Here is a 55,135-nt window from a genome sequence, read left to right as displayed (position 1 = left end):
CCAGCATCGCCTCCGGAGTGGTCACCGCCGGCTGCGTCGCCGCGCTGATCACCCTGCACGTCCGCCGGCGATGACCGCCGCCCTGCGCCGGCCGAGCACCGACCCGGCCGCACCCCGGGAGCCCGCCGTGGCGCTGCACGGGGTCACCAAGGTGCACCCCAACGGCGTCCGGGCCCTCGACGACGTCACGCTCGCCGTGCCGCGCGGCTCCTTCCTCGCGGTGATGGGCCCCTCCGGCTCGGGCAAGAGCACGCTGCTGCACTGCGCGGCGGGCCTGGACACCCCCACCGCCGGCGACGTGCTGCTCGACGGCACGGAGATCGGCCGGCTCGACGAGACCCGCCGGACGGAGCTGCGCCGCGACCGGATCGGCTTCGTCTTCCAGGCCTACAACCTGGTGCCGGCGCTGACCGTCGCCGACAACATCACCCTGCCGCTGCGGCTGGCCGGGCAGCGCCTGGACCGCGAGTGGGTCCGCTCCCTGGTCGACCGGGTGGGGCTGACCGGCCGGCTCGGCCACCGCCCGAGCGAGCTCTCCGGCGGGCAGCAGCAGCGCGCGGCGATCGCCCGGGCGCTCGTGGCCCGGCCCGCCGTCGTCTTCGCCGACGAGCCCACCGGCGCGCTGGACCTGCGCAGCGCCGGTGAGGTGCTCGGGCTGCTGCGCGACCTGGTCGACGAGCTGGGCCAGACCGTCGTCATGGTCACCCACGACCCGGCCGCCGCCGCCCGCGCCCACCGCGCGCTGGTGATGGCCGACGGTCGGGTCGTCGAGACGCACGAGGCCCCGGCCGCCGCCGAGCTGGCCGCCCGCCTCGCCGAGCTGGGGCGGTGAGCCCGGTGTTCGCGATCGCCCTCCGGATGACCCGCCGCCGGCTCGCCGCACTCGTCGCGGTGGTCTGCGCGGTGCTCGGCGGGGCCGCCATCGTCACCGCCACCGGGGTGCTGGCCGAGTCCGGCCTGCGCTCGGAGCTGCCGGCCGGCCGGCTGGCCGGCGCCGACGTGCTCGTCGCCGCCGACCAGACGGTGCGGTCGGCCGGGGAGCTGCCGGTCGCGCTGCCGGAGCGGGCCGGCGTGCCCGCCGACCTGGCCGGCCGGCTCGCCGGGCTGCCCGGCGTCACCGCCGCCGCCGGGGACCTCGCGTTCCCGGCCGCCGTGCTGACCGCGGACGGCGACGTGGTCGGCGACGGTCCAGGCACCGCCGGCCACGGTTGGAGCTCGCTGCAGCTGCTGCCCGACCGGCAGGTGCGGGGCGGCCCGCCGACCGGCCCGGACGAGGTAGCCGTCGACCCGGCCGTGGCCGCGGCCGCCGGCCTCGAGCCGGGCGATCCCGTCCGCGTCGTCGCCGCGGGGCGGACGGCGGAGTACCGGGTGACGGCGGTGGCCGGGCCGGCCGGCGCGGGCGTGCTGTTCGCCGACGACGTCGCCGCACGGCTGGCCGGGCGCACCGGCACCGTCGACCTCGTCGGCCTGCGGGTCGAGCCGGGAGCGACGACCCGGGTCGCCGACGGCGTCCGCGCGGAGGTGGCCGGCACCGGCCTGGAGGTGGCGACCGGGGACGACCGGGGCGAGCTGGTGCTGCCCGAGGCGGCCGCCGCCCGCAGCCTCCTCGTCGCGCTGGCCTCCTCGCTGGCCGGGGTACCGCTGCTCGTCGTCGGGTTCGTCATCGCCGGCGCGCTCTCGGTCTCGATCGCCGGTCAGCGGCGCGAGCTGGCGCTGCTGCGCGCGGTCGGCACCACCCCGCGGCAGGTGCGCCGGCTGGTCGCGAACCAGGCCGGCCTGGCCGCCGCCGTCGCGCTGGTCCCCGGGATCGCGCTGGGCTACCTGCTCGCCGACCGGTTCCGCCGGCTGCTGGCCGGCACGGGCCTGGTCCCCGAGCAGCTGCCGCTCACGTGGAGCCCGCTGCCGGCGCTGGCCGCCACGCTGCTGCTGCTCCTGGTCGTCCAGGTCGCCGCCCGGGGTGCGGCGTGGCGGGTCTCGCGGGCGCCGGTCACCGCCGCCCTGGGGGAGAGCCGCACCGGGCCGGCGGCGCCGTCGGCGGTGCGCACCCGGATCGGCCTGGGGCTCCTGGTGGCCGCCCTTCCGCTCGCGGTGCTGCCGCTGCTGCTGCGGTCGCAGCTCGGTGCGGCGGGCACGTCGCTGGCCGGCATCGTCGGCGCCATCGGTCTGGCGTTGGCCGGCCCGGTGCTGCTGCGCCGGGTCACCGGGGGGCTGGCCCGCCGGCTCCCGGCGAGCACCTCCGCACCGACCTGGCTCGCGGTGGCCAACCTGCACGGGTACGCGCTGCGTTCGGCCGGTGCGGTCACCACGCTGGCGATGGCCGTGGTGCTCGCGCTGACCTACACCTCCTCGCACACCACGGTGGCCGCAGCCGTCACCGGGGAGGCAGAGGAGGCCACGCTGGCCACCGCGCAGGTCGCCGCGCCGGCGCTGGGCGGGGTCCCCGAGGACGCGCTGACCGCCGTGCGGGCCACCCCCGGCGTCGAGGCCGCAGCACCCGTGCGCACCACTGCGGTGCTGTGGGCGCAGCGCATGCTCGGCGAGGTCACCGTCGAACCGCAGGGTGCGCTGGTGCTCACCCCCGGTGCGCCCGAGGTGCTCGACCTCGACGTCCGGGCCGGCAGCCTGGCCGGGCTGACCGGCGACACGGTCGCGCTGGGCACCGAGGCGGCGCGCGCCCGCGACGCGGGCGTCGGCAGCCGGGTGCGGCTCACCCTCGGTGACGGTGCGGAGGTGACGGCGCGGGTGGTCGCCGTCTACGACCGCACGCTCGGCCTCGGCGCCGTCGTCCTCTCCTCGGACCTGGCCGCCGGGCACACCACCAGCGACCTCGCCGACCAGCTCCTGGTCCGCACCGACGGCAGCGCCGCCGCCGACCGGGCGCTGGCCGAGACGGTCGCGGCCCGACCGGGCCTGGTGCTGGCCGATGCCACCGCCGGACCGGCGCGAGCGGTGCCGCCGGAGACGTGGGTCAACCTCGCGGTGGTCGGCGTGCTGCTGGGCTACGTGCTGCTCGGCGTCGCCAACTCGCTGGTCGCCGCCACCGCCCAGCGCCGCGAGGAGCTGGCCACCCTGCGGCTCAGCGGCACCACGCCGGCCCAGCTGCGAGCCATGGTGCGGTGGGAGGCCGGGTTCATCTCGGCCGCCGCCGTCCTCGCCGGGGTCCTGGTCTCGGCCGTGCCGCTGGCGCTGCTGGGCCTTGGGTTCCTCGACCGGCCCTGGCCGGCCGGGCCCTGGTGGCTGCTGCCCGCAGCGGCCGTCGTCGTCACCGCGATCGCGGTCGCCGGCATCGGGCTGCCGGCCCGCTCGGCGCTGCGCACGCCACCGACGGCAGCGCTGACCGGCGCGGGATAGCCGTACCGCCCTGGAGACGTCGGTCGGTCCCCGGGGCCCTCGTCGGCAGGGACCTCCGGCCCGGCGGTCGGGACCCTCGGCCCTCTCGCGGGACCACCCCCCGCGACCAGCATGGAAGCGGGTCCGGGAGAGCACCCGGTCCGGGCGCCGCCGGCGCCCGACCACCGAGCAGAGGGAGTGGTCATGAGCGTCGACGTGCAGCAGCGTCCGCGCACGGCGGAGCGGCCCGCGGTCGGGCAGCGTCCGGCCGTGGGCCGCGCCGAGGTGCGGTCGGCCCCGCCCGCGGAGAAGCGCGGCCCGGAGTGCCGCGGCTGGTTGTGCGCCCTCGGCGTCGTCGTCGCGGCGACGATCGTCCTCACCGCCATGATCGTGCTCACGATGCTGGCCGGAAGCGACGGCCACCTGCAGTGATCTTTCGGGGGCCGGGCGACCAGGTCGAGCACGCCCGTGACTCCGCCCGCGGGTGGCGGGAGCAGCACGGGCGTGGCGGCGGCCGCCGAGGCGGCTGACCGACCCGACCGGTCGGGTCGGTCAGCCGTGGCGCCCCCGGGTCAGCCGCCCCGCTCGACCTCGGCCTGCACGACGCCCCGCACCGCGCGCAGCAGCGACTCGTCGGAGGTGTCGCCGTTCGAGAGGGCGGTACGCGCCTGGTCGTCCAGCAGGCTGCCGTCCACCGACTCGAGCCAGGTGACCTCTCCCTCGGCGCGGCGGCCGACCCGCAGGCCCTCGCCCTCCGGCGTCACCACGTACTCCTGGCCATCCACCTGGATCGTCATCTCGTCGCTCATGCACGGCCCCCTACCCCCGAGACCCCCGGTTCCACGCAGGGCGACCTGCGCCCGGGGAGGATGCGCGCATGGACGAGGAGTTCTGCGAGGTCGTGGTCACCGCCGCGGACGCCGACTGGCTGGCCGGCTACACCCGCACGCTGGTCGACGAGCGGCTGGCCGCCTGCGGGCACCACGTGACGCCGATCCGGTCGGTGTACCGCTGGGAGGGGGCGGTGCAGGACGAGAGCGAGGCCCGGGTGGCCCTGCACACCCGCCGGGCGCTGGTGCCCCGGATCGTCGCGCGCACCCGGGAGCTGCACCCGTACGACGTCCCGTGCGTCATCGCCCTCCCGCTGGTCGGCGGCAACCCCGACTACCTGCGGTGGATCGCAGCGGAGACCGACTCCCCGTCCTGATTGGCCCCCCCCTTTCCGGGGAGAACAGAGGAAGCTGGCTGCGGTAGGGATCACAGCTGCCGATGGAGGGGACGAGCGGCGCGCCAGCGGGCGCCCCGGGACCGGCGGAGGAGACGTGGCGCGAGGCGTGAGCCAGGGCGGGCTGCCGCTCGACGGCCGGGAGGGTGCCGCGTCCCGTGCCTCGGACGCCGCGCTCGTCGGCGCCGTGGTCGACGCCTTGCCGTCCCCGACCGTGCTGCTCGACCCGGACGGCGTGATCGTGATGGTCAACTCGGCCTGGGTCGCCGCCGGGCTCGAGCACGGGCAGTCGATCCGGCCAGGTGCGGACTACTACGCCGAGGCGGTCGGGCTTGCCGATGATCCGGACGGTCGGGAGCTCATCACCGAGCTGCGCGAGCTGATCGCCGGCGCGCGCACGCAGGTGGCGATCGACCGTTCGCTGCCCAGCCCGGCCGGCAGCGGGCGGCTCTGGTTCCACGTGCAGGCCACCCGGGTGGGCGACCAGGGGCACGTCGTCGTCACCCACACCGACGTCACCGCGCGGGTGCGCGCCGAGCTGGCCTCGTCCTGGCAGGCCCGCCACGACCACCTCACCGAGCTGCCCAACCGCGCGTACCTGCACGAGCTCATCGACCGGGAGCTGGAGCACCCCGAACGCCCGGCCCTCGCGGTGCTGTTCCTCGACGTCGACGGCTTCAAGGAGGTCAACGACTCCCTCGGCCACGAGGTCGGCGACGAACTGCTGCGCCGGCTGTCGACCCGGCTGCTCGAGGCCACCCGCAGCCAGGACACGGTGGGCCGGCTGGGTGGCGACGAGTTCGTGATCGTGTGCCGGGACTGCGGGAGCGACGGGGCCGATGCCCTCGCCGCCCGCTGCCAGGCCGCCCTCGCCGAGCCGTTCGTGCTGGCGGGGCGCACGCTCACCCTGGGCGCCAGCATCGGCATCGCCGCCGTCGGACGCGATGACCGCCGGGGAGTCCGCTCGACCGATCTGGTCCGGGACGCGGACCTGGCCATGTACGCGGCCAAGGCCGCCGGACGCGGTGGGGTCCGGATGTTCACCCCCGACCTGCGCAGCGCCGCGCAGGACCGGCTCCAGCTGGCCGGTGAGCTGCGCGGGGCCATCGAGCACGGGCAGCTGGTGCTGCACTACCAGCCGGTGATGCACCTGGCGACGGGCGACTGCTCGGCGGTCGAGGCGCTGGTGCGCTGGCAGCACCCGGACCGCGGGCTGCTCGGGCCCGGGGAGTTCCTGCCGCTGGCCGTCCAGCACGGCCTGATGGTCCCGCTGACCCGCTGGGTCCTGCGCACCGCCGTCCGGCAGGCCGCCGTCTGGGACGCGGCGGGGCTACCGCTGGTCATGGGCGTCAACATCGGGGCCGAGCACTTCGCCACCGGCACGCTCGGCTCCGACGTCGCCACGGCTCTCACCGAGGCGGGGCTGCCGCCCGAGCGGCTGGTGGTGGAACTCACCGAGACCAGCGTGGCCGCCGACTTCGACTCGGCGGCCGCCCAGCTGGCCGCGCTGCGGGTCACCGGCGTGGAGGTCGCCATCGACGACTTCGGTCGCGGGTTCTCCTCGCTGGGCCAGCTCGTCTCGCTCCCGGCCGGCGTCCTCAAGATCGACCGGAGCCTCGTCGTGGGCGTGGCCGGCCGGGCCCGGGAGTCCGCCGCCGCCATCGCCGCCGTCGTCGGGCTGGCGCAGGCGGTCGGCATGCGGACCCTCGCCGAGGGCGTCGAGACCGCCGGGCAGCTGGCCCTGGCGACCGAGCTGGGCTGCACCTTCGCCCAGGGCTTCCACATCGCGCGGCCGATGCCGGCGGAGGAGATCCCCGGCTGGATGGCCAACCACTGCGCGGGGCCGCCGCCGGCGCCCCTGCTCACCGGGGCCGGGGCGCTGTCCCGCGGCCTCGGGTCCCCGACCTCCGGCTGACCGCCGTCAGCCCGGCTCGCCGCGCGCCTTGCGCCGCACGATCACCACGATGTCCACCACGGCGACGGCCGCGGCGATGAACAGCAGCACGGCCGGCCAGGTGGGCAGGTCGTCGACCATCAGCCAACCCAGACCGGCGAGCACGCAGAACACGAGGCCGAAGATCGCCAGGGCCAGCCGCAGGGTGAGCGCCGACCGGGCCGGGCGCGCCCCGGCGAACCCGGCCGTGGGGTCGTGGTGGTCGGGCAGGCCGCGTGCGTAGTCCTCACGCGAGCGAGGTCGGTTCGGATCGGTCATGGCATCCCTGCCTACCCGGGGCGGGGGCGCACTACCCTGGGTCGACGTGGCCTCCGCTGACTTCTCCGTCGTCCTGGACGAGCTCGACACGACCCTGAAGTCGATCGAGGCCGTCCTCGACGTCGACCGCATGCGCCGGGAGGTGGCCGAGCTCGAGCAGCAGGCCGCCGCGCCCGACCTCTGGGACGACGTCGAGGCCGCCCAGGCCCTCACCTCCAAGCTCTCCTACATGCAGGGTGACCTGCGCCGGGTGGAGGAGCTGCGCGGACGCCTGGAGGACGTCGGGCTGCTGCACGAGATGGCCGCCGAGGAGGGCGACGAGGCCACCACGGCCGAGGCGGAGCAGGAGCTGGCGAACCTGCGCAAGGCGATCGACGAGCTCGAGGTGCGCACCCTGCTCTCCGGCGAGTACGACTCCCGCGAGGCGCTGGTGACCATCCGGTCGGAGGCCGGGGGCGTCGACGCCGCCGACTTCGCCGAGATGCTCATGCGCATGTACCTGCGCTGGGCCGAGCGCCACAAGTACCCGACCGAGGTGCTCGACATCAGCTACGCCGAGGAGGCCGGCATCAAGTCGGCCACCTTCTCGGTCAAGGTGCCCTACGCCTACGGCACCCTCTCGGTCGAGCAGGGCACCCACCGGCTGGTGCGGATCTCCCCGTTCGACAACCAGGGCCGCCGGCAGACCTCGTTCGCGGGTGTCGAGGTGCTGCCCGTCGTCGAGCAGACCGACCACGTCGAGATCCCGGAGAACGAGATCCGGGTGGACGTCTTCCGCTCCTCGGGGCCGGGTGGGCAGAGCGTCAACACCACCGACTCCGCGGTCCGGATGACCCACATCCCGACCGGCATCGTCGTCTCCTGCCAGAACGAGAAGTCCCAGATCCAGAACCGGGCCGCGGCGCTGCGGGTGCTGCAGGCCCGGCTGCTCGTCGTCCGCCAGCAGGAGCAGAAGGCGGAGATGGACGCGCTCAAGGGGGAGGGCAGCAGCTGGGGCAACCAGATGCGTTCCTACGTCCTGCACCCGTACCAGATGGTGAAGGACCTCCGCACCGAGCACGAGACCGGCAACACCGCCTCCGTCCTCGACGGGGACATCGACGCCTTCATCGAGGCCGGCATCCGGTGGCGGCGCCAGCAGGAGGCCGTCGACGCCGCCTGAAGAAGGACCGCCCTTCCCCCCACGCCTCGCACGCTCGGCGCGGGCCCCTGGAGGCCGGCCGTTCCGGCGCGGTCGGCGAGGTCACATTCCGGGGCGATCCGGAGCCGGACGCAACCGTGCGTGACCGGGTGACCCGGCGGTTACCGCGCGACGGTGACACACCGCGAGAACGAGTCCGGAGCGTTCCGTGGCGAACGGGCCGGATACCCGGCCAGGACTAGTACCGTGGCGCCTCGTGATCGAATTGCAACACGTCACCAAGCTGTACCCGGCCGGCGGCCGGCCTGCGCTCGACGACGTGTCCACGGAGATCGACAAGGGCGAGTTCGTCTTCCTCATCGGGTCCTCCGGTTCGGGCAAGTCGACCTTCCTCCGGCTGCTGCTGAAGGAGGAGGACCCGACGTCGGGCACGATCGTGGTGAACGGCCAGACGCTCAACACCATGAGCAAGTGGAAGGTGCCCAAGCTCCGCCGCACCATGGGCTGCGTCTTCCAGGACTTCCGCCTGCTGCGCAACCGCACGGTGGCGCAGAACGTCGCCTTCGCCCTCGAGGTGATCAACAAGCCGCACCGCACCATCAAGCGGGTCGTCCCCGAGGTGCTGGAGATGGTCGGGCTGGAGGGGAAGGCCAACCGGCTCCCCGGCGAGCTCTCCGGTGGTGAGCAGCAGCGGGTCGCGATCGCCCGCGCGTTCGTCAACCGGCCGCTGGTGCTGCTGGCCGACGAGCCGACCGGAAACCTCGACCCGGAGACGAGCGAGGGCATCATGCTGCTGCTCGAGCGGATCAACCGGACCGGCACCACGGTGGTCATGGCGACGCACGACTACCACATCGTCGACTCGATGCGCCGCCGCGTCATCGAGCTCAACGGGGGAGTGCTCACCCGCGATCAGTCGCGCGGTGTGTACGGCGTGGGCCGCTAGCAGCGCCCGCCGCGAGTCGTCCAACCAGGTGCCGACGACGTCGAGGCACCTGTCTCGCCTCGTGCACGAATCCAGATAGGGAATCCATTGCGCGTCAACTTCGTGCTCTCCGAGGTGGCCACCGGGCTCCGTCGCAACCTGACCATGACGGTCGCGATGATCCTGACCACGGCCATCTCGCTCGGGCTCATGGGCACCGGCCTGCTCATCGCCGGGATGATCTCCGAGATGAAGGAGATCTACTACGACAAGGTTCAGGTCTCCATCTTCCTGGCCGACGACGTCACCGACGAGCAGCGTCAGGCGATCCAGAGCGAGCTGGAGTCCTCCGACGAGGTCCGGAGCTTCATCTACGAGTCGCGCGAGGAGGCCTACGAGCGCTTCCAGCAGCAGTTCAGCCAGCAGCCGGAGCTGGTGGCGAACACCCCGCCGGACGCGCTGCCGGAGAGCTTCCGCGTCGAGCTGGTGAACCCCGAGCGCTACGAGGTGATCGCCGCCCAGTTCCCCAACGGGGAGGCCGGCGTCGACCAGGTGCGGGACGAGGGCGAGTTCCTCGACCGGCTGTTCAGCCTGCTCAACGGCGCCCGCAACGCGACGATCGCCGTCGCGGTCGTGCAGGCGCTGGCGGCTCTGCTGCTGATCTCCAACACCATCCAGCTCGCGGCGTTCAACCGGCGCAACGAGACCAACATCATGCGGCTGGTCGGCGCCTCCCGCTGGTACACCCAGCTGCCGTTCATCCTCGAGGCGGCGATCGCCGGCCTCATCGGTGGGCTCCTCGCCGCCGGCGGGCTGATCGTGACCAAGGTGCTCTTCATCGACCGGACCCTCTCCGGCCCGATCCGGGCCGGCATCATCCCCCAGGTCGAGTGGAGCGCGATCATCACCAACAGCGTGGTCGTCACCGGCGTCGGCGTCGCGCTGGCCGCCATCGCCGCCTTCGTCACCCTGCGGCTGTACGTCCGGATGTAGCCGGCGCTGCCCTCTCGTAGAGATCCCGCGATCTCGCCCGTCCCCGGGCCCGGGGCGGAGGAGATCGCGGGATCTCGGCGTCTCCGGGGCACGATCGGCGGCGGCGGTAACCTGGTCCCATGCCGCGTGAGACCGGGCGCAAGCTGATCGCCCAGAACAAGAAGGCGCGGCACGACTACTCGATCCTCGACACCTACGAGGTGGGCCTGGTGCTCACCGGCACCGAGGTGAAGAGCCTGCGGGCCGGCCGTGCCTCGCTCGTCGACGGATTCGCCTCGATCGACGACGGCGAGGTGTGGCTGCAGCACGTGCACATCCCCGAGTACGTGCAGGGCACCTGGACCAACCACGCCCCGCGCCGCAAGCGCAAGGTGCTCATGCACCGCGAGGAGATCGACAAGCTGATGGGCAAGACCCGCGAGGGCGGCCTGACGCTGGTGCCGCTGGACCTGTACTTCAAGGACGGCAAGGTCAAGGCCACCCTCGCGCTCGCCAAGGGCAAGAAGTCCTACGACAAGCGGCACGACCTCGCCGAGCGCGACTCGCGCCGGGAGATCCAGAAGGCGTTCGGCCGCTACGTGAAGGGCCGTCGCTGACGAACGGGCGTCGCCGGAAAACCGGTTGAGCGGCCCGGAACACTCGGGCCGTGCGGATGACCTTCCAGCGGATGGCAGACCGTCGGCCGGTCGAGACCCTGGTCGAGCGGGACGACGGCGTCGTGTTCGCCATGCGGGGTGCCGGGGGCGGAGCCGACCTGCCGCACGACCTGGTGCACGCCGTCGTCGAGACGGCGCTGCCGCTGCACGACGGCGTCTGGGGCTGCGTCGCCGACGGCGTGGTGTGGGGCAGCATGCGGCACGTGTCCGGCCGCCGGCCGCCGCATTCCGCCGAGCGGTCCGACCGGCTGAAGCGGGAGCGGACCGAGGCCGTGCAGCGTGCGGAGACCGTCGCGGACGTCGTCGGCCGGCTGGCCCGGGGCGAGGAGGTGCTGCCTGCCCACGTCGCGGCCGCGGGTCTCCCGCGTGACCGGGTCGAGGCCGCCGTCCGGGCCGTGCGGGAGGCGGCCCGCCGGTGGGCCGCGCTGCCGGTCGGGGAGCAGTGGGTGGTCGAGTGGCCGGCCGGTGGACGGCGTCCCGGGACGGGCGGGCGGCGACGCTGACAGGGCGCGCATACGGTGAGCGCATGAGAGGCATCGCGTACGACCGGTTCGGGGGCGTGGACGTCCTGCAGCTGCGGGACGACCTCCCCGAGCCGCCGGTCGGCCCGGACACGGTGCTGGTCCGCACCCGGGCCGCGGGCGTCAACCCGGTCGACATCGGCATCCGCGAAGGCGGCCTGTCCGCCTTCTTCCCGCACAACTTCCCGATCGTCCCGGGCTGGGACCTCGCCGGGGTCGTCGAGGCCGTCGGCCCCGCGATCGTCGACTTCAAGCCCGGTGACGAGGTGTTCGGCTACCTGCGGCGCGACGACGTCCAGTGGGGGACGGCGGCCGAGCTCGTCCCCGCACCGCAGCGCTGCCTGGCGCACAAGCCCGAGTCCCTGTCGTTCACCGAGGCCGGCGGCGTGCCGCTGGCCGGCCTGACCGCCTACCAGGCGCTCACCGAGGCGCTCCGCGTCGGCGAGGGCGACCGCGTGCTGGTGCACCGGGCCGCCGGTGGGGTCGGCTTCTTCGCCGTGCAGATCGCCGTCGCGCTCGGCGCGCACGTCATCGGCACCGCGAGCCCCCGCAACCACGGCTTCCTCCGCGAGGCCGGCGCCGCCGAGGTGCTCGACTACTCGGCGGGCCCGATCAGCGAGCAGCTCACCGACAAGGTGGACGCCGTGCTCGACCTCAACGGCGGGGACACGCTGGCCGACGCGCCGCAGCAGGTGCGCGACGTCGCCCGCATCGCCAGCGTCGTGGACCCCTCGGTCAACGACATGGGTGGGCGCTACGTCTTCGTCCGCCCGGAGCGGCACGACCTGGAGGAGCTGGCCCGCATGGCCGACGCCGGTCAGCTGCGGGTGGCGGTCGCGAAGGCGTTCCCGCTGGAGCAGACGGCCCAGGCCCACGAGCTCGTCGCCGGCGGGCACGTGCGCGGCAAGGTCGTCGTCACGGTCCCGTGAGCACCGTCCAGCCCCCGGCGGACGACGCCGACGTCCCGCGGTACTGGCGAGAGCTGGGTCTGCCCGGGCTGGTCGACGTGCACGTGCACGTCCTGCCCGAGCGGGTGCAGGCGAAGGTGTGGCAGTACTTCGAGGCCGCAGGCACCCACTACGGGGCCGATTGGCCGGTGGCCTACCGGCTGCCCGAGGAGGAGCGGCTCGCCGTCCTGGCGCGGCTCGGGGTGCGCGCCTTCCCGACGCTGCCGTACCCGCACAAGCCCGGCATGGCCGCCTGGCTCAACGAGTGGTCGGCCGAGTTCGCCGCGGAACGCCCGCAGGTGCTGCAGTCGGCGACGTTCTTCCCCGAGGCGGGCGTCGACGGCTACGTCGCCACCGCCCTCGACCGCGGCGCGCGGATCTTCAAGGTGCACGTGCAGGTCGGCGCCTTCGACCCGCGGGACCGGCTGCTCCACGACGTCTGGGCGCGGCTGGAGGAGGCCGGCACCCCGGTGGTCATCCACTGCGGCTCGGGCCCGCTGGCCGGCGAGCACACCGGCCCGGTGCCGATGCAGGGGTTGCTCGAGCGGTTCCCGCGGCTCCAGCTGGTGATCGCCCACCTGGGCATGCCGGAGTACCGGGAGTTCCTCGACCTGGCCGAGCGCTACGAGCGGGTCCACCTGGACACCACGATGTTCGCCACGGACTTCACCCAGCGGCTGATGCCCTTCGACCTGGCGGACCTCCCGCGGCTGGCCGCGCTGCGGGACAAGGTGCTCCTCGGCAGCGACTTCCCGTCCATCCCGTATCCCTACGCCCACCAGCTGGCTGCGCTGCACCGGCTGGACCTGGGGGAGGAGTGGCTGCGCGCCGTCCTGTGGCACAACGGGGCCCGGCTGTTCAGGATCGAGGCGTGACCCCGAGCATCCGCCTGACGGCGACCGTCCTCGGCACCCCGGACCCGCAGGGGCTGGCCCGCTTCTACCAGCGCCTGCTCGGCTGGCCGATCCGTGACGACGATCCGCAGTGGGCCACGCTGCGGCCCGAGGACGGCGGTCCGGGGCTGTCGTTCCAGCGGGAGGACGACCACGTGCCGCCCGTGTGGCCACCGCAGCCGGGCGCCCAGCAGATGCAGCAGCACCTGGACTTCCAGGTCGACGACCTCGACGCCTTCACCGCGGTGGCGGAGCAGGCCGGTGCGCGCCGGGTCGGCGGGCACACCGACGCGGAGGAGGACGTCCGCGTCTTCACCGATCCGGCCGGCCACCCGTTCTGCCTGTTCGTGCGGCTCCGGTAAATCGGCTCGCGCCGGGCCGGGGCGACTGCCTAGCCTCGGCCCTCGTGCCCGCGCTCCCCGCCGTCCCCGACGGCTGCACCGCCCGCCCCCTGTGCACCGACGACGCCGCGGCGGTCGCCGAGCTGCTCGTCGCCGCCGAACCGCTCGACGACTCCGGCGAGTTCCCCGACGCCGACGACATCGGTGACGAGTGGACCGGCTGGGGCGTCGACCCCGGGCGGGACGGGATCGCCGTCTGCGACGCCGGCGGCGCGCTCGCCGGCGTCGCGGTCGTCTCCGCCAGCCCCACCTTCCGGGAGGCCTTCCGGATCGTCCTCGACGGCCGGGTGCGCCCCGACCAGCGGGGCCGCGGGATCGGCGCCGCCCTGCTGGACTGGCAGCTCGCCCGCGGGGCGGAGGTGCACGCCGAGCGGCACCCCGAGGCGCCGGCGCGGCTGGTGGTGGGCGTGCTCGGCAGCCAGCCGGCCCTGGAGCGCCTGGTGCAGGGGCGCGGGCTGACCGCGGAGCGCTGGTACCGCACCATGGAGCGGCCGCTCACCGACCTCCCCGAGGCGCGGGAGGTCCCGGGTGTCGAGCTCCTCCCGTTCCAGTGGGACCGCGACGACGAGGTGCGCCGGGCGCACAACGCGGCGTTCACCGAGCACCACGGCTCCAGCGAGCGCGACGAGGCATCGTGGCAGCGCCTGTTCACCGGCGCGCGGGCCTTCCGGCCCGATCTGTCGGTGCTCGCCGTCGAGGACGGCGCGGTGCAGGGCTACGTGCTCGGCTACGTCTACGAGGCCGACACCCGGGCGAAGGGGCACCGCGAGGTGGTCCTCGGCCAGATCGGCGTGCTGCCCGCCGCCCGGGGGCGGGGCGTGGCGGCGGCGATGATCGGCCGCAGCCTGGCGGCAGCCGCCGCGCACGACTGCCGGGCCGCCGTCCTCGACGTCGACAGCGACAACGTCACCGGCGCGCTGCGGCTCTACGAGAGCCTCGGTTTCCGCACGGTCCGGACCCGGGTGACGTGGTCCCTGTCACTGCCGGCGGTGGTGGCTGGCTAGGGTGCGCCCATGGTCAGCGCCGAGCAGTCCGCGCCCGTCTTCGATCCCGCCCTCGTCGGCCGCGCCCACCGCGCGATCGACCCGCTGCACTCGCAGCTGTACTTCGCCCCGGAGCAGGACGAGCACCTCGGTGCGGTCGGCCTGCGGCCGGGCCGGATGGTCTACTTCGCCGGGCGGGCCGCGGCCATGGGCGCCGTCGGCGCGGGGGTCGTGACGGCGACCTTCTACAACTTCGCGCCCTCGCTGGTGGCGCACATGATCCCGCGCGCGTGGTCGCTGGCGACGCCCGAGCAGGTGCTCGCCGCCCGCCTGGACGCCGCCCGCGCCTCCCTCACCCGCCTGCTCGGCGAGGAGACCGCCGGGAGCCCCGAGGTGGCCGAGCTGGCCGGGCTGCTCCGCGAGGCCTGCGCCGGGCTCAGCGCGGAAGGCCGGCCGCTGTACGCCGGGCACGCCGACCTGCCGTGGCCGGAGGAGCCGCTGCTGGCGCTGTGGCACGGCGCCACGCTGCTGCGCGAGCACCGCGGGGACGGGCACGTCGCCGTCCTGGTGCACGCCGGGCTGTCCGGGCTGGAGGCCCTGATCACGCACTGCGCCACCGGCCGGGGGTTCACCGTGCCCGCGGCCAAGGCGACCCGCGGGTGGAGCGACGAGCAGTGGGCGGCCGGGTGCGCGGCGCTGGCCGACCGCGGGCTCCTCGACGACGCCGGCCTGACCGAGGAGGGCGCCGAGCTGCGCGCCCGCATCGAGGTGCAGACCGACGCCCTCGCCGCCGATCCGTGGCTGTCGCTGGGCGCGGAGAAGACCGCCCGCGTGGTCGAGCTGGGCAAGGGGCTGTCGCGCGTGATCACCGCCAACGGAGCGTTCGACCAGGGCATCTTCGGCCGCGGCTGAGCCGGCGCCGCCCCTGCTGCGTCACCGTTCAGGGACCGGTGCGTTCTCCAGGTCGCTGAGCGGTGGTCGCGGCCCTAAGGTCATGCCGCCGGAGCCGGCCTGAGGGGGGCGTCATGACGTCGACCGAGCGATCGCAGGGCGCGGTCCAGGCGGCCGCCCACGGCCGGGGGGCGGCGCAGCGCACCGACGTCGACGCCGCCTTCCGCGGCAGCGCCACGTACCGCAGCCTGGGGGAGCAGCAGCTCAGCCCGGCCGAGGAACGGTTCGAGAAGGGCCGGCGCACCGTCGGTCTGTTCCTCGCGCCGCTGGTCACCCTGGTCTTCGCGCTGGTCCCGCTCGACCTGCCGCGCGACCAGCACCTGCTCGCCGCGATCCTGCTCGGGGTCATCGTCCTGTGGATCACCGAGCCGGTGCCCATCCCCATCGGCGGCCTCATCGGCGTCGCCGCGATCGCCGTGCTCGGGGTGGTGCCGGCCGACGACGCGCTGGCGCCGTTCGGCTCGACGACGGTGTTCACCTTCATCGGCGCGTTCATCCTCGCCGCGGCCATGCTCAAGCACGGGGTGGCCCGGCGCTTCGCGATGTTCATCCTGTCGCTGACGTGGGTCGGTGCCTCGACCACCCGGGTCGTGATCGCCTTCGGGTTCATCACTGCGGTGCTGTCGGCGTTCGTGTCCAACACCGCCACCGTCGCGATGCTGCTGCCCACGGCGATCGGCATCCTGTCGGTGATCGCCAAGCTGCTGCAGGACAAGGAGCTGGTGAAGCCGGACTTCGACCCGCTCCGGCTGCGCGTCGGCGTCGCCCTGATGCTGATGCTGGCCTACGGCGCGGGCGTCGGGGGCCTGCTCACCCCGGTCGGCAGCCCGCCCAACCTGATCGGCCGCGGGCTGATCGAGGAGGCGACCGGGGAGCGGATCGGCTTCCTCGATTGGATGCTCATGGCGCTGCCGATCTGCGCGCTGATGTTCGTCGCGCTCACGGTCGTGCTGCTGCTGATCAACAAGCCGGAGATCAAGCGGATCGAGGGCGTGCACGAGTACGTCCAGAAGGAGCGGGCCGAGCTCGGCCCCTTCTCCGGCGCCGAGCGCAACACCCTGATCGCCTTCGGCGTCACCGTGGCGCTGTGGATCTTCCCCGGCGTCATCGCGCTGACCGCGGGCACCGAATCGGAGCTGTACGCGACGCTCGGCGACCGGCTCGACGAGGGCATCGTCGCCGTCCTCGGGGCCTCGCTCCTGTTCCTGCTGCCCACCGACTGGAAGCGCCGGGAGTTCACCCTCAACTGGAGCGACGCGGCCACCATCGACTGGGGCACGATCCTGCTGTTCGGCACCGGGATCATCTTCGGCTCGCTGCTGGCCGACACCGGCCTGGCGGAGACGATCGGCCAGGCGTCGGCCGACGGGCTCGGCCTGACCAGCACGCTGGCGATCACCGTGTTCGCGGTGATCCTGGCGATCATCATCAGCGAGACGACGTCGAACACGGCGTCGGCCGCCGTCGTCGTCCCGATCATCATCCCGGTGGCCGTGGCCGCGGGGATCAACCCGTTCGTCCCGGCGCTGGCGGCGACCTTCGCGGCCTCCTTCGGCTTCATGCTCCCGGTCTCCACGCCGCAGAACGCGATCGTGTACGGCTCCGGCGTCGTGCCGATCACCAAGATGATCCGGTCGGGCATCTCCTTCGACGTCCTCGGCGCGATCCTCATCGTGCTGCTGCTCCCGCTGCTGGTCGACCTGGTCCTGGGCGCCGTCGGCTGACCGGCGCGGCCACCCGGTTCACCCGTGTGGGCGAGGACACGGTCCGCGCTCCCGCGCCCGCGTGGGAGGATGGACGACGGCCGAGATCAGGGGCGCGAGCAGCCCGGAGCCGGGAGGGGGACGCCGTGCGAAGTGAGCCTCCCAGTACCGGTCCCCAGGTCCTCCCCGCCCGCTGAGGCGCCCCTCCCCGCTGGGAGGTCGCGAGGACCGCACCGGTGCCCACCGCCGTCCCCTCGCCCCGGGAGTCCGTCATGGCCGAGCGTCGCCGTGCGCCGCTGACCGCACTGTCCACCCTCGCCCGCCGTCCGCGGCTCGAGCTCTTCCCGCCCGTCCGGCAGCCGGCCCCGCCGGCTACGGGGGCGACGTCGGTGTCGGCCCTGGTGTCCGAACCGTCGCGGATCGTCGACAACGCCGTCTACTCCGACGGCCGGCGCGTGGCCACGCCCGACTCACCTGCCGAGAGCCGGGAGGAGCTCGCGCTCGGCGAGGACCGGCTGGCCTGGCTGGGGCTCTACCGGCCGGAGCCCGGGGAGCTCGGCGCGCTGGCCGAGCTGTTCGACCTGCCCGAGCTCGCCGTCGAGGACGCGATCAAGGCCCACCAGCGGCCGAAGTTCGAGCGCTACGGCAGCACGCTGTTCGTCGTGCTCAAGGCGGCGCGGTACGTCGACGCGCTGGAGGAGGTGGAGTTCGGGGAGCTGCACCTGTTCCTCGGGCCCGACTTCGCGATCACGGTGCGGCACAGCGAGTCCCCCGACCTGGCCCGGGTGCGCCGCCGGCTGGAGAGCGATCCCGCGCTGCTGGCCAAGGGCAGCGAGGCGGTGCTGTACGCGGCCCTCGACGCGGTCGTCGACGGGTACGGGCCGGTGGTCGAGGGCCTGGCCAACGACATCGACGAGATCGAGACCCAGGTGTTCGGCGGCGACCCCGGGGTCTCGCGGCGCATCTACGAGCTGTCGCAGGAGGTGCTGGAGTTCCAGCGCGCGGCGCAGCCCCTGACCGGCATCATCGCCGCGATCACCGCCGGTTTCGACAAGTACGGCGTGGACGAGGAGCTGCGCAGCTACCTGCGCGACGTCGCCGACCACGTGGTGCAGGTGAACGAGCGGGTGGAGGGCTTCCGCCTGCAGCTGCGCGACATCCTCACCGTGAACGCCACCCTGGTGGCGCAGCGGCAGAACGAGGAGATCCGCGAGCTCACCGAGACGAGCATCGCGCAGGGCGAGGAGGTCAAGAAGATCTCCGCCTGGGCGGCCATCCTGTTCGCCCCGAGTCTGGTGGGCGGCGTCTACGGCATGAACTTCGACCACATGCCCGAGCTCGACGAGGTGTGGGGCTACCCGTTCGCGCTGCTGCTGATGTTCGGGGTCAGCCTCACGCTGTACCTGGTGTTCAAGCGGCGCGACTGGATCTGAAAGAGGACCCCGTCCTCCTCGTCCCTCGCGAGCTCGCGACGAGCCTCTGGACGGGGCCGCGGTGTGGGGGGAACAACCGGCTGGACCGGGCCGTTACCCTGACTGCACAACTACACAGGGGGTGATTGGTCTCGACTTCGGTCGGGTGTCCAGGGGAAGCGAGCCGAGGAAGGCAACGATGAGCTCGTTAACCATGCGTTGCAAAACACACAAGCGCCGACTCCAGTCAGCGCGACTTCGCTCTCGCTGCCTAAGCAGCAGGAGTGAGTCTGTCAGCCCGGGTTCGTCATCGGCCCGGATCCTGGCATCAGCTAGATGACTCACCATGAGCGCCGGTCGCGGGCGTTCATGGGACACCTCACAGCGACTGGGCCCGTCACATCGACTTGTTCGCGAGATCGATGGGGTCGAGCAGAGGCAGTAGCGAACTGCGCTCGGAGAAGCCCTGGATATGCGTCGAAGGACGCGGGTTCGATTCCCGCCACCTCCACCCCTGAAGCTCCACCACGTTGGGCCCGGTCATCCGACCGGGCCCAACGTGTGTATGCGTGGCGGGGCAGCGGCGACCACCAGGTCACCAGGAGCCGCCGCCACCTCCACCGGCGCCGCCCCCGACGCTCCCGCCGACGTTCCCGCCGGAGGTGGACGACGACGGCGCGGTGCCGGCCGTGCTGCAGCCGGCGAGGAGGACCGGCCCGAAGGCCGCGTAGTGCAGGTACCGGGCATCCTGGCCCGAGCGGGCCGGGACGTCGACGGACGAGGCGAGCTGCGACCACCGCTCCGCCTCACCCAGCGAGACGGCCCAGGCGGTGTAGCGGCCGAGCTGACCGGAGGCGATCGCCTCGTCGAGCGCCGTCGGCGGGGACGCGGCGAGGAACCGCCGCAGCGACTCGACCTGCAGCCACGCCGCGGAGCCGGCCGACGTGAGCACCCGCAACTCCCACCCGGCGACCGCGGTGGCCGCGCCCGCCCCGGCCAGTGCGCCACCGGCCGCCGCCAGCGCGAGCGGCAGCCCGACGTCCTGGATCGACAGGTAGCCGGCGAACAGGGCCCCGGCGACGCCGACGACGGCGCCCAGGCCGCCGAGCAGCCGAAGCCGGCCGGCGCGGCGGTCGGCGTCGCCGTCCCACAGGCCGCTGGTGCTCTGCCACGTGTCGAGATGCGTGCCGAGCTCCGCCCAGCCCGCGGCGAAGCCCTCGTCGTACTCGCCGAGCGGGAGCCGGTCCCGGTCGCGGAACAGCAGGTCCAGCAGCCGGCGGACCTCCCCGTCGCCCGGCTGCCGCCGCACCAGGACGACCTCCTCGGGCTGCCCGTCCGGTGACTCCAGGTCGATGGTGCCGGCCACGGCCTGGTCGATCAGCCAGGCCGTCTTGTGTGCCGGGGTGACGGAGCCGGCCAGCAGCACGCCGCCGTGCGCGGGGGGCAGGCTGCCGGGCAGGGAGGGCGAGGGGACGGCGTGGTCGGCGAGCGTGGCCAGGTCGATCCGCGCGTCCTCACCGGGCGCGGAGGTCACCGGGATGCCGACCGCCGGCACCCGCTCCCGGCCGGCGCGCCTGATCACGGCCAGCGCGCCAGCGGCCGCGAGCAGCATGGCGAGGCCGGCGACGGCTCCGGGCAGCAGCGGACCCGTGCCGCCCGCCGGAGGCGCGGTCGCCGGTGGTGCGGGCAGCGCCGGGGCGCCGTCGAGGGCGGCGCCCGTCGTGGCGGAGACCGTGACGCCCTCCCCGGCGTCCAGGGAGTCCACCCGGGCGGAGAGCCGGCCGGGCCCGGCCGGCTCGACGTCGCAGGGGTCGGTGGATCCCCCCTCGCCCGCGGCGCAGCGGCTCCCCGCCAGCTCGGCCGGTGCGCTCACGTGCATCTGGACCTCGTCGATGGGGATGTCCCAGCCGGTGCCCACGGCATCCCAGGCCAGCCGGTCGCCGGAGACGACGCCGTCCAGGGTGTAGCCGAGGACGTACCGGTGGCGCCCGGTCACCGTCCGGTCGGGGTCGCCGACGCGGATCTCGCCGTCCGCGCTGACGGTCACGTCGTCGGGGGCGTCCGGCGACGTCGCCTCGACCGGCTCAGCGGGGTCCAGGCCCGGGACCTGGCGGAGGATCCCGCGCCGGTCCTCTCCGCCGAAGTCGTAGTCGATCACCTCGGTGATCCGGGCGCTGCCGTCCTCCGCGACCGTCGCCGCGACCCACAGCAGACGCACCCGCTCGCCACCGCCGGCGAGGGCGACGACGCTCGTCAGCACGCCCACCGCGACGGCCAGGAGCACGCAGACCAGCAGGTCGGTCCGCCGTCTCCGGCGGACACGGTCGGTCCGTCGAGGGCTCGGCACGGTCTTCTCCTCATGCGTGGTCCCGGAGGGCGTCCCCGGCGTCGGGGTGATGATGCCTGTCCGCGCGGGTCCGACACAGGACCGCGCCCGCGATCGGGGGTTCACCGGGCGCAGGAGTGGGCGCTGGTCAGCACGACGCCGTAGTCACGATCGGGTGGCCGACCGTGCCGGCGGCCTCCGACGACGAGCCGATCAGCTGGGCGCGGCGGTCACAGGTGGGGCTGCGCGGCCGGGTCGTGCCGAGTGGACCCCGGAGGGGTCCGCGTAGGGACGGCGGACTCGCTCGTCGTAGCCGGGAACGGCAATTGGTCGCGGTGTCGTCCGGAGGACGGCGAAGAGTTACTGCGTCGGCGGACGCATGGCCCTCCCCGGGTCGTGCGCCTTCACCACGACGAGCACGTCCTCCGGCTGCAGCGTGCCGATCAGCGGGTCGTCGAAGCGCAGCGTGCGGCCGCCGCGGGTCACCGAGAGCACGATGTCGCGCAGCTGGCGTGGCCCCAGCCCCACCTCGTCGGTGGTGACCGTCCGCTGGTGCAGGTCCAGGCCCTGGCCCCCGGTGACGAGGTCCTCGACCACCGCGACCACCCGGGGGGCGTCGGTGGAGAGACCCAGCAGCCGGCCGGACGTCGCCGACGTGGTGATGACCGTGTCGGCACCGGACTGCCGCAGGAGGTTGGCGTTCTCCTCCTCGCGGACACTGGTGGTGATCGGCACGCTCGGGTTGAGCTGGCGGACGGTCAGGGTGATGAGCACCGACGCGTCGTCCCGGTTCGCCGCCACGATCACCGACCGGGCGCGTTCGACGGCCGCCCGGCGGAGCACCTCGGTGCGGCCGGCGTCGCCGACGATGCCGGTGAGCCCCACCGCGTTGGCCTCGTCGATCGCCCGGGGCTCGGGGTCGACCACGACGATCTTCTCCAGCGGTGTACCGCTGGCCTGCAGGGAGCGGATGGCGCTGCGGCCCTTGGTGCCGTAGCCGCACACGATGACGTGCTGGCGCACGCGGGACCTCCAGCGGTGGATGCGGAACTCCTCCCGGGAGCGCGCGGTCAGCGCCTCGAGGGTCGTTCCGATGAGGACGATCAGGAACATGATCCGCAGCGGCGTGATCAGCAGGACGTTGATCAGGCGCGCCTCGTCGGTGACCGGCGTGATGTCGCCGTAGCCGGTGGTGGAGAGGCTGACCGTCGCGTAGTAGAACGCGTCGAGCACCGAGATCTCGTCGCCGCGGCTGTCGGCGTAGCCGTCCCGGTCGATGTAGACGATGAGGACGACGACGAGCAGCACGGCGGCCGCGATGAGCACCCGGCGCCCGACCTGCCGGACGGGGGACTGCTCGACGTGCGCGATGCGCACACCGGTGTGCTCGGTCTCCAGACCGTTCCGCTGCTCGTCCACGCCGCGGACGATAGTGAGCGCGGACCGCGGATGCGCGCCGCCGCACCCGTTCGGGGTGCGGCGGCGCGCGTCGGCTCACCCGCCGACGGCCTCGCGCTCGCGAGCGGCGAGCTCCCGCTTGAGCACCTTGCCGGCCGCCGAGACCGGGATCGCGTCGATGAAGCGCACGTCGCGCAGCCGCTTGTACGGGGTCACCTTGTCGTTGACGGCGGCCATGACCGACTCGGCGGTCAGCGCGGCGCCGTCCGCGTCGTCCTTGCGCACGACGTACGCCACCGGCAGCTCCCCGACCTCGTCGTCGGGGCGGCCGACCACCGCCGCGCCGGCCACGCCGGGCACCCCGAACAGGATCTCCTCCAGCTCGCGGGGGAACACGTTGTAGCCCTTGTAGAGCAGCATGTCCTTGGTGCGGTCGACGATCGAGAGGTAGCCGTCGCCGTCGAGGATGCCCACGTCCCCGGAGTGGAACCAGCCGTCGGCGTCGATCGCGTCGGCCGTGGCCTCGGGGCGGTGCGCGTACCCGCGCATCACCTGCGGGCCGCGGATGCAGACCTCGCCCCGCTCACCGGTCGGCAGCGGGTCGCCGCCACCGATCGGGCGGATGGTGATCTCGGTGTCGAAGATCGGCACCCCGACCGTGCCCGGCTTGCGGGTGCCGGAGCGGAACGTCGGGTTGCCGGTGGCCATCATCGTGACCTCGGTGAGGCCGTAGCCCTCGCCGATCGTGGCGTTGGGCATCAGCGCCTGCATCCGCTCGATGAGCGAGACCGGCAGCGGCGCGGCGCCGCTGCTGATGCCGCGGACGTGCGACAGGTCCGCCTCGGTGAAGCCGGGCACCTGGAGCAGGGCCACGAAGACCGGCGGCGCGCCGCCGATCGTGGTGACCTCGTACCTGATCATGTCCTCGACGTACTTCACCGGGTCGAAGCGCATGTGGATGACGGTCATCGTGCCGCCCATGACCATGCCGTTGAGGTAGCCGATCGCACCCATGGCGTGGAACCACGGCGTGAGGTTGATGATCCGCGCCTCGCCCAGGCGGGTGGGGTACTCGTCGGGGCCGAGCACCTGCTCCAGCGTCACGTCGCCCTGCTCGTCGAGCAGGGGAACGGCGCCGGAGGTCCAGCAGCTGGACTGCAGCACGTTGGTGACGACGTTGCGGTGCGGCAGCTCCACGCCCTTGCTGACGCCCGTCGTCCCGCCGGTGTAGGCCAGGTGCGCGAGGTCGGTCGCGACGTCGAGGTCGGCGTCCAGGTGCCGGTCGGTGGGGTCGCCGGCCAGCAGGTCGGCGAGGTCGACGTCGCTGTCCTCGAGGCCGTCCAGCCGTGCGGCGAAGTCCAGGACGTGGGCCTCGCCGGTGACGACGACGGTCCGCACCGGGGTCTGGGCGAGCGCGCCGCGGACGAAGGGCAGCACCTGGTCCCAGGTCACCAGCACGGTCGCGCCGGCGTCGCTGAGCTGGGCGGCGAGGTCGGCCGCCGGGAGCAGCGGGTTGGTGGGGGAGAAGGTCGCGCCGGACAGCAGGATCCCGTAGTAGAGCGACGGGTACTGCCGGCAGTTGGGGATGTGGACGGCGACGACGTCACCCCGGCCGATCCCGTGGTCGGCCAGCCAGCCGGCGACCGCGTGCGCGCGAGCTCCCAACTCGGTGAAGGTCAGCGGCACGTCGTGGTCGACGAACGCCGTCCGGTCACCCCACCGGCGTACCGCGGCCCGCAGGATGGACCCCACCGGCACCGCCGGGTAGTCCAGGGACCGGGGCAGCCCGGGCGGCCAGCTGGCCGCGGTGGGTGTCGGGGCGGGCTGCACGGTCGTCATGCGTTTCCTCTCGTCGGGATGATCAGAGCCACAGGGTGGCCCAGCTCACAGCGCATGTCGAGGGGTCTGTGAGGATGAGTCGCATGAGCGACCAGCGCACCGCCCTCGTTCTCGGCGGCGGGGGCATCACCGGCATCGCCTGGGAGATCGGCGTGCTCGCCGGGCTGGCCGAGGCAGGGATCGACCTCACCGGCGCCGATCTCGTCGTCGGCACCTCGGCGGGCTCCGTCGTCGGCGCCCAGATCACCAGCGGGGCTCCGCTGGAGGAGATGTACGCCCGGCAGCTGGAGCCCCCGGTGCAGGAGAGGGTGGCCCGGATGACCCGCGGCAACCTGCTCCGCTACGGCTGGGCGATGGTCGCCAGCCGCGGCCGCGACGTGGAGTTCCGCCGCCGGATCGGCACCCTGGCGCTCGCGGCGGAGGCCGCCGGGGCGACGCCGACCGAGCAGGAGCGGCTGGACGTCATCGGTTCGCGGCTGGTCTCCCGCGACTGGCCGGACCGCGAGCTCGTCGTCACCGCGGTGGACGCCGCCACCGGCGAGTTCCGCACCTTCGACCGGAAGTCCGGCGTCCCGCTGGTGCAGGCCGTGGCCGCGAGCTGCGCGGTGCCCGGCGTCTACCCGCCGGTGACCATCGGCGATCGCCGGTACGTCGACGGCGGCATGCGCTCGGCCGCCAATGCCGACCTGGTGCAGGGATACGACCGGCTGGTCGTGCTCGCCCCCATCCCGCGCGGCGTCGGCCCGATGGCCAGCGTCGACGCGCAGGTCACCGGCATGGTGGCGCGGGTCGCTGTCGTCTCGCCGGACGAGGCCGCCCGCGCGGCGATCGGCCGCAACGTCCTCGACCCCGCCGCGCGGGAGCCCGCAGCGCGGGCCGGCCGGGCGCAGGCCGCGACCGTCGTGGCGCGCGTCGGCGAGGTCTGGGCCGGCTGAGCCGGCGACACGGGCACGCCACCAGCTCGTCACCCGGAGTTGTGGCGGGGGACCGCCTCCGGGCACCTGGCCTCGCTGGGATCACCTCGCGGAGCCGACGGCGACGGTCGCCGTCCGAGCCCGCGGGAGCCCCGATGTCCCGAGTACGCCGCCTGCGTGCCACGGTCGCCGCCGTCGCGGTCGCCGTCCCCCTGTCCCTCGCCGTCCCGGCGGCCGTCCCCGCGACCGCCGCGCCGAAGCCGCCGGCCCCCGAGCCCGCCACCGCCCTCGCCGACGACCTGCTCGTCGTGGGTCACCGCGGCGCCTCGGGCTACCGGCCGGAGCACACCCTCGCGGCCTACGAGCTCGCCGCCCGCATGGGTGCCGACTACATCGAGCCCGACGTGGTGAGCACCAAGGACGGTGTCCTCGTCGCCCGCCACGAGAACGAGATCTCCGGGACCACGGACGTCGCGAGCCGGCCGGAGTTCGCCGACCGCCGCACGACCAAGGTCATCGACGGGGCGGAGCTCACCGGCTGGTTCACCGAGGACTTCACCCTCGCCGAGCTGCGCACCCTCCGGGCTGTCGAGCGGCTGCCCGAGGTGCGTGAGGAGAACACCCTCTACGACGGCCTCTACCAGGTGCCGACCCTCGACGAGGTGCTCGAGCTGCGGGCGCGGCTCACGAAGGAGCTGCGCCGCGAGATCGGCGTCTACGTCGAGACCAAGCACCCCACCTACTTCGACTCCATCGGCCTCTCCCTCGAGGAGCCGCTGATGGCCGACCTGCGCGAGGCGCGGGTGCACAAGCACCACTCGCCGGTGTTCATCCAGTCCTTCGAGACGACGAACCTGCGCGAGCTGGAGGAGCAGGGGGTGCGGGTGCCGCTGGTGCAGCTGCTGTCGGGTTCCGGGCAGCCCTACGACCTCACCGTCGCCGGTGACCCGCGCACCTACGCCGACCTCACGACCGCCGAGGGGCTGCAGGAGATCGCCGAGTACGCCGAGGGCGTGGGCCCGGACAAGAACCTGGTCATCCCGCGCAACCCCGACGGCACGCTCGGCACCCCGACCGCGCTGGTCGACGACGCGCACCAGGCCGGCCTGCTGGTGCACCCGTACACGTTCCGCAACGAGAACGTCTTCCTGCCCCCGGCGCTGCGCGACGGCGTCGCGCCCGACGACTACGGCCGGGCGCTGGAGGAGCAGACCGCCTTCTGGGAGGCCGGCATCGACGGGATGTTCACCGACAACCCGGACACCGGCGTCGTCTCCCGCGAGCTGTTCGTGACCGGCGAGGCCCCCGCGGCCTGAGCCGGACCGTCGTGCCGCGAACCGGCCTCAGTGCCGGCGCCAGAGCCACACGCCGACGCCCGCGAACCAGAAGGCCATCAGGTAGGTGACCGCCCAGCCCACCGGGGGCAGCAGAAGACCCGCGGCGAAGACGGCGCTGACGATCGTCAGCGCACGGGAGGTGCCGCGGGCGGCCACCGCCACGGCGATGAGGAACCCTGCTCCCACCCAGGCGGCCATCGGGTGGACGACGTTCATCACGATCAGCCCTGTCTCCGCGCCCGTCGGGGTCACCCCTCCACCCAGCACCCGGGTGCCCACGACCACCGCCGCCGCCAGCGAGGTGAAGGTCGCGGCCAGCAGCAGCACGTGGCCGGCGCCGAGAACCGGCAGCAGCCGCACGGCCGCGGTTTCGCCGGAGCGCCCCAGCCGCCGGGCCAGTGCGCCGGCCACCGCGGTGGCGAGGAGCGCGTAACCGCCGAGCAGGGTCGCGGCGAGCGTGACCGGTGCGTTGCCGAGCGCCGCCGCGGCCTCCTGGGCGTTCCCGGCCCCCGCCAGCGGGTCGCCGAGGACGACGGCGGCCGCGGCGAAGGCGCCCAGCGCGCCGATGCCGGCCACGGCCGGGACGGGTGAGCCGTGCTGCACCCCGGCCGGGTCGCTGGTGGCCGTGGCGGTGGGGGTGGACGTGGTCATGGCGGTTCCTCCTGGTGGTGGGCGCGCGGTCCGCGCCGTCGGGCCCACGCTGGCGGCCGCGGCCCGGCACGCCGTCCCCCTCCGGGCCGATCCCGGGGTCGGGGCGTCGCCGGGGCATCCCCCGCGAGGCAGACCCCGCATCGGTCGTCGGAGGGACCCGCCGGGCGCCGGAACGGTCCTACGCTGCCCGCCATGCGAGGCGTGCTGAGCAGGTGGCGGGCCCTCCCGGTGCCGGTGCGCGACGGCGTGCTCGCCGTCGGGCTCACGGTCGCCGGTCAGGTCGAGCTGCTCGCGGCCGACGAGCTCGGCGGTCCGCGCGGCCTGCAGCACGTGGCCTTCGCCGTCATGACGGCGAGCCTGGTGGCGCGGCGTGCCAGGCCGGTGGGTGCCGCCGTCGTCGGCGCAGCGGGGCTCGCCTTCCAGACGGTCCTGGGGGAGGCGCCCGCCGTCGCCGGTTTCGTGGCCGTCCTCGTCCTGACCTACTCGGTGGCCCAGTACGCCGACCGCCGCCGGGACGCCGTCCTCGGGCTGCTCGCCGTCCTGGCCGCCGTGCAGGTCTACCCGTTCGTCGCCGACCGACCGGTGAACGCCGCGGACGAGGTGGCCAACATGGCGATCCCGGTCGTCGTCTGGGTGTTCGCCCGGCTGGCCCGCGAACGGCTGGACTGGGCGGTCGCGGCCGAGCGCGAGGCCGTCGCGGCGCGGGAACGCGAGCGCCGGCAGGAGGCCGAGCGGGCGGGTGCTCTGGCCGCCGAGCGCCGCCGGATCGCCCGCGAGATGCACGACGTCGTCGGGCACGGGGTCACGCTGATGCTCCTGCACGCCGAGGCCGCGCAGGCCAGCCTGGGCGCTCGGGAGCCGGCCACGGCCCGGGCGCTGGACGTCGTGCTCGCGTCCGGCCGCACGGCCCTCGACGACCTGCACCGGATGCTGCGCGTGCTGCGGGAGCACCCGGAGGAAGGGCCCGCGGACCCGTTGCCCGGCTCGATCGCCGCCATCGAAGAGCTCGTCGTGGCGGCGCGCGCGGCCGGGCGGGACGTCGAGATGACGGCGGACGGCGCCGTGCCCCCGCTGCCGGCCGCCGTGGAGGCGACCGCCTACCGGATCGTGCAGGAGTCGCTGACCAACGCGCTCCGCCACGCCCCCGGCGCGCCGATCAGCGTGGTGCTCGAGTTCGCCGCCGAGGCGCTGACGGTCGAGGTGTCCGACGACGGCCCGGGAGGCGGCGATCCCGGGCGGGCGGGGCACGGCCTGCTGGGTCTCCGGGAGCGCGTGGCCCTCTTCGACGGCTGCCTGACCGCCGGGCCGCGGGCCGACGGCACCGGCTGGACCATCCGCGCGGTGCTGCCGGTCCCGGTGCCGGAGCATGCGGCGGTATGAGCGTCCGGGTGCTGCTGGCCGACGACGAGGCCCTCGTGCGGGCCGGGCTGCGGATGATCCTGGAGGCCGAGGCCGGGCTGGAGGTCGTCGGGGAGGCCGGTGACGGGGTCGACGCCGTGGGCCTGTGCCGGCAGCTGCGCCCCGACGTCGCGCTGGTCGACGTCCGGATGCCCCGCCTGGACGGCATCCAGGCCGCCCGCCGCATCTGCGCCGACCCCGCGGCGGCGACGGCGGTGGTCATGCTGACGACGTTCGACGCCGACGAGCACCTGGTGGAGGCCCTGCGCGCCGGGGCGGCCGGGTTCCTGCTCAAGTCGATGCCGCGCGAGCAGCTGGTCGCCGCCGTCCGCTCGGCCGGTACCGGTGACGTGCTGCTCGCGCCCAGCCTGCTCCGCCGCCTGCTCGACGACCACGTGCGGCGGGTCGGTCCGACCCTGGCACGGGCACCCGGCCTCGACCGGCTGACCGCGCGCGAGGAGGAGGTCCTGCGGCTGGTCGCCCGGGGCCTGTCCAACGCCGAGATCGCCGACCGCCTCGTGCTGGGCGAGGGCACGGTGAAGACCCACGTGGCGCGCGTGCTCGCCAAGCTGGGGGTCCGGGACCGGGTGCAGGCGGTGGTGGTCGCCTACGAGTCGGGGCTGGTGCGTCCCGGGCAGGCCGACTGACTAGACGACCGGCTCGGCGACCAGGGAGCCCGCCGAGTGCTCCTGGCGCAGGGCGGTCTTGAGCACCTTGCCGCTCGGGTTGCGCGGCAGCGCCCCGACCACCGAGTACTCCCGCGGGTTCTTGTAGCGGGCCAGCCGCTCGCGGCACCAGGCGCCGAGCTCCTCGGAGGTGGGCGGGTCGGCCACGTCGCGCGGGGCGACGACGGCCAGCGGCGCCTCGCCGTACCGGCTGTCGGGGACGCCGATCAGCGCGACCTCCGCGACCTTCGGGTGGGCGGCCAGGACGTTCTCCACCTCGGCGCAGTAGATGTTCTCCCCGCCGGAGATGATCATGTCCTTCTTGCGGTCGACGACGTAGAAGTAGCCGTCCTCGTCCTGGCGCACCAGGTCGCCGGAGTGGAACCAGCCGCCGGCGAAGGCCTCGGCGGTCGCCTCCGGCTTGTTCCAGTACTCCTTCATCACCATCGGGCTGCGGTAGACGATCTCGCCGACCTCGCCCCGCGGGACGTCCTCCATCGCCTCGTCGACCACCCGGACCTCGACGTTGAGGATCGGCGTGCCGACCGAGCCGATCTTGCGCACCGAGTCCTCCCCGCGCAGCAGGCAGGTGACGGGGCTGCACTCGGTCTGGCCGAACGCGGTGATCACCTCCGCCTGCGGGAAGGCGTCGATCAGCGCGCGGAGCAGCGTCGTGGAGGCGGGGGCCGCGCCCCAGGAGACCCGCCGCAGCGACGAGAGGTCGCGGGAGGCGAGGTCGGGGACGGCGAGCACGGCGGCCCACATCGCGGGCACGAGGAAGATGCTGGAGACCTTCTCCCGCTCCATCATGTCCAGCGTCGCGGCCGGGTCGAAGGCGCCCGACTTGATGATCACGTGGACGCCGCCGAGGAGCAGCGGGGGCAGCCCGCCGGCGAGGCCCGCGATGTGGAACAGCGGCGCGCCGGGCACGCCCACCCGGTCGTCGGGGTCCCAGCCCAGCGTCGTGATCTGGCTGAACGCGTGCAGGAGCAGGTTCCGGTGGGTGAGCACCGCGCCCTTGGGGCGGCCGGTCGTGCCCGACGTGTACATGATGAACGCCGGCTCGTCCTCGTCGACCACGACGTCGAGCGGGTCGGTGCCGGCGGCGGCGAGCGCCGTCTCGTAGTCCTCGCTGCCCGGGCCGGCGTCCCCGCCGCCGACCACCAGGGCGGCGGCGACGTCCGGCGCCTGCTCGCGCGCCTTGGCGGCGACCTCCGCCAGCGGCGCGTCCACGACCAGCGCAACGGCGCCGGAGTCGGTGAGCACGTAGGCGACCTCGTCGGCCACCAGCCGGAAGTTCACCGGGACGACGATCGCGCCCAGCCGGACGCCGGCGAGGTAGGACTCCCACCCCTCCATGCCGTTGAGGGTCAGGACGGCGACGCGGTCACCGGTGCCGACCCCGCGCTGTCGCAGCGCCCGGGCCAGTCGGGTGACGCGTTCGTCCAGCTCCGCGTAGCTGCGCCCCGTCCCCTCGAAGCGCAGCGCCGTCGAGTCCGGTGTCGCGCGGGCCCAGCGGGCCAGCTGGTCGCTCAGGGTCATGCCCCGGCCCTGCAGGGGAGGGATCTCGACGGTCACGGGTTGCTCCTCGACGTCCGACGCGGGTGTGATCTGCGTCATGGTGGCGACCGAGGGCGGAGCGGTCAACCCTGACTGTCGAGGGCGAGCAGCCGCGCGGCGAGGCGCTTCCAGAGGGCCAGGTGCGGGTCCGTGGCGGCAGGCCGGTCCTCGAACGCGTAGACGAGCGCCACGCCCCGCATGCTCGTGAAGAGCAGCTCGCAGAGGTCGGCGTAGGTGGCGGCGCCGGCGATCTCCGGCCCCCAGATGCCGTCGGCCACCGCGGCGATGGACGCCCGCAGCCGCCGCTCCTCCCCGCGCAGGGCCGCGCGCAGCTCGGGGTCGGTGCGCGCCGCCGTCCAGAGCTCCATCGCCGCCCAGAACGGGGGCTCCTGGAACGTCGCCCACATCAGGTCGATCGCCCGATCCACCCGCTCCCGCCCGGTCGGCTCGTCCTCCATCAGCGCGGCGGCCCGGCGACGGACCTCGTCCAGTTGGGTCGTGGACAGGTGCTCGGCGGCGGCGACGAGCAGCTCGGCCCGGGAGGGGAAGTGGTGCAGCAGCCGGCCGCGCGAGACCCCCGCCCGGGCCTGGACGGCGAGCGTCGAGGCGCCCGTGAACCCGTCCTCCACCAGGCAGGCCACGGCCGCGTCGAGGATCAGCAGGCGGCTGTCGGCGGTCCGCTCCGAGCGCGAGCGGGGCCCGGCAGCGGCGCGGTCGGCGACGGGCTCGGCGCTCATCCGCGGAACAGTAGGCCGTGTGCGGGGCCCGGAACAGTCACCGTTGACCGTTCCGGGTGACGACTGTCACGCTGCGGCCGACCCACTCACCGACGAGAGGCGTGCCCGTGGACTTCGACGACAGCCCCGACGAGGCCGAGTACCGGGCGCGGGTGCGCGCCCTGCTCGAGGAGCACGCCGGCGAGCTGCTGCACCTCGCGCCGGGGCAGGAGGGGATCGACGCCCGCACCCACGAGGCCGAGATGCGCCGCACCCAGCGGGTGCTCGCCGAGGCCGGCCTGGTCGGCGTCACCTGGCCCCGGGAGTACGGCGGGCAGGGCGGCACGCTCGTGCAGCAGGCGATCGTCGGCCAGGAGCTCGCCCGGGCCCGGGTGCCGGGGCTGATCAACCACATCGGCATCGGCATGTGCGGGCCCACCGTCATCGCTCACGGCAGCCAGGAGCAGCGCGAGCGCTACCTCGCCCCGCTGCTGCGCGCCGACGAGGTGTGGTGCCAGCTGTTCAGCGAGCCGGCGTCGGGCTCGGACCTCGCCGCGCTGCGCACCACCGCCGTCCGCGACGGCGATGACTGGGTCGTCAACGGGCAGAAGGTGTGGACGACGCTGGCGCACGTCGCCGACTTCGGCATCCTGCTCACCCGCACCGACCCGGAGAAGCCCAAGCACGCCGGACTGACCATGTTCGTCGTCGACATGCACGCCCCGGGCGTGACGGTGCGCCCGCTGCGCCAGATGGGCGGCCAGGCGGACTTCAACGAGGTCTTCTTCGACGACGTCCGCATCCCCCACTCGGAGCGGCTCGGCGAGCCCGGCGAGGGGTGGCGGGTCGCGCTCACCACGCTGATGAACGAGCGGGTGGCCATCGGCGGAGCCGGTGGCGCCATCGGGGCGCCGGTGGAGGAGTTCGCCCAGCACGCGCGGGAGCGGCTGCCGCGGCTGGACCCCGAGCGGCAGGTGCTGGCCCGCCAGGCGGTCGGGCGGGCGGTGGTCGCGGCGCTCGCCGCCCGCTACACCGGGTACCGGCGGCTGACCGTGCTCAGCCAGGGCGGCATCCCGGGGCCCGAGGCCAGTGCCGGGAAGCTCGCCGGCACCGAGGCCGGTCTGCTGATGGCCGACGCCGGGGTGCGGCTGCTGGGCGACGAGGCCGTGTACGCCGCCACCGCCGACGGCGACGACCGCTGGCAGCGGACCCAGTCGTGGCTGCCCGGCATCAGCATCGCCGGGGGCACCGACCAGGTGCTGCGCAACATCCTCGGCGAGCGGGTGCTGGGCCTGCCGCCGGAGCCGCGCAGCGACAAGGCCGGGCCTTTCTCGGGAGGGACGCGATGAACTTCGACCTCGACGCCGACCAGCGCGACATCGCCGACGGCGCACGCGACTTCTACCGGGGCAACGCCTCGCCGGCCGCCGCGCGCGCCGGGCTGGAGGGCGGCGGGCTGGAACCCGGCCGCAAGGCGCTGGCCGACATCGGTTTCCTCGGCATCACGGTCCCGGAGTCCGCCGGGGGCTCCGGGCGCCCGCTGCTGGACCTCGCCGTCGTGGCCGAGCAGGGCGGCGCAGTCCTGGCCGCGCCCTCGCTGGTCACCGCCGCCCGCGCCGCGGTGCTGCTCGGCGACGCGCCCGACCTGGCCGCGCAGCTGGCCGACGGGTCGACGGGGTTCGCCGTGCTGGACGGGGCCGTCGACGGCTCCGCGCCGTCGGTCGACGCCGCGGACGCCACCCTGTTCCTGGGGCTGGACGGTGCGGACCTGGTCGTCGGCGAGGGCGAGGTCGTGCCCGGCCGCCCGCTGGACGCCACCCGCGGGCTGGCCTCCGTCCGGCTGACCTCCCGCCGCGTGCTGACCCCGGACGCCGGCGGGCTGTGGGCCCGCGCCCGGCAGGTGGGCGCGGTCGTCATGGCCGCGGAGGACCTGGGCGGCGCCGAGCGGTGCGTGCAGCTCGGCGTGGCCTACGCCCAGGAGCGGGAGGCGTTCGGCCGCCGGATCGGCTCCTACCAGGCGATCAAGCACATGCTGGTCGACGCCTGGGTCGGCGTGGAGCAGCTGCGCTCGCTGGTCTGGTGGGCGGCGTGGGCGGCCGACTGCAACCCCGCGGAGCTGCCGCTCGCGGCGGCGGCGGCCAAGGCATGCGCGGCGGCGACCTTCGAGCGCGCCGCCAGCACCCTGATCCAGGTGCACGGCGGCATCGGGTTCACCTGGGAGCACGACGCGCACTTGTACTGGCGGCGGGCGAAGGTGGACCGGCTGCTGCTCGGGGACGAGGCCGAGCACCTCGACGCCGTCGCCCGGCTCGCCGTCACCGGAGCCCTGGGCGCGGGGCGATGACCGGCGACCTCACCGAGCTGCGGTACGAGGTGGCCGACGGCGTCGCGACGGTGACGCTGCACCGGCCGGACCGGCTCAACGCGTTCACCCTCACGATGGCCGACGAGCTCGCCCGCGTGGCGGCGGCCGCCGACGCCGACGACGACGTCCGCGTGGTGGTCGTGACCGGGTCGGGGCGGGCGTTCTGCGCCGGGGCCGACCTCGGCGGCGGAAAGGACACCTTCTCCGACCGGCGCACCCGGGAGCGGCCGCCGGGTCCGCTCAGCGAGGACATCGGTGGCTTCCCCCGGGACGCCGGGGGAGTGGCCTCGCTGCCCTTCGCCGCGCTGCGCAAGCCGGTGATCGCTGCGGTCAACGGCCCGGCCGTGGGCATCGGCGCGACGCTCACCCTGCCCATGGACGTCCGGATCGCCGCGAAGTCGGCGCGCTTCGGGTTCGTGTTCGGTCGCGTCGGCATCGTGCCCGAGGCGGCGTCCTCCTGGTTCCTGCCCCGGGTGGTGGGCATCAGCCAGGCCATGGAGTGGGTCGCGACCGGGCGGGTGTTCGACGCCGCGGAGGCGCTGCGCGGCCGGCTGGTGTCCCGCGTGGTGCCCGACGACGAGCTGCTGCCGACCGCCCACGCGCTGGCCCAGGAGATCGTGGCGAACACCAGCGGGGTCGCCGTCGGCGCGGCCCGGCAGCTGCTCTGGTCGATGCTCGGTGCGTCCTCGCCCTGGGACGCCCACCGCGCGGAGTCCCGGGCGCTGGTCGAGCTGGGGGAGGGGCCGGACCCGGCCGAGGGGGTGGCCGCCTTCCTGGAGAAGCGGCCGCCGCGCTTCCCCGGCCGCCTGCCCGACGGCGCCGTCGCGGGCGTGCTGCGCTGGCCGCTGCCCCCGGACGACGTCGGGCGCGCCTAGCAGGCCCGCCCACCTCGGTCGCTACTCGGTGGGCAGGGCCAGGTTCGGCCCGGCGATCTCCCAGCCAGGTCGGAGCTCGCCGTCGAAGTCGTCCGGCAACAGCGTCGCGGCGCCGCGCTCGACGTCCGCGCCGCCCACCTCGACCCAGACTCCTCGCTCGGCGAAGGTGTCGTCGTCCGTGCAGGACGAGCCGGTCACCCAGTTCTCGCCTTCGACGGAGCCCACGAGCACCACGACGCACCAGGGGTGGTCGGCCGAGCCCCGGCCGGCGTAGACCTGAGCGCCGTCCGCCTCGGCGACGTGACGCAGGTCGTCGACCCCCTCCGGCACCTCGACGCCGTCCGGGACGGCGTCCTCGGCCGTCGCCGACCGGTCGAGCACGGCGAGCTCGGGTGCTGCCGGGCCGCCGCATCCGGTGAGCAGCAGCACGGTGCCGGCGACGAGGGCGGTCCTCCTGCTGCGCGGTTCCATGAGGAGACCCTAGGGGCGTCGTGGGGTCGGCCGGTGCGACGAGGCCGGGCGCCTCAGGGCATCCGCATCGGGTCCAGGTGGCGCAGCAGCGTCTCGCCGAGGTCGCGCATGGCGACCACCTGCGCGGGGGAGAGCTGGTCGAACAGCTCGCGCCGGACGCCCTCGACGTGCACCGGCGCCGCACCCTCCAGGGCGGCGAACCCTTCGTCGGTGAGGACGGCGAGCTGGCCGCGCCCGTCCTCGGCGCACACCTGCCGGCGCACCCAGCCGCGTTCCTCCAGCCGCGAGACGGCGTGCGACAGCCGGCTCCGGGAGGAGAGGCACCGGTCGGCCAGCTCGCTCATCCGCATCATGCGCTCGGGCGCCTCGGAGAGGGCGACGAGGATCTCGTAGTAGGCGTGCGAGATGCCGGTGCGGTGGCTGAGCTCGCGGTCGAGCCGGTCCAGCAGGAGCTGGGCGCTGTAGAGCCAGGCGCGCCACGCCTTCTGCTCCTCGGGATCGAGCCAGCGCGGCTCACCCGTGGGGAGGGACTCCGACGACACCGACATGGTCATGGGCACAGGATACTGGCGGAATAGTTAAGCGCTCAACTACGCTGACGCCAGACATCGCACCGCCACGCAGGACCACCAGGGAGGCACCATGACCAGCAGCACCAGCGTCCAGATCCCCGGCTACATCGCCGGCACCTGGGACATCGACGCCAGCCACTCCACCGTCGGCTTCTCCGTCCGCCACATGATGGTGAGCAAGGTCCGCGGCTACTTCCGCGAGTTCTCCGGCGAGATCGTCACCGCCGAGGACCCGACGCAGTCCAGCGTCACCGCCACGGTGGACATGGACTCGATCGACACCCGGCAGGAGCAGCGGGACGCGCACATCAAGTCCGCCGACTTCTTCGACGTCGGCAACCACACCGTGATGACCTTCCGCTCCACCGCCGTGAAGACCGACGGTGCCGACTGGACCGTCGAGGGCGACCTCACCATCAAGGGCATCACCAAGCCGGTCGTCCTGGCGCTCGAGCTGAACGGCTTCGGCCCGGACGCCTACGGCGGCACCCGCGCCGGCTTCAGCGCCAAGACCGAGATCTCCCGCAAGGAGTACGGCGTCGACATCGACATGCCGATGGACGGCGGCGGTGTCGTCGTCGGCGACAAGATCAACGTCGAGCTCGAGATCGAGGCCGTGCTCCGCACCGCGTAAGGACCCCTCTGCCCCCGCGCAGGGGGCCGCTCCAGCACGTCGCGAGGGCCCCGGACGGTTCGCCGTCCGGGGCCCTCTGCGTCGGTCGGGGGGCTACGCCATCGCAGGGTTCAGCACCTGGAACAGGACGTGGTCCTGCCAGCGCCCGGCGATCCGGAGGTAGTGCGGTGCCACCCCGTACCGCTCGAACCCGTTGCGCTGGAGCACCCGCTGGGACGCCGCGTTGTGCAGCAGCGTGCCGGCCTCCACGCGGTGCAGGGCGAGGTCGGTGAACGCCCGGCGCAGCATCTCGGCGACGGCGCGGGTGGCCAGCCCGCGGCCGTTGGCGGCCGAGGCGACCCAGTAGCCGAGGCTGCCGGACTGGAAGGCCCCGCGCACGACGTTGTTCAGCGTGATCCGCCCGACCACCGCGCCGGAGTCGTCCAGGATGACGCAGGGGAGCGCGAGCCCGGCGTCGTGCCGCTCGAGGGCCGCCCGGACGTCGGTCCGCTGACCCGCCTCGGTGTACCACCGCTCGTCGCGGGCCGGTTCCCAGGGCGCCTGGAACTCCCGGTCCGCGCGGACGAGGTGGGTGAGGACCGGGGCGTCGTCGAGGGCCAGGAGGCGGGTCCGTGCGTACACCCCCGCGACCATGCCAGGCGGCCGGGCGGCGCCGCGGTCGACTCCTCGACAGGGACACTGGGGGACATGTCGACCTCCGCCCTCGCCCGGATCCCCGCCTCGCTCCTGGTCGCCGTCGGCCTCGCCGCCGGCTTCGGCATCGCCCAGGGCACCGGCGTCCGGGCGCTCGGCGGCGCGGTGTTCGCCGCCTGTGGGATCGGTGCCGCCTGGATCGCCGCCCGACGGCGGGGCCCCGCCGTCACCGCGGGGCTCGCCGCCCTCTACGTCGGCGCCTTCGTGCTCGCGCACGTGCTCGCCCTGGGCGCCGGTCTCCCCGCCTGGTTCGCGGTGAGTCTGGTCACTGTCGCCGCGGCCGGGGCCACCTACGGGGTGGTCGACAAGCAGCGAGAGGCGGTGTCCGCGCGCTGAGCACCTAGAGTGTAGGGAAGGTCGGGGCCCCGAAGGCTGTTGACCTGATGCCCGCGCGCGTCCGCGCGGCGCGCCCCCGAGCTCCCGAGGTGCCCTTCCGCATGCCCACCCGCAACGACCTGCGCAACGTGGCGATCGTCGCCCACGTCGACCACGGCAAGACGACCCTGGTCGACGCCCTCCTCCGCCAGGCCGGCGCGCTCGGCCGCGCCAAGGGCGAGGGGACGGACAACGACTCCACGCAGGACCGCGTGATGGACTCGATGGACCTCGAGCGCGAGCGCGGCATCACCATCCTCGCGAAGAACACCGCGATCCGCCTGGCGGACGAGGACGGCAACCCCGTCGTCGTCAACATCGTCGACACCCCCGGCCACGCCGACTTCGGTGGCGAGGTCGAGCGCGGCCTCTCCATGGTCGACGGAGTCGTGCTGCTGGTCGACGCCTCCGAGGGCCCGCTCCCGCAGACCCGCTTCGTGCTGCGCAAGGCGCTCGGCAAGGGGATGCCGGTCATCCTCGCGGTCAACAAGACCGACCGCTCCGACGCCCGCATCGAAGAGGTCGTCGACGAGTGCTACGAGCTGTTCATGGAGCTCATGGAGGACGCCGGCATGGACGCCGACGCCCTCGAGTTCCCGATCGTCTACTGCAACGGCCGCACCGGGCAGGCGTCGCTGACCAAGCCCGAGAACGGCACCGTGCCCGACAGTCCGGACCTCGGCCCGCTGGTGAAGACGCTGCTGGACACGATCCCGGCGCCGGAGTACGACGCCGAGGAGCCGCTGCGCGCGCAGGTCACCAACCTCGACGCCTCGCCGTTCCTGGGTCGCCTGGCGCTGCTGCGCATCCACTCCGGTGAGATGAAGCGCGGCCAGCAGGTCGCCTGGTGCAAGGTCGACGGCACGATCAAGAACGTCAAGATCACCGAGCTGCTGGTCACCGAGGGTCTCACCCGGACGCCGGCCGAGAGCGCCGGCCCCGGCGACCTGGTCGCCATCGCCGGCATCGAGGACATCATGATCGGCGACACCCTCGCCGACCCGAACGACCCGCGGCCGCTGCCCCCGCTGACCGTCGACGAGCCCTCGATCTCGATCACCATCGGGATCAACACCTCGCCGCTGTCGGGCAAGTCGGGCAAGAAGCTCACCGCCCGCCTGATCAAGAACCGCCTCGACCAGGAGCTGGTCGGCAACGTCAGCGTGCGCATGCTGCCCACCGACCGCCCCGACACCTGGGAGATGCAGGGCCGTGGCGAGCTGGCGCTGGCCATCCTCGTCGAGCAGCTGCGCCGCGAGGAGTTCGAGCTCACCGTCGGCCGGCCCACCGTCGTCACCAAGGAGATCGACGGCAAGCTGCACGAGCCCGTCGAGCGGGTCACCATCGACACCCCCGGCGAGTACGTCGGCACCCTGACCCAGGCTCTCGCGGTGCGCCGCGGCCGGCTGGAGAACCTGGTGCACCACGACACCGGCTGGGCGCGGATGGAGTACGTCGTCCCCTCCCGCGGCCTCATCGGGTTCCGCACCGAGTTCCTGACCGAGACCCGCGGCACCGGCGTGCTGAACAGCAACCTCGAGGGCTACGAGCCGTGGCTGGGCGACATGCGCGCCCGGCCGACCGGCTCGCTGGTCGCCGACCGCCAGGGCGTGGCGACGACCTACTCGATGTTCTCGCTGCAGGAGCGTGGCCAGCTCATGGTCCAGCCGGGCACCGAGGTCTACGAGGGCATGATCGTGGGTGAGAACTCCCGTCCGGACGACATGGACGTGAACATCACCAAGGAGAAGAAGCTCACCAACATGCGCAAGTCCACCTCCGAGGAGCTGGAGCGGCTGATCCCGCCGAGGATCCTCAACCTGGAGCAGGCGCTGGAGTTCTGTGCCGAGGACGAGTGCGTGGAGGTCACGCCGGCCGGCGTCCGCATCCGCAAGGTGGTGCTCGACCAGACCGAGCGCGGCAAGGCCAAGAACCGCAAGCCCAAGCCCAGCTGATCCGCCCATGACGCAGCGAGCCCCTGCCCGGTGATCCGGGCAGGGGCTCGCTGCGTCATGGGGCCGTTACGGCGCCGGCACGAAGGCCACGTGCGGGTGGTCCATGTGGTTGGCGGTGGGGGAGCCGCGGTCCTCCATGGGCTGCCAGGCCCAGCCCGTCCACGTCCCGGCGATCCGCTGCTGCCAGATCACGTACTCGACGCCGAGGCGCGCCGCGTTGTCGATGACGTACTGGCTGAGCGCGTCGCCCGTGGCCCGGTCGTCGTAGACCATGAAGTCGGCGGCGCGGCCCTCCGACGGGCTGTGGCCGGGGCGGGTGAGCACCGTCGGGATGCCGAACTCCGCGGCGACCTCCGCGACGGCGGGGCGCACGTGCGGTTCCCACGCGCCGTAGGCGGCGGTGTCGAGGGCCGGCCGGTCCGCGGCGCGGCTGGCACGCTCCGGGGCCGCCGACGGGCCGCCGACGAGGGTGAGTCGCTGCCCGACGCGCAGCACGTTCGGGTCCGCCCCGATGACCTCGAGGTTGAGGGCGTGCACGTCCTGCCAGGTGGTGCCGTGGCGGGCGGCGATGCCGCCCAGCGTGTCGCCCGGCTGCACCACGTACTCGCCGCCGGCGGGGGCGGGGGCGGCAGGGGCGGCGCCCGATCCGCCGATGACGAGGACCTGCCCGACGCGCAGGACGTTCGGGTCGGCGCCGATGGTGGCGAGGTTGTCGGCGTGGATGGTCTGCCACGAGGTGCCGTGGGCGGCCGCGAGCCCGCCCAGCGTGTCACCGGGGACGACCGTGTGCTCCCCGGGGTGGGCCTGTGCCGGACCGGCGATCGCGAGGGAGGCGGCCGCGGCGGCCGCGAGGACCACGGCCGGACGTGCCATGGCCGCCGCCGCCGCGGAGGTGCGGGTGGAGCGACCGGGTCGTGCCGTGCGGTGCTTGAGCATGGGGAAGCCTCTCGCCGCCTGCGGGGTTAGCTGTCGGGTTCGGGCGAGAGCTGCCCGGCCGCGTGCTGCGGCTTCACCCCGAGGCCGAGGGCCAGGATCTCGTGGGTTCCCCGCGCCTGCCCGTCGTGTGCACGGGTCCGGTGGCGGTGGGCAGGTTCGGCGGTCCGCCATCCGGGCCCACCCGTTGGTGGACGCAGCACGGTAGGCAGACCGCCGTCCCCGACGGCAAGGCCGCGGAGCCTCCATCGCGGGCGGCCCCGCGCGGACTGACTCGCCGTGGCCCGCCCCCGACTGCCCGTGTGCGGTGCTCGTACCGGCGGCGCACGGTCCGCGGCGCGGGCTCCGTGCTCGTCAGGTCACGAATCGTGATGACTGGCCGGAGCGGTCCGACGCGCCCGCCACGCCGTCGAGAAGTCTCGCCTCGCACCCGTCCTACGTTGACCTCGGAGCCGTCTCCCCGGCTCCCTGGGAAGAGGAAGGCGGCCGAACGCTCATGGCGACGATCACCCGTACGGTTCCGGCGATCGAGGGCTTCCGGGGTGGCATCGACGTCCGGGTGAGCCTGCGCGCCGACGCCGGATCGGGCGGTTCGGCGTTCGACGGTGCGTGGTTCCCGCGGAGCCGGGACCTCGCCGTGGAGCTGCCGGAGCTGATCGCGGCGCTGGAGCGGCGTGGTGTGCGGGTGGAGCGGTTCACCTACGCCCTCGACGCCTGGGAGCCGGCCCCCCGCAAGCTGGAGGTGCTGGGCCGCACGGTCCGCGCCGGCGGCTTCCGGAGCATGGACCCGCAGGTCGTCTGCCTCACCTGGGCTGGGGGGAACCGCCGGGCCGACCTGCTGGTCGTCCCGCCGGAGACCGACGTCCTCACCGGCGCCCGGGCGCTGCGGCTGTGCACCCGGCGGGGCCTGCCGTCCTCGCCCCAGATGGTGCTCGCCGCGGCCCGTTCCACGCCCCTTCCGCAGGTGCCCACGCTGCCGGTGTCCCGCGCGGTGTAGCGCTCGTCCGCCGACGGCGGATCCGCTGCCGGCGAACTCCCTGGACGCGCGGGCGCCGACCGGGCTGGAGTGCTCGGCATGAGACTCCTCGTCCTCGGCGGCACCCACTTCCTCGGCCGGCACGTGGTGGAGGCCGCGCTCGCTCGCGGGCACGACGTCGCCACCTTCACCCGGGGCCTGACGGGTCCGCCGCCGGAGGGCGCGCGGGCGCTGCACGGCGACCGCGACGACCCCGGCGCGCTGCCGCGCGCGCTGGGGGAGTGGGAGCCCGAGCTCGTCGTCGACACCTCCTGCCAGACCCGGGCCGCCGCCCGCAACGCCGCTGCGGCGCTGGGCCGGGTCCGCTCCTACGTCTTCGTGAGCAGCCTCAACGCGTACCGCAACTGGCCGCCGGGGCCGCTCGGCCCGGAGGACGGCGAGCCGACCTGGGACACCGAGGACGACGAGTACGGGCCGATCAAGGCCTTCGGCGAACGGGAGCTCGCCGCCGCCGTCGGTGGCCGCTTCCTCGCCGCCCGTGCCGGCCTGATCGTCGGCCCCTCCGACCCGATCCACCGCCTCGGCTGGTGGCTGGAGCGCATCGCGAGCGGCGGTCGGGTGGTCGTCCCGGCCGAGGGCGTCGCCCAGCCGATCGCGCTGGTCGACGCCCGTGACCTGGCCGCCTGGCTCGTGGACATGGCCGGGCAGGGCCGCACCGGTGCGGTCAACGCCACGGGGCCGGCGGGCATGACGACCCTGGGCGGCCTGCTCGAGCTCTGCCGGGTCGTCACCGGGAGCGCGGCGGAGTGGGTACCGGTGCCCGAGGCCGACCTCCTCGCCGCCGGCGTCCAGGAGTGGCTGCACCTGCCGCTGTGGCTGCGCCACGAGGTCGCCCGCACCGCCTGGGACGTCGACACCACCCGGGCCGCCGAGCTCGGGCTGGCCACGCGGGCGCTGGAGGCGACCGTCGCCGACACCTGGGCGTGGCTGCGCTCGCACGAGCGGCCGGTGCCGCCGGCGCACCGCCCCGCCGACCAGCCCGGACCCGGCCTCCCGGCCGAGCTGGAGGCCTTCCTGCTGGCCGGCCGCTAGGAGCAGCCGGCGGGTGCCGTGCGGCGCCCTGTCAGTCGCGGGGGGCGCTGGGTCGGCCCGCGCCGACCGGGACCTCGCGGGAGTCGGTGGCGTCGGCGGCCACGTTCTGCTCGGCCACCTCGGCGAGGGCGTCGGCCGACTCCAGCCGCGCGTCCCGCCGGTACTGGCGGTAGGAGTGGACGACGGCCAGCACCCAGACGACCGCGAGCACCGCGTAGACCAGGGCGCTGACGGCGTCGCCGGCGTCCACCCAGTCGCTGCGCAGCAGCGTGCGGGTGTTGGTGATCACGATCATCCCGCCGACCAGGGAGCCCAGCATGCGCGGCGGGATGTGCCGCACCAGCCACGCGGCGATCGGCGCGGCGACGAGGCCGCCGGCGAGCAGCCCGGCGACCCACAGGGGGTCGATGCCCGCCGAGCCCAGCGCCATCAGGAAGCCGAGGCTGGCCGCCAGCGCGACGAGGAACTCGGAGGTGTCGATCGAGCCGATGACCTTGCGCGGCTCCATGCGGCCGCTGGCCAGCAGCGCCGGCGTGCCGACCGGTCCCCAGCCGCCGCCACCGGTGGCGTCGACGAAGCCGGCCACCAGGCCCAGAGGCGTGAGGAAGCGCCGGCGGATGGGCTTGCCGACGTTCCGCCGGTCGATGCCGCGGAGCGTGAAGCGCACCAGGATGTAGACGCCCAGCGAGACCAGGATCAGCGACATGACCGGCGCCGCGACCGACGTCGAGAGGCCGGACAGGAAGTGGGCGCCGGCGAACGCCCCGACCGCACCGGGCACCCCCACCTTGGCGACGACCTTCCAGTCGACGTTGCCGAACTTCCAGTGCGAGAGCCCGGAGGCGAGCGTGGTGCCGATCTCGGCGAGGTGGATGGTCGCCGACGCCGCGGCCGGGTTGGTGCCGATGGCCAGCAGCAGGGTCGTCGAGGTGACGCCGTAGGCCATGCCGAGGCTGCCGTCGACGAGCTGGGCACCGAGCCCGGCGAGGGCGAGCAGGATCAGGGTCTTCACGGGCACTGGCTCCGGGGTCTCAGGACGCGGGCGCGCAGCGGCGACCGCGTGAGGCGAGGGTGAGACGTGGTGGCGCCGGGGAGGCGCGGGGGCTCAGCAGCCCGGACAGGCGGCGGTGCAGACGCGCAACAGGTCGACGTGTCGGCGGCTCACCAGGAGCAGCATCGTCGTCCGCGTCACGGCGCAATGTCTACCAGATCGATGCACTTAGGCGCAGTGCTGGTCCCGACGCGTGGGACGGCGGTGGCGGGTGCGCGCGATGGGCCCGTTGTGGCACGGCGAGGTGCGGGTGCCGGCGCCGCGCGGTCAGCTGAGCGCGGCCTCGCCCGGGCCGGCCTCCTCGCGCACCGCAGCGAGGGACTCCACGAGGTCGGCCCGGGCCCGCGCCACCCGGGAGCGGATGGTGCCGACGGGGCACCCGGCGACCTCCGCGGCCTCGGCGTAGGGCAGTCCCAGCAGCTGCGTCAGCACGAACGCCTCGCGCCGGTCGGGGGCCAGCCGGGCCAGCAGGTCGGCGACCGCGGCGCCCTCGCCGACGGCGTCCGCGGCGCCCGGCGGGGCCAGCAGTTCCAGGTCGGCGGACTCCCGGACCAGGGTCAGCCGGCGCCGGCGGCGGGACTTCAGCGCGTCGGCGCAGACCCGGCGGGCGATGGCCAGCAGCCAGGTGCGGACCGAGGACCGGCCCTCGAAGCGGTGCAGGGAGCCGAACGCCCGCAGGTAGGTCTCCTGCGTCAGGTCGTCGGCGGAGGCCCGGTCGCCGAGCGCGGCGCAGAGCCGCCAGACGTCGGACTGCGTCTCCCGCACGAGGGTGGCCGCAGCCAGCGGGTCGCCGTCGGCGGCGTCCGCGGCCAGGCGTGCCAGGTCGTCCATGTCCTCGTCAGCGTGTCGCAGGTCACCCGGGAGGCCCGGAACCGGGCGATGCCCGGCGGCGACTAATCAACCATGTCCTGCCACACCTGCCGCGAGGCGCTCTCCGCGCGGCTCGACGGCGAGCCGCTCGGGATGCCCGCCGACGAGCTCGACGCGCACCTCGCCACGTGCCGCGGGTGCGCGGCCTGGGCCGCCGCCGCCGAGCGCGTGACCCGCCGAGCGCGGCTGGCGCCGGCCCCGTCGGTGCCCGACCTCACTGCGAGCGTCCTCTCGGCGCTGCCGCGCGAGCTCCCGGGTGCGCGGGCGGCCGCGCGCGCCCGGCTGGCGGACACGGCGGTGCGGCTGGCGCTGCTCGCCGTCGGGGTGGCGCAGGCGACGCTGGCCTGGCCGGTGCTCGCCTCCGGCGCCGGCGCGATGAGCGCCCCGGTGCACATGGCCCGGGAGAGCGGCGCCTGGAACCTGGCGCTGGCCGCGGCGTTCCTGGCCGTCGCGGCCGGTCCGCGGCTGGCGGCCGGCGGGCTGCCCTTCCTGGGTTCCTTCGTGGCCCTGCTGCTCCCGGTGACGGTCGCCGACCTGCAGGCCGGGCACGTGCACACCGACCGGGCGCTGGCCCACCTGCTGCTCGTGGCCGGCACGGCGCTGGTGGCGACCGTCGCGTGGCGGGGCCGCCGGCATCGTTCCGTCCCCGCGGTCGCCGACCGGCGGGTGACCGCGTGAGGCGCACCGCCCTTCTGCTCGCGCTGCTGGTTCTCGGCTGGTTCGGTGCGGGCATCGGCACGGCCGGTCCTGCGGCCGCGCACGCCACGCTGGTCTCCACGACCCCGGGGGAGGGCGCGCGGCTCGACGCCGCGCCCGACGAGGTGACCCTGCGGTTCTCCGAGGGCGTCTCGCTGGGCGCCGGGTACGCCCGGGTCCTCGGCGCCGACCAGCAGCGGGTGGACTCCGGGAACGCCTCCGTCGACGGCGACGTCGTCACCGTCCCGTTGCGCGGGGACCTGCCCGACGGCGGCTACCTCGTCACCTACCGGGTGGTCTCGGCCGACTCGCACCCGGTCTCCGGTGCCTTCTCCTTCGTCGTCGGCGACGGCGAGCTGCTGGGCGCCGACGCGGCGGACGCGGCGCCGGCGACCGACCCGGTCGTCGGACTGCTGCTGCCCGTGGCGCGCTGGGTGGGCTACGCCGGGCTGGCGCTGGCGCTCGGGGTGCCCGTGCTGGTCGCCACCTGCTGGCCGACCGGGCGGGGCACCGCGCGGCTGCGGCGCATGGCCCTCGGCGGGGCCGCCGCGGTCGCCCTCTCCGCGGCCACCGGGTTCCTCCTGCAGGGCCCCTATGCCGCGGGCGCGGGGCTCGGCGCGATCGCCGACCCCGCGCTGCTCGGCGCCACGGCGCGGACGGGCGCGGGCTGGTCCGCCCTCGCACGCGCCGCCCTGGCCGTCGCCCTGGTGCTGGCGCTGCGCCGTGCCTGGCGGGCTGCCGCACCACCGGGGCGGGGGACCGCCGTCGGGGTGGCGGCCCTGGGCGGCGGACTGGTCCTGGCGACCGCGGCGGTCGGCCACCCGGTCGCCGGGCCGTGGCCGGTCCTGGCCGTGCTGGTCGCGGCGGTGCACGCGGGGGCGATGGCGGTCTGGTTGGGCGGGCTCGCCGGCCTGCTCGCCGCCGCGGTGCGGCCGGGCGCCGCACCGGGCGACGTGGCCGCCGCCCTCCCACGGTTCTCCCGGCTGGCGTTCGGCGCGGTCGTGGCGCTCGTCGTGTCCGGGATCGTGCAGTCGGTGCGGGAGGTCGCGTCCCCCACCGCACTGGTGGAGACGACGTACGGCCGTCTGCTCGCGGTCAAGCTGCTGCTCGTGGTGGTCGTCCTCGCCGCGGCCGGGATCTCCCGGGTGTGGGTGCAGCAGCGGCTGGGTGTCCGCCGTCCTCCGCGACGCCGGACGACGACCGTGCACGCGTTCGCCGCCGCGACCGCCGCCGCGGGCCGGGCCGAGCCCGCCCCTGCGGCGGTGGCGGCCGCGGGGGAGCGGGAACAGGCGCAGGCGGAGGCCGCGGTCGAGCACCTGCCGGCGTTGCGGCGCTCACTGCTCGTGGAAGCGGTGCTGGCCGCCGTCGTCCTCGCGCTGTCGGCGGTGCTGGTCGCGACGCCGCCGGCCCGGACGGCGCTGGCCCAGCCGGTGGAGGTCGTGCTCCCCCTGCAGAGCGGCTCCGGCGCCACCTCGGGCAGCGTGCAGATGACGGTCGAGCCCGCGCGCCCCGGCCCGAACACGCTGCACCTCTACCTCTTCGACGACGACGGCCGGCTCACGCAGCCGGCCGAGATCCGGGTGGCCCTCACCGAGCGGAGCCAGGAGATCGGTCCGCTGGACATCGCCCTGCAGCCCGCCGGCCCCGGTCACTTCGTCGGCGACGGCATGTCGATCCCGGGCGCCGGCACCTGGACGCTCACCGCCACCGTCCGGCTCGACGAGTTCACCGCCCTCACCGCGGCCACGGACTTCCCCGTGCGCTGACCTCCCGACCCCCCGTCCGACCGCGTTCCTTCCCTTCCTTCCCGAGGAGTCCTGTGTCCCTGCCCCGTCCGCTCGCCCGGCTCGCCGTCCTGCTGCTGGCCACCCTGACCGCCCTGGTGGCGGCCGTGGGCCTCGCGACCATCGCGTCCGCCCACGTCACCGTCTCCTCCGCCGACGCGGAGCCCGGGGGGTACGGCAAGCTCACCTTCCGCGTGCCGAACGAGAGCGACACCGCCAGCACCGTCGCCCTGCGGATCCAGATCCCCGAGGAGGCCGCGATGGGCTCCCTCCGGGCGCAGCCGGTGCCGGGCTGGACGGTGACGATGACGACCGCCGAGCTGGCCGAGCCGGTCGAGGTGCACGGCCGGCAGATCAGCTCGTACGTCTCGGTGGTGGAGTACCGCGCCACCGACGGCGCCGGCATCGCGCCCGGCCAGTTCCAGGAGTTCGCCCTCTCCGGCGGACCGTTCCCGGAGGCCGAGCAGCTCAGCTTCCCGGCGGTGCAGAGTTACAGCGACGGTAGCGAATCGGCGTGGATCGAGCCCACGGTCGACGGGCAGGACGAGCCCGAGCGCCCTGCCCCGGTGCTGTCGCTGGCCGCCGAGGGCGAGCAGACGGGGCACGGCGCCGGCGACGAGACCGCGGGGCACACCGGCGACGAGGCCGCGGGGCACACCGGCGGCGACCCGGGCGCGATCGCGCTCTTCGTGTCGATCCTCGCGCTGCTCGTCGCGCTCGCCGGTGTCGTCCTCGGCGTGCGGGCCTCCCGACGTACCGTGTCCTCGTGACATCCGCCGTTCGACGTCCCCGCCGGGTCGCGCCGGCGCTGCTGCTCACCACGGGCCTGCTGCTGGCCGGCTGCGGGGGCTCGGCGGACGACGCCGCCGAGGAGCACGACCACTCCGCGGGTGCGCCGGCCGTGGTGGAGGCCCCCGACGACCGGTACGCCGGACTGGACCTGAACGAGGCGTACCGCCGCCCGTCCTTCACCCTCACGGACACGACCGGCGCCGAGTACGACTTCAAGGCGGCCACGTCGGGCCGGCCGACGTTGCTGTTCTTCGGCTTCACCAACTGCCCCGACGTCTGCCCCACGACCATGGCCGACGTCGCGGTGGCGCTGCGCGGGCTGGACCCGCAGCTGGCCGAGCAGGTCCAGGTGGTCTTCGTGACCACCGACCCGGCGACCGACACCCCCGAGGTGCTCGGGGAGTACCTGGGCCGGTTCGACGCCGACCTGCCCACCCCGTTCATCGGCCTCACCGGCGACCAGGACAGCATCGACCAGGCCCAGCTGGCGGCCGGAGTTCCGCAGGCCGAGGACAACGGACGGCTGCACTCGACGCTGCTGCTGCTGTACGGCGCCGACGACGAGGCGCACGTCGCCTTCGACGCCGGCAACACCCCGCAGGACATCGCCGCGGACCTCCAGGCGGTGGCGGGCGCGTGAGCCGGGGGCCCGGCCGGCTGCTGACCGTCCTGGCCGCGGTGCTGGCGTTGCTGGCCCTGGCCGGGCCGGCGTCGGCGCACGTCGGGGGCGGTGCGGCGGGGAGCGACTTCGACGCCCGCGTGCTGTCGGTGACCCCTCAGTTGCCGGGGGTGAGCGTGCGGTCGCTGCAGTTCGGTGACGAACTGGAGCTGGTGAACACCTCGGACGTCGAGGTGCTGGTTCCCGGGTACTCGGACGAGCCCTACCTGCGGATCGGCCCCGACGGGGTGTGGCGCAACGCGCACAGCCCGGCGACCTACATCAACCTCGACCGGTACGGGCGGACCGCGCTGCCGGCCTCCGCCGACGCCGACGCCGCGCCCGCATGGGAGCAGATCTCGACCGAACCGCACTACGTCTGGCACGACCACCGCACGCACTGGATGAGCGAGGGCGTCCTCCCGCCGCAGGTCGCGGCCGACCCCACCCGCGAGCACGTGGTCTCGGAGTGGGTCGTGCCCGTCCGGCACGGCGCCACCGAGGCGGAGATCGCCGGCGTGCTGACCTGGAGCCCGCCGCCGTCGCCGTGGGTCGTGTGGCCGCTCGTGGCCGCGCTGCTGCTCACCGCGGTGGCCGCGGGGCTGCTGGCGCGCACCCCCCTCCCGCTGGGCGCCCTGCTCGCCCTGGGCGCCCTGGCGTCGCTGTGGCACGCGGCGGCCACCCCCGAGCCCCCGGTGACCGCGGGCTCGCACACGGGCGCCGTCATCTCGGCGCTGCTGCCCGCCTCGGCCACTCTGCTGTGCGCCGTCCTCGGGCTGCGGGCCGCGCGGCGGGGCCGGGGTGCGCTGACCGGGCTGCTGGCGGTCGTCACCGGCTGGCTGCTGCTGGTGCAGGGTTTGCCCGACGTCGACGTGCTCTGGTCGGCGAACGTGCTCTCCGCCGGGCCGGAGCCGCTGGCGCGGCTGGCGGTGGGGGTGCTGGCCACCCTCGGTGCGGGGCTGCTCGTCGGTGGCATCGCGGCGGTGCGCCGCTTCCGGGAGACCCCGGCCCCGCCCGCGGGAACCGCCGCCGGCCTTCCGTTGCCGGCGGCCTGACGGCGGTTCCCGCGCGGATCAGGCGATGTCGGCGACGATGTTCGGCGCACCGCCGCCGAACAGGGTGTTCGCCCGCTGCAGGTCGCCCTCGAAGTCCACCTCGACCGCGGCGTACTGCGAGATGTCGACCGGCCGCACGCGCATGCCGCGCTCGGCGATCGCCGTCTCGATGCCCCGCTCGAAGTAGTCCTCGTGCGAGCAGCTCTCGAGGTGCTCGATCAGCGTTGCCTTGTCGGTCGAGGAGACGTAGTTGATCCCCACCGCCTCGCCCAGGCCGCCGCGGACGATCTTGGAGAGCTCGCGGATGCAGCCGTCGTCGTCGAGGGTGTACTTGACCTCCTCCTCGGCGACGGTGCTGGTGTCGACGCAGACGAAGCTCTCGTCCGCCGCGATGCTCGGCAGGGTCGCCTCGAGCACGGCCGGGTCGAAGACGACGTCCCCGTTGAGCCACAGCACGCCGCCCTCGCGGGTCGTGCGCAGCCCGCGCAACAGGCTCTTCGACGTGTTGGTCACCGCGAAGTCGGGGTTGTACGTGAACAGCAGGTCCGGGGCAGCCTTCATGATCCGCTTGCTGCGGTAGCCGACCACCGCGGTGATCGACACGTCGGCGCCGAGGACGGCACGCAGGCCGTCGAGCTGGCGCTGCATGATGCTGCGCCCGTCGTCGAGCCGGGTCAGCGGCTTGGGGTCCTGCCGCCCGAGCCGGGTGCCCATGCCCGCGGCCAGGATGACGACCTGCACCGACGACGTCAGCGGGCGCCGGCCCGTGGTGCGGGTGGCGGAGGGGGAGCTGCCCCGACGGACAGCGTTGAGGACGTGGTCACCGGTCCGCACGGACATCATCTCCCTCAGGGGTGGTGCTGGTGGTGTGCCCGGACGCGGGTGCGCCCGGGAGGAGCAGGTCGAGGACGCGCTGCGCGGCCGCGCCGTCCTCGAGGTGGCAGAACATCTCCTGGAAACGGGCGTAGCGCTCGGCGTACTCCGCCCTGATGCCGTCGACGTCGGCGATCGCCGAGACCAGCTCGCGGCTGTCGCGCACCAGCGGGCCCGGGGCGACGTCCTCCAGGTCGAAGTAGAAGCCGCGCAGCTGGTCGCGGTAGTTCTCCAGGTCGTAGGTGTAGAACAGCAGCGGCCGGCCGGTGATCGCGAAGTCGAACATCGTCGACGAGTAGTCGGTCACCATCAGGTCCGCCGCCAGGTACAGGTCGCGGATGTCGGGGTGGTTGCACACGTCGCGCACCGCGGACCCGTCGACGATCTCCAGCCGGTCCATGACCATGTTGTGCAGCCGCAGCAGCAGCACGTGGTCCTCGCCGAGGCGCGCGGAGAAGTCCTCCAGGTCGATGGCGAACTCGAAATCCTTCGACGCCGCCTTCTCGAACACCAGGTCGTCGCGCCAGGTCGGCGTGTAGAGCACCGCCGTCTGGCCCGGCTCGATGCCGAGGTCGGCGCGCACCTGCGTGCGCAGCTCCTCGCGCCGTGGGCTGCAGAGCAGGTCGTTGCGCGGCAGGCCCGTCTCGTGGATCGGACCGGTGAAGCCGAAGGCCTTGCGCAGCCGCTCGGTGGTGACCGCGTTCGGTGACAGCAGCAGGTCCCAGCGGGCGATGTCCTGGTCCAGGTAGGCCAGCCGGCCCTCCGGCGCCCACAGCACGTCGTTGTGGATGCGCTTGAGCATCGTGCCGTGCCAGGTCTGGAGGTACGTCGTGCCCGGCCGTTTCTGCCAGTCCAGCGGGATGTGGTCGTTGGAGATGACCAGGTCGGCCCCCTCCAGCGCGGCGATCGACTCGGGGCTGCCGAACGTCAGCGTCTCGACGTCGGCCGGGAAGGTGGCCTGGGTGTGCGGTGCCGACAGCCATGTGTGGGTGGCCTCGACCCCCCGCTCGAGGAGGGCCTCGTAGAGGGCGCGCGGACTGTCGGAGAAGTGCCCCCGGAAGGCGACGTAGACGATGTTCACCGGGCCGCTCCCGTCAGCGCGTCGCCGGTCGTCGGTCCGCCGGCCAGCACCGGGAGGACGAGGTCGGCCAGCTCCTGCCAGGACTCGACGACGGTCAGCGCGCCGGCCGCCAGCAGGGCCTCGGCGCGCGCCGCGCGCTCGTGGGGGAGCACGAAGAGCAGGTTGCCGACCGTGGGGCAGCCGGCACCCACGGCCGACCGGACCCCGGCGACGGCGTCCTCCACCGCGAGCCCCTGCTCGGGAGCGATGCCCAGGGCCGCGCAGGCATGGCGGTAGACGGCCGGGTCGGGCTTGCTGGTCGGGACGGGGAGCGAGTCCTCGGCGCTGTACCGGCGCGCGGGCGGGATCAGCTCGTCCAGCCCGGTGGCGGTGAAGCACGCGGCCAGCCGGGACAGCGCGCTGGAGCTGACCGCGGCGAGCTCCAGCCGGCCGGCCAGCGCCCTCAGCGCCGCCAGGGTCGGCTCGTGCGGTCGCAGCGTGGCACCGAGGTGCTCGGTCACCGCCCGCCGCTCCTCGGCGACCCAGGGCTCGACGTCGACGTCCGTGACGCCCGCCCCGGCGGCGAGCGCCAGCGCGGTCGACCGGAAGTTCATGCCGGTGGCCGCGTGGCGCAGCTCGTCGGCGCCGTACCGGCGGTCGACGCCGACGGAGGCGAGGAAGGCGTTGGTGACCTCGGCGGAGGCCTCGAACGCCGGCTCCTCGGAGGGGAAGAGGTTGCCGTCGGCGTCGCAGAGCAGGTACTGCACCCGCTCGATCAGCGTCGGCGGAACGGTCGGCACCAGCTGGGCTCCCTTCGGGGACGGGGTGGAGGAGGAGGCGCCGGTCACCGCGGCAGACCCGCGGGGCCGGGTGTCCGGGCGGCCACGGTGGCCCGGACCCCGTCGCGGTCGAGGGCGGTCAGTACCTCCCGCAGCTCGGCCACGAACGCGGAGTCCTCCCCGAGGTCCCCGAACAGCGCGGTCTCGCCCAGGAGCGGCCGCGGGTCGTCGCCCCCGGCGCGGGCCAGCGACTGCAGGCGCTCGGCGAGCGCGTCCTCGACGGTGAGCGGCCGGCCGGCCTCGTCGGTGCCCCGCAGGAACCGGAACCAGCCGGCGACGGCGAGGGTGAGCAGGCCGTGCGGCCGCCCTTCCGCGAGCGCCTGGCGCAGGGACGGCAGCAGGTGGTGCGGCATCTTGGTCGAGCCGCGGCGGCACAGCCGGGGGAGGCCGTCGGCGATCGCCGGGTTGGCGAAGCGCTGGAGCAGCGTGCGCTTGTACTCGGCGAGGTCGATGCCGTCGGGCGGCGGCAGCAGGGGAGTGACCTCGTCGTCCATGAGCCGGGTCACGTAGCCGGCGAACACCGGGTCGGCCATCACCTCGTCCAGGCTCGCGTGCCCGGCGAGCGAGCCCAGGTAGCCCAGGGCGCAGTGGCTGGCGTTGAGCAGCCGGGTCTTCATCAGCTCGTAGCGGCCCACGTCGGGGACGAACCGCACGCCGACGGCGTCCAGCGGAGGCCGGCCGGCGGAGAAGTTGTCCTCGATCACCCACTGCGAGAACGGCTCGGTGATGACCGGCCACCGGTCGTCCACGCCGTAGCGCTGCGCCACCGCGGCCCGTTCCTCGGGGCTGGTGTGCGGTGTGATCCGGTCGACCATGCTGCTGGGGAAGGCCACGCGGTCGGCGATCCAGCGGGCCAGCACCTCGTCGCGCAACTGGGCGAACCCGACCACGGCCGCCCGGGCGGCGTCGCCGTTGCGGTGCATGTTGTCGCAGGAGACCACGGAGAACGGCTCGAGACCGGCCCGCCGGCGGCGGTCGAGCGCCTCCACGAGGTAGCCGAAGACCGTGCGGGGGGAGGTGGGCCGACGCACGTCCCACCGGATGTCGGGATCGTCGGCGTCGAAGAGCCCGGTCCGGGGGTCGAGCCGGTAGCCGCTGTCGGTGATGGTGAGCGACACCATGCGCGTGCGCTCGTCGGTGAGCAGGTCCAGCACGGCGACGGGGTCGTCGGGTGCGAAGTGGTAGCCGACCATGACGCCGACGACGCGGGCGCGCTCGCCGTCGGGGCTGCGCTCGACGACCGTGTAGAGGTGGTCCTGCGGGGCCAGGGCGTCCTTCATCGTGCGGCTGTGCAGCCCGACACCGACGACGCCCCAGTCGTCGCTGATCCGCCGCTCGGCGAGCTCGTCGAAGTAGAGCAGCTGGTGGGCGCGGTGGAAGCCGCCGACGCTGAAGTGGACGACCGCCGGGGTGAGCGCCGACCGGTCGTAGGTCGGCACGCTGAGCTGGGCCTCGTGGAGCGGCAGGGTGGCGTCGGTCAGCGGGTGGATGTCGGCTGCCGCCACCACGTTCGGGGCGCCGGGATCGGGCACGAGGGCGGGCGCTGGATGCCCGGCCGCCGCCGCCCCGGCGGTCGTCTGCAGGTGCAGGAGCTCGGCCTGTGACATCGCGTCCCTCCTTCTCGGTCCGTAGCGCGGCGGATGCGACCCGCCCCGGTTCCGGGGGCGGGTGGATCAGCAGTACACGGGTGAAACTCGGTGCCGCGCAAGGCCGGGCGCCGCGTAGCGGGAGCGGTGCGCACCGGGGCGGCGCGGATGCTTCACGCCAGAAGGAGGCAATGCCCGTTTCCGGCGCGGCGCAAACTGCTGGCAGTGTGCCGTGGGCGTCCATGATCGCCGATCACTGATCCGTCCTCGCGCCCGGGGTCGAATCACACGGTTGTCACTCGAAAACGGGGCTGCTGTGGCGCCCGGGGCGTGTGGTGCGGCTCGTCGCGGCGTGTCGCGGACGACGCGCCGAACGCCTGGTCACGGATGCGTCACGGAGTGTTTCGATGGAGGTGCCCGATCGGGGGCGCGCACATCCAGGAACGCGAGACGGACAGGGTGCATGGACGCTGGTATCGGCCCGGAGGCCCGCACGGAGCTGCTGGCGGCGGTGCGGCCTCGAGCCGATAGAGCGGCCGGCGGCCGTGGCCGCCGGCGCGCACCCCGCGCGCAGGCCCGGCGCAGCCCGGCGCTGCTGCTGGGGTCGCTCCTCCTCGGCGGCGTCGTCGCGGCCGGGGTGAGCCTGCAGGGCGCCCCCGCGGCCGAAGCCACCTCCGTGCTCGCCGCCCAGACCTCGCTGCTGACGGCCGAGGAGGGTGTCGAGGTGCTGCCGCAGGCCTCGATCACCGTCGCCGAGGCGCAGGCGCGTCTCGAGGAGGTCGCCGCCTCGCGCGCCGAGCGGCAGGCGGCCGAGGAGGCCGCAGCGGCCGCAGCGGCCGCAGCTGCGGAGGCCGCGCGACCCAAGGCCGTCCTGCCGGTCGCCGGCGCCCGGCTGACCAGCGGCTACGGCAGCCGGTGGGGGACCTTCCACTACGGCATCGACCTCGCGGCCCCCATGCGCACCCCCGAGTACGCCGCCGTCGACGGCGTGGTGCTGCGCGCAGGATCGGCCAGCGGCTTCGGCCTGGCGGTCTACATCCTCCACGATAACGGCGACGTCACCGTCTACGGCCACATGGACAAGATCCTCGTGGAGCCGGGCCAGTACGTGGAGGCGGGGGAGACCATCGCGCTGCTGGGCAACCGCGGGCAGTCGACGGGGCCGCACCTGCACTTCGAGGTGCACAAGGGTGGCCTGGAGGGCAAGCGGGTGGATCCGATCGCGTGGCTGGCCGCGCGCGGCGTCCACGTCTGAACCACGGGCGGCCGTGGTCTGATCGCGGCGTGGCCGACGCCGTCGAGGACACCAACCGGCGGCTGCTGCGCGCGCGGGACGCCATGGACCGCGACTACGCCGAGCCGCTGGACGTCCCGACGCTGGCCCGCCTGGCCCACGTCTCACCGGCCCACTTCATCCGCACCTTCCGGGCGGCGTTCGGGGAGACCCCGCACCGCTACCTGCAGCGGCGACGGGTGGAGCGGGCGATGTTCCTGCTGCGCGCCACCGACCGCAGCGTGACCGAGATCTGCATGGACGTCGGGTGCTCGAGCCTGGGCACCTTCAGCCGCGTCTTCCGCGACATCGTGGGGGAGTCGCCGAGCGCCCATCGCCGGCGCGGGCCGCTCCCGCCGGTGCCCACCTGCTTCGCGATGGCGTGGGCCCGGCCGGCGACGGATCGAGCAGTTTCGGAGAAGCGGTCGCCGGTGCCGGCTCCCTAGCGTCCAGCCCATGCTGACGACCATCTCCATCACCCAGATCTACGTCCCCGACCAGGACGCCGCCCTCGACTTCTACGTCGGGAAGCTCGGGTTCGAGGTGCAGACCGACATGCA

At 74.5% G+C, this 55,135-nt stretch carries 56 protein-coding genes, 1 other RNA gene and 1 riboswitch (2 of these 58 only partly in view); of the genes, 39 read left to right on the top strand and 18 right to left on the bottom strand.

The annotated features are described in order from the left end of the window. From ACI799_RS07940 to ACI799_RS07925, 4 genes are all read left to right on the top strand, one after another. Positions 1–74 carry the 3' portion of a hypothetical protein gene (locus ACI799_RS07940; protein ID WP_456612813.1) on the top strand. Its footprint begins 196 nt before the window's first position, so the window shows 74 of its 270 coding nt (coding positions 197–270); its start codon lies off the left edge, out of view; the stop codon is at positions 72–74. Beyond that, entirely contained in the window at positions 71–832 is a 762-nt protein-coding gene (locus ACI799_RS07935) for an ABC transporter ATP-binding protein (RefSeq protein WP_456612812.1), read from the top strand. The genes ACI799_RS07940 and ACI799_RS07935 overlap by 4 nt, the downstream gene beginning before the upstream one ends. Further along, complete coding sequence (locus tag ACI799_RS07930; protein ID WP_456612811.1) at positions 829–3,351, top strand: FtsX-like permease family protein; 2,523 nt, start codon at positions 829–831, stop codon at positions 3,349–3,351. Before ACI799_RS07935 ends, ACI799_RS07930 begins: the two co-directional genes overlap by 4 nt. Positions 3,352–3,534: 183 nt before the next feature. Next, positions 3,535–3,762 (top strand): hypothetical protein, encoded by a 228-nt coding sequence (locus tag ACI799_RS07925; RefSeq protein WP_456612810.1) that lies wholly within the window; start codon positions 3,535–3,537, stop codon positions 3,760–3,762. Between the two features lie 140 nt (positions 3,763–3,902). Here the strand turns inward: ACI799_RS07925 and ACI799_RS07920 are convergent, their stop codons facing one another. Next, entirely contained in the window at positions 3,903–4,139 is a 237-nt protein-coding gene (locus ACI799_RS07920) for a hypothetical protein (protein WP_456587368.1), read from the bottom strand. Positions 4,140–4,207: 68 nt separating this feature from the next. Between ACI799_RS07920 and cutA the strand changes: the two genes are divergently transcribed. After that, on the top strand, positions 4,208–4,537 hold the full coding sequence (cutA, locus tag ACI799_RS07915; protein ID WP_456587369.1) for a divalent-cation tolerance protein CutA: 330 nt from the start codon (positions 4,208–4,210) through the stop codon (positions 4,535–4,537). Positions 4,538–4,652: 115 nt separating this feature from the next. Beyond that, the gene (locus ACI799_RS07910; protein WP_456612809.1) at positions 4,653–6,470 is read left to right on the top strand and encodes a putative bifunctional diguanylate cyclase/phosphodiesterase; all 1,818 of its coding nucleotides are present in this window, start codon (positions 4,653–4,655) and stop codon (positions 6,468–6,470) included. A 6-nt stretch (positions 6,471–6,476) separates the two neighbouring features. Here ACI799_RS07910 and ACI799_RS07905 read toward each other — a convergent pair whose 3' ends face one another. Beyond that, positions 6,477–6,767: a DUF6343 family protein gene (locus ACI799_RS07905; protein ID WP_456587371.1), complete on the bottom strand. Its 291-nt coding sequence runs from the start codon at positions 6,765–6,767 to the stop codon at positions 6,477–6,479. A gap of 46 nt (positions 6,768–6,813) precedes the next feature. On the opposite strand from ACI799_RS07905, the gene prfB reads away from it, so the two are divergent. From prfB to ssrA, 13 genes are all read left to right on the top strand, one after another. Then, a complete protein-coding gene (gene prfB, locus ACI799_RS07900) occupies positions 6,814–7,929 on the top strand; it encodes a peptide chain release factor 2 (RefSeq protein WP_456587372.1) in 1,116 nt (371 codons plus the stop codon). 235 nt (positions 7,930–8,164) lie between these two features. Next, a complete protein-coding gene (ftsE, locus tag ACI799_RS07895; protein WP_456587373.1) occupies positions 8,165–8,854 on the top strand; it encodes a cell division ATP-binding protein FtsE in 690 nt (229 codons plus the stop codon). Positions 8,855–8,941: 87 nt separating this feature from the next. Further along, on the top strand, positions 8,942–9,826 hold the full coding sequence (gene ftsX, locus ACI799_RS07890) for a permease-like cell division protein FtsX (RefSeq protein ID WP_456587374.1): 885 nt from the start codon (positions 8,942–8,944) through the stop codon (positions 9,824–9,826). A 119-nt stretch (positions 9,827–9,945) separates the two neighbouring features. Beyond that, the gene (gene smpB, locus ACI799_RS07885) at positions 9,946–10,422 is read left to right on the top strand and encodes an SsrA-binding protein SmpB (RefSeq protein WP_456587375.1); all 477 of its coding nucleotides are present in this window, start codon (positions 9,946–9,948) and stop codon (positions 10,420–10,422) included. Between the two features lie 71 nt (positions 10,423–10,493). Continuing rightward, entirely contained in the window at positions 10,494–10,985 is a 492-nt protein-coding gene (locus tag ACI799_RS07880; protein ID WP_456598893.1) for a hypothetical protein, read from the top strand. A 23-nt stretch (positions 10,986–11,008) separates the two neighbouring features. After that, on the top strand, positions 11,009–11,932 hold the full coding sequence (locus ACI799_RS07875) for an NADP-dependent oxidoreductase (RefSeq protein WP_456596825.1): 924 nt from the start codon (positions 11,009–11,011) through the stop codon (positions 11,930–11,932). Continuing rightward, complete coding sequence (locus ACI799_RS07870) at positions 11,929–12,825, top strand: amidohydrolase family protein (protein ID WP_456612808.1); 897 nt, start codon at positions 11,929–11,931, stop codon at positions 12,823–12,825. Before ACI799_RS07875 ends, ACI799_RS07870 begins: the two co-directional genes overlap by 4 nt. Further along, on the top strand, positions 12,822–13,205 hold the full coding sequence (locus ACI799_RS07865; RefSeq protein WP_456598896.1) for a VOC family protein: 384 nt from the start codon (positions 12,822–12,824) through the stop codon (positions 13,203–13,205). The genes ACI799_RS07870 and ACI799_RS07865 overlap by 4 nt, the downstream gene beginning before the upstream one ends. A gap of 44 nt (positions 13,206–13,249) precedes the next feature. After that, entirely contained in the window at positions 13,250–14,248 is a 999-nt protein-coding gene (locus ACI799_RS07860; protein ID WP_456612807.1) for a GNAT family N-acetyltransferase, read from the top strand. A 9-nt stretch (positions 14,249–14,257) separates the two neighbouring features. Continuing rightward, on the top strand, positions 14,258–15,139 hold the full coding sequence (locus ACI799_RS07855) for an SCO6745 family protein (RefSeq protein WP_456612806.1): 882 nt from the start codon (positions 14,258–14,260) through the stop codon (positions 15,137–15,139). A gap of 113 nt (positions 15,140–15,252) precedes the next feature. Then, positions 15,253–16,902 (top strand): SLC13 family permease, encoded by a 1,650-nt coding sequence (locus tag ACI799_RS07850; RefSeq protein WP_456612805.1) that lies wholly within the window; start codon positions 15,253–15,255, stop codon positions 16,900–16,902. A 215-nt stretch (positions 16,903–17,117) separates the two neighbouring features. After that, entirely contained in the window at positions 17,118–18,314 is a 1,197-nt protein-coding gene (locus tag ACI799_RS07845; RefSeq protein ID WP_456587383.1) for a CorA family divalent cation transporter, read from the top strand. A 117-nt stretch (positions 18,315–18,431) separates the two neighbouring features. After that, positions 18,432–18,807, top strand: a transfer-messenger RNA (tmRNA) gene (ssrA, locus tag ACI799_RS07840). An 81-nt stretch (positions 18,808–18,888) separates the two neighbouring features. Here the strand turns inward: ssrA and ACI799_RS07835 are convergent. The 3 genes from ACI799_RS07835 to ACI799_RS07825 form a co-directional block, all read right to left on the bottom strand. Further along, positions 18,889–20,640, bottom strand: a complete 1,752-nt coding sequence (locus ACI799_RS07835) for a DUF2207 domain-containing protein (protein ID WP_456612804.1) — start codon at positions 20,638–20,640, stop codon at positions 18,889–18,891. Positions 20,641–20,979: 339 nt separating this feature from the next. Next, positions 20,980–22,038 carry a potassium channel family protein gene (locus tag ACI799_RS07830; protein ID WP_456587385.1) on the bottom strand — a complete coding sequence of 353 codons (1,059 nt, stop codon included), beginning with the start codon at positions 22,036–22,038 and terminating at the stop codon, positions 20,980–20,982. A 75-nt stretch (positions 22,039–22,113) separates the two neighbouring features. Further along, positions 22,114–23,856, bottom strand: a complete 1,743-nt coding sequence (locus tag ACI799_RS07825) for a class I adenylate-forming enzyme family protein (RefSeq protein ID WP_456612803.1) — start codon at positions 23,854–23,856, stop codon at positions 22,114–22,116. An 83-nt stretch (positions 23,857–23,939) separates the two neighbouring features. Between ACI799_RS07825 and ACI799_RS07820 the strand changes: the two genes are divergently transcribed. After that, positions 23,940–24,791: a patatin-like phospholipase family protein gene (locus ACI799_RS07820; protein ID WP_456587387.1), complete on the top strand. Its 852-nt coding sequence runs from the start codon at positions 23,940–23,942 to the stop codon at positions 24,789–24,791. Between the two features lie 134 nt (positions 24,792–24,925). Further along, on the top strand, positions 24,926–26,086 hold the full coding sequence (locus ACI799_RS07815) for a glycerophosphodiester phosphodiesterase (RefSeq protein ID WP_456612802.1): 1,161 nt from the start codon (positions 24,926–24,928) through the stop codon (positions 26,084–26,086). Positions 26,087–26,113: 27 nt separating this feature from the next. On the opposite strand, the gene ACI799_RS07810 is transcribed toward ACI799_RS07815, so the two are convergent. Beyond that, on the bottom strand, positions 26,114–26,758 hold the full coding sequence (locus tag ACI799_RS07810; RefSeq protein ID WP_456598901.1) for a hypothetical protein: 645 nt from the start codon (positions 26,756–26,758) through the stop codon (positions 26,114–26,116). A gap of 192 nt (positions 26,759–26,950) precedes the next feature. Between ACI799_RS07810 and ACI799_RS07805 the strand changes: the two genes are divergently transcribed. Next, entirely contained in the window at positions 26,951–28,138 is a 1,188-nt protein-coding gene (locus ACI799_RS07805; protein ID WP_456612801.1) for a sensor histidine kinase, read from the top strand. After that, positions 28,135–28,803 (top strand): response regulator, encoded by a 669-nt coding sequence (locus ACI799_RS07800; RefSeq protein ID WP_456596814.1) that lies wholly within the window; start codon positions 28,135–28,137, stop codon positions 28,801–28,803. The genes ACI799_RS07805 and ACI799_RS07800 overlap by 4 nt, the downstream gene beginning before the upstream one ends. Here ACI799_RS07800 and ACI799_RS07795 read toward each other — a convergent pair whose 3' ends face one another. Both ACI799_RS07795 and ACI799_RS07790 read right to left on the bottom strand, forming a co-directional pair. Further along, positions 28,804–30,399 (bottom strand): long-chain-fatty-acid--CoA ligase, encoded by a 1,596-nt coding sequence (locus tag ACI799_RS07795; protein WP_456612800.1) that lies wholly within the window; start codon positions 30,397–30,399, stop codon positions 28,804–28,806. A gap of 65 nt (positions 30,400–30,464) precedes the next feature. Further along, positions 30,465–31,118 (bottom strand): TetR/AcrR family transcriptional regulator, encoded by a 654-nt coding sequence (locus ACI799_RS07790; protein ID WP_456612799.1) that lies wholly within the window; start codon positions 31,116–31,118, stop codon positions 30,465–30,467. A 101-nt stretch (positions 31,119–31,219) separates the two neighbouring features. Here ACI799_RS07790 and ACI799_RS07785 point away from each other — a divergent pair, with 101 nt between their 5' ends. The 3 genes from ACI799_RS07785 to ACI799_RS07775 are packed head-to-tail and all read left to right on the top strand — an operon-like array spanning position 31,220 to position 34,337. Continuing rightward, a complete protein-coding gene (locus tag ACI799_RS07785; RefSeq protein WP_456612798.1) occupies positions 31,220–32,446 on the top strand; it encodes an acyl-CoA dehydrogenase family protein in 1,227 nt (408 codons plus the stop codon). Then, positions 32,443–33,441: an acyl-CoA dehydrogenase family protein gene (locus ACI799_RS07780; protein WP_456612797.1), complete on the top strand. Its 999-nt coding sequence runs from the start codon at positions 32,443–32,445 to the stop codon at positions 33,439–33,441. The genes ACI799_RS07785 and ACI799_RS07780 overlap by 4 nt, the downstream gene beginning before the upstream one ends. Beyond that, complete coding sequence (locus ACI799_RS07775) at positions 33,438–34,337, top strand: enoyl-CoA hydratase-related protein (RefSeq protein WP_456612796.1); 900 nt, start codon at positions 33,438–33,440, stop codon at positions 34,335–34,337. Before ACI799_RS07780 ends, ACI799_RS07775 begins: the two co-directional genes overlap by 4 nt. A 21-nt stretch (positions 34,338–34,358) precedes the next feature. On the opposite strand, the gene ACI799_RS07770 is transcribed toward ACI799_RS07775, so the two are convergent. Both ACI799_RS07770 and ACI799_RS07765 read right to left on the bottom strand, forming a co-directional pair. Further along, the gene (locus tag ACI799_RS07770) at positions 34,359–34,808 is read right to left on the bottom strand and encodes a hypothetical protein (RefSeq protein ID WP_456612795.1); all 450 of its coding nucleotides are present in this window, start codon (positions 34,806–34,808) and stop codon (positions 34,359–34,361) included. Between the two features lie 53 nt (positions 34,809–34,861). Beyond that, positions 34,862–35,362, bottom strand: a complete 501-nt coding sequence (locus ACI799_RS07765; protein ID WP_456587398.1) for a MarR family winged helix-turn-helix transcriptional regulator — start codon at positions 35,360–35,362, stop codon at positions 34,862–34,864. A gap of 88 nt (positions 35,363–35,450) precedes the next feature. Between ACI799_RS07765 and ACI799_RS07760 the strand changes: the two genes are divergently transcribed. Continuing rightward, entirely contained in the window at positions 35,451–36,014 is a 564-nt protein-coding gene (locus tag ACI799_RS07760; protein ID WP_456587399.1) for a YceI family protein, read from the top strand. 93 nt (positions 36,015–36,107) lie between these two features. Here ACI799_RS07760 and ACI799_RS07755 read toward each other — a convergent pair whose 3' ends face one another. Further along, positions 36,108–36,635: a GNAT family N-acetyltransferase gene (locus ACI799_RS07755; RefSeq protein WP_456598906.1), complete on the bottom strand. Its 528-nt coding sequence runs from the start codon at positions 36,633–36,635 to the stop codon at positions 36,108–36,110. 66 nt (positions 36,636–36,701) lie between these two features. On the opposite strand from ACI799_RS07755, the gene ACI799_RS07750 reads away from it, so the two are divergent. Further along, a complete protein-coding gene (locus ACI799_RS07750) occupies positions 36,702–37,043 on the top strand; it encodes a hypothetical protein (protein ID WP_456587401.1) in 342 nt (113 codons plus the stop codon). 101 nt (positions 37,044–37,144) lie between these two features. Then, positions 37,145–39,037 (top strand): translational GTPase TypA, encoded by a 1,893-nt coding sequence (gene typA, locus ACI799_RS07745; protein WP_456587402.1) that lies wholly within the window; start codon positions 37,145–37,147, stop codon positions 39,035–39,037. Between the two features lie 66 nt (positions 39,038–39,103). Here typA and ACI799_RS07740 read toward each other — a convergent pair whose 3' ends face one another. Then, positions 39,104–39,910, bottom strand: coding sequence for a LysM peptidoglycan-binding domain-containing protein (locus tag ACI799_RS07740; RefSeq protein WP_456612794.1), 807 nt, complete (start codon positions 39,908–39,910; stop codon positions 39,104–39,106). An 83-nt stretch (positions 39,911–39,993) separates the two neighbouring features. Further along, positions 39,994–40,087, bottom strand: a riboswitch (cyclic di-AMP (ydaO/yuaA leader). 379 nt (positions 40,088–40,466) lie between these two features. Between ACI799_RS07740 and ACI799_RS07735 the strand changes: the two genes are divergently transcribed. Both ACI799_RS07735 and ACI799_RS07730 read left to right on the top strand, forming a co-directional pair. Further along, entirely contained in the window at positions 40,467–40,967 is a 501-nt protein-coding gene (locus ACI799_RS07735; RefSeq protein WP_456587404.1) for a DUF5994 family protein, read from the top strand. Between the two features lie 78 nt (positions 40,968–41,045). After that, positions 41,046–42,038 carry an NAD-dependent epimerase/dehydratase family protein gene (locus tag ACI799_RS07730; protein WP_456612793.1) on the top strand — a complete coding sequence of 331 codons (993 nt, stop codon included), beginning with the start codon at positions 41,046–41,048 and terminating at the stop codon, positions 42,036–42,038. A gap of 31 nt (positions 42,039–42,069) precedes the next feature. On the opposite strand, the gene ACI799_RS07725 is transcribed toward ACI799_RS07730, so the two are convergent. Further along, complete coding sequence (locus ACI799_RS07725) at positions 42,070–43,050, bottom strand: sulfite exporter TauE/SafE family protein (RefSeq protein WP_456612792.1); 981 nt, start codon at positions 43,048–43,050, stop codon at positions 42,070–42,072. 306 nt (positions 43,051–43,356) lie between these two features. Beyond that, the gene (locus tag ACI799_RS07720; RefSeq protein ID WP_456612791.1) at positions 43,357–43,920 is read right to left on the bottom strand and encodes a sigma-70 family RNA polymerase sigma factor; all 564 of its coding nucleotides are present in this window, start codon (positions 43,918–43,920) and stop codon (positions 43,357–43,359) included. Positions 43,921–43,992: 72 nt separating this feature from the next. Here ACI799_RS07720 and ACI799_RS07715 point away from each other — a divergent pair, with 72 nt between their 5' ends. Genes ACI799_RS07715 through ACI799_RS07695 form a run of 5 tightly spaced genes read left to right on the top strand, consistent with a single transcriptional unit; the run spans position 43,993 to position 48,944 of the window. Then, positions 43,993–44,637 carry a zf-HC2 domain-containing protein gene (locus tag ACI799_RS07715; RefSeq protein WP_456598912.1) on the top strand — a complete coding sequence of 215 codons (645 nt, stop codon included), beginning with the start codon at positions 43,993–43,995 and terminating at the stop codon, positions 44,635–44,637. Further along, positions 44,634–46,421, top strand: a complete 1,788-nt coding sequence (locus tag ACI799_RS07710) for a copper resistance CopC/CopD family protein (RefSeq protein WP_456612790.1) — start codon at positions 44,634–44,636, stop codon at positions 46,419–46,421. Before ACI799_RS07715 ends, ACI799_RS07710 begins: the two co-directional genes overlap by 4 nt. A 53-nt stretch (positions 46,422–46,474) precedes the next feature. Next, positions 46,475–47,209, top strand: a complete 735-nt coding sequence (locus tag ACI799_RS07705) for a YcnI family copper-binding membrane protein (RefSeq protein ID WP_456612789.1) — start codon at positions 46,475–46,477, stop codon at positions 47,207–47,209. Then, positions 47,206–47,871, top strand: coding sequence for an SCO family protein (locus ACI799_RS07700; protein WP_456598915.1), 666 nt, complete (start codon positions 47,206–47,208; stop codon positions 47,869–47,871). The genes ACI799_RS07705 and ACI799_RS07700 overlap by 4 nt, the downstream gene beginning before the upstream one ends. Further along, entirely contained in the window at positions 47,868–48,944 is a 1,077-nt protein-coding gene (locus tag ACI799_RS07695) for a hypothetical protein (protein WP_456587412.1), read from the top strand. Before ACI799_RS07700 ends, ACI799_RS07695 begins: the two co-directional genes overlap by 4 nt. Before the next feature lie 18 nt (positions 48,945–48,962). On the opposite strand, the gene ACI799_RS07690 is transcribed toward ACI799_RS07695, so the two are convergent. The 4 genes from ACI799_RS07690 to ACI799_RS07675 are packed head-to-tail and all read right to left on the bottom strand — an operon-like array spanning position 48,963 to position 53,323. After that, entirely contained in the window at positions 48,963–49,778 is an 816-nt protein-coding gene (locus ACI799_RS07690; RefSeq protein WP_456596796.1) for a phosphocholine cytidylyltransferase family protein, read from the bottom strand. Beyond that, positions 49,765–50,898, bottom strand: coding sequence for a CDP-glycerol glycerophosphotransferase family protein (locus ACI799_RS07685; protein ID WP_456612788.1), 1,134 nt, complete (start codon positions 50,896–50,898; stop codon positions 49,765–49,767). Before ACI799_RS07685 ends, ACI799_RS07690 begins: the two co-directional genes overlap by 14 nt. After that, the gene (locus ACI799_RS07680) at positions 50,895–51,677 is read right to left on the bottom strand and encodes an HAD family hydrolase (RefSeq protein ID WP_456587415.1); all 783 of its coding nucleotides are present in this window, start codon (positions 51,675–51,677) and stop codon (positions 50,895–50,897) included. The genes ACI799_RS07685 and ACI799_RS07680 overlap by 4 nt, the downstream gene beginning before the upstream one ends. A 44-nt stretch (positions 51,678–51,721) precedes the next feature. Then, positions 51,722–53,323, bottom strand: coding sequence for a mannitol dehydrogenase family protein (locus ACI799_RS07675; RefSeq protein ID WP_456612787.1), 1,602 nt, complete (start codon positions 53,321–53,323; stop codon positions 51,722–51,724). Between the two features lie 442 nt (positions 53,324–53,765). Here ACI799_RS07675 and ACI799_RS07670 point away from each other — a divergent pair, with 442 nt between their 5' ends. The 3 genes in view from ACI799_RS07670 to ACI799_RS07660 are tightly spaced (at most 29 nt apart) and all read left to right on the top strand, a layout consistent with a single transcriptional unit that may run on beyond the window. Continuing rightward, complete coding sequence (locus tag ACI799_RS07670; RefSeq protein WP_456612786.1) at positions 53,766–54,557, top strand: M23 family metallopeptidase; 792 nt, start codon at positions 53,766–53,768, stop codon at positions 54,555–54,557. A gap of 29 nt (positions 54,558–54,586) precedes the next feature. Next, positions 54,587–55,021: a helix-turn-helix domain-containing protein gene (locus ACI799_RS07665; RefSeq protein ID WP_456612785.1), complete on the top strand. Its 435-nt coding sequence runs from the start codon at positions 54,587–54,589 to the stop codon at positions 55,019–55,021. A 10-nt stretch (positions 55,022–55,031) separates the two neighbouring features. Then, a protein-coding gene (locus tag ACI799_RS07660; protein ID WP_456612784.1) for a VOC family protein crosses the window boundary here: on the top strand, positions 55,032–55,135 show its beginning. It continues 310 nt past the right edge of the window; 104 of the gene's 414 nt are visible here — the first part of the coding sequence; it begins with the start codon at positions 55,032–55,034; its stop codon lies beyond the right edge, outside the window.

This window comes from Blastococcus sp. SYSU DS0753, from assembly GCF_054051175.1.
The sequence above is the reverse complement of the archived record's forward strand: the minus strand, read 5'-3'. Positions and strand labels throughout refer to the sequence as shown.

Excerpts from the sequence above, each read along its gene's own strand:
- ACI799_RS07905 (WP_456587371.1), bottom strand. The coding sequence starts at position 6,767 with ATGACCGATCCGAACCGACCTCGCTCGCGTGAGGACTACGCACGCGGC.
- ACI799_RS07750 (WP_456587401.1), top strand. The coding sequence starts at position 36,702 with ATGTCGACCTCCGCCCTCGCCCGGATCCCCGCCTCGCTCCTGGTCGCC.
- ACI799_RS07925 (WP_456612810.1), top strand. The coding sequence starts at position 3,535 with ATGAGCGTCGACGTGCAGCAGCGTCCGCGCACGGCGGAGCGGCCCGCG.
- ACI799_RS07730 (WP_456612793.1), top strand. The coding sequence starts at position 41,046 with ATGAGACTCCTCGTCCTCGGCGGCACCCACTTCCTCGGCCGGCACGTG.
- ACI799_RS07720 (WP_456612791.1), bottom strand. The coding sequence starts at position 43,920 with ATGGACGACCTGGCACGCCTGGCCGCGGACGCCGCCGACGGCGACCCG.
- ACI799_RS07715 (WP_456598912.1), top strand. The coding sequence starts at position 43,993 with ATGTCCTGCCACACCTGCCGCGAGGCGCTCTCCGCGCGGCTCGACGGC.
- ACI799_RS07820 (WP_456587387.1), top strand. The coding sequence starts at position 23,940 with ATGAGCGACCAGCGCACCGCCCTCGTTCTCGGCGGCGGGGGCATCACC.
- ACI799_RS07855 (WP_456612806.1), top strand. The coding sequence starts at position 14,258 with ATGGTCAGCGCCGAGCAGTCCGCGCCCGTCTTCGATCCCGCCCTCGTC.
- ACI799_RS07780 (WP_456612797.1), top strand. The coding sequence starts at position 32,443 with ATGAACTTCGACCTCGACGCCGACCAGCGCGACATCGCCGACGGCGCA.
- ACI799_RS07760 (WP_456587399.1), top strand. The coding sequence starts at position 35,451 with ATGACCAGCAGCACCAGCGTCCAGATCCCCGGCTACATCGCCGGCACC.
- ACI799_RS07775 (WP_456612796.1), top strand. The coding sequence starts at position 33,438 with ATGACCGGCGACCTCACCGAGCTGCGGTACGAGGTGGCCGACGGCGTC.
- smpB (WP_456587375.1), top strand. The coding sequence starts at position 9,946 with ATGCCGCGTGAGACCGGGCGCAAGCTGATCGCCCAGAACAAGAAGGCG.
- ACI799_RS07920 (WP_456587368.1), bottom strand. The coding sequence starts at position 4,139 with ATGAGCGACGAGATGACGATCCAGGTGGATGGCCAGGAGTACGTGGTG.
- ACI799_RS07675 (WP_456612787.1), bottom strand. The coding sequence starts at position 53,323 with ATGTCACAGGCCGAGCTCCTGCACCTGCAGACGACCGCCGGGGCGGCG.
- ACI799_RS07765 (WP_456587398.1), bottom strand. The coding sequence starts at position 35,362 with ATGACCATGTCGGTGTCGTCGGAGTCCCTCCCCACGGGTGAGCCGCGC.
- ACI799_RS07670 (WP_456612786.1), top strand. The coding sequence starts at position 53,766 with ATGGACGCTGGTATCGGCCCGGAGGCCCGCACGGAGCTGCTGGCGGCG.
- ACI799_RS07815 (WP_456612802.1), top strand. The coding sequence starts at position 24,926 with ATGTCCCGAGTACGCCGCCTGCGTGCCACGGTCGCCGCCGTCGCGGTC.
- typA (WP_456587402.1), top strand. The coding sequence starts at position 37,145 with ATGCCCACCCGCAACGACCTGCGCAACGTGGCGATCGTCGCCCACGTC.
- ACI799_RS07810 (WP_456598901.1), bottom strand. The coding sequence starts at position 26,758 with ATGACCACGTCCACCCCCACCGCCACGGCCACCAGCGACCCGGCCGGG.
- ACI799_RS07880 (WP_456598893.1), top strand. The coding sequence starts at position 10,494 with ATGGCAGACCGTCGGCCGGTCGAGACCCTGGTCGAGCGGGACGACGGC.
- ACI799_RS07800 (WP_456596814.1), top strand. The coding sequence starts at position 28,135 with ATGAGCGTCCGGGTGCTGCTGGCCGACGACGAGGCCCTCGTGCGGGCC.
- ACI799_RS07790 (WP_456612799.1), bottom strand. The coding sequence starts at position 31,118 with ATGAGCGCCGAGCCCGTCGCCGACCGCGCCGCTGCCGGGCCCCGCTCG.
- ACI799_RS07875 (WP_456596825.1), top strand. The coding sequence starts at position 11,009 with ATGAGAGGCATCGCGTACGACCGGTTCGGGGGCGTGGACGTCCTGCAG.
- ACI799_RS07825 (WP_456612803.1), bottom strand. The coding sequence starts at position 23,856 with ATGACGACCGTGCAGCCCGCCCCGACACCCACCGCGGCCAGCTGGCCG.
- ACI799_RS07735 (WP_456587404.1), top strand. The coding sequence starts at position 40,467 with ATGGCGACGATCACCCGTACGGTTCCGGCGATCGAGGGCTTCCGGGGT.
- ACI799_RS07805 (WP_456612801.1), top strand. The coding sequence starts at position 26,951 with ATGCGAGGCGTGCTGAGCAGGTGGCGGGCCCTCCCGGTGCCGGTGCGC.
- ACI799_RS07740 (WP_456612794.1), bottom strand. The coding sequence starts at position 39,910 with ATGGCACGTCCGGCCGTGGTCCTCGCGGCCGCCGCGGCCGCCTCCCTC.
- ACI799_RS07850 (WP_456612805.1), top strand. The coding sequence starts at position 15,253 with ATGACGTCGACCGAGCGATCGCAGGGCGCGGTCCAGGCGGCCGCCCAC.
- ACI799_RS07770 (WP_456612795.1), bottom strand. The coding sequence starts at position 34,808 with ATGGAACCGCGCAGCAGGAGGACCGCCCTCGTCGCCGGCACCGTGCTG.
- cutA (WP_456587369.1), top strand. The coding sequence starts at position 4,208 with ATGGACGAGGAGTTCTGCGAGGTCGTGGTCACCGCCGCGGACGCCGAC.
- ACI799_RS07935 (WP_456612812.1), top strand. The coding sequence starts at position 71 with ATGACCGCCGCCCTGCGCCGGCCGAGCACCGACCCGGCCGCACCCCGG.